The organism is Segeticoccus rhizosphaerae, from assembly GCF_009192725.1.
In the GTDB taxonomy this organism is placed as follows: Bacteria; Actinomycetota; Actinomycetes; order Actinomycetales; family Dermatophilaceae; genus Segeticoccus; species Segeticoccus rhizosphaerae.
In genome coordinates, this window is record NZ_VOHR01000001.1 from 1 (window position 1) to 56,078 (window position 56,078).

Annotated in this window: 55 protein-coding genes (1 of these 55 running past the window's edge); 19 read left to right on the top strand and 36 right to left on the bottom strand. The window is 68.0% G+C overall.

Annotation, left to right across the window (positions count from 1 at the left end; genetic code table 11):
• Window positions 1-128: 128 nt before the first annotated feature.
• A complete protein-coding gene (locus FRW57_RS00005) occupies window positions 129-842 on the top strand; it encodes a YwaF family protein (protein ID WP_137120209.1) in 714 nt (237 codons plus the stop codon).
• A gap of 1 nt (window position 843) precedes the next feature.
• Here FRW57_RS00005 and FRW57_RS00010 read toward each other — a convergent pair whose 3' ends face one another.
• The gene (locus FRW57_RS00010; RefSeq protein ID WP_137120208.1) at window positions 844-1,881 is read right to left on the bottom strand and encodes a Gfo/Idh/MocA family protein; all 1,038 of its coding nucleotides are present in this window, start codon (window positions 1,879-1,881) and stop codon (window positions 844-846) included.
• A complete protein-coding gene (locus FRW57_RS00015) occupies window positions 1,878-4,133 on the bottom strand; it encodes an MMPL family transporter (RefSeq protein ID WP_152184953.1) in 2,256 nt (751 codons plus the stop codon). Before FRW57_RS00015 ends, FRW57_RS00010 begins: the two co-directional genes overlap by 4 nt.
• Window positions 4,134-4,219: 86 nt before the next feature.
• Here FRW57_RS00015 and lipB point away from each other — a divergent pair, with 86 nt between their 5' ends.
• Complete coding sequence (gene lipB / locus FRW57_RS00020; protein ID WP_152184954.1) at window positions 4,220-4,849, top strand: lipoyl(octanoyl) transferase LipB; 630 nt, start codon at window positions 4,220-4,222, stop codon at window positions 4,847-4,849.
• Window positions 4,850-4,912: 63 nt separating this feature from the next.
• Here the strand turns inward: lipB and FRW57_RS00025 are convergent, their stop codons facing one another.
• Entirely contained in the window at window positions 4,913-6,481 is a 1,569-nt protein-coding gene (locus FRW57_RS00025; RefSeq protein WP_137120205.1) for a GMC family oxidoreductase, read from the bottom strand.
• Complete coding sequence (locus FRW57_RS00030; protein ID WP_202911381.1) at window positions 6,478-6,909, bottom strand: hypothetical protein; 432 nt, start codon at window positions 6,907-6,909, stop codon at window positions 6,478-6,480. Before FRW57_RS00030 ends, FRW57_RS00025 begins: the two co-directional genes overlap by 4 nt.
• A 170-nt stretch (window positions 6,910-7,079) precedes the next feature.
• Between FRW57_RS00030 and FRW57_RS00035 the strand changes: the two genes are divergently transcribed.
• Both FRW57_RS00035 and FRW57_RS00040 read left to right on the top strand, forming a co-directional pair.
• Complete coding sequence (locus tag FRW57_RS00035) at window positions 7,080-8,048, top strand: ATP-binding cassette domain-containing protein (protein WP_137120204.1); 969 nt, start codon at window positions 7,080-7,082, stop codon at window positions 8,046-8,048.
• The gene (locus FRW57_RS00040) at window positions 8,045-9,031 is read left to right on the top strand and encodes an ABC transporter permease subunit (protein WP_162308126.1); all 987 of its coding nucleotides are present in this window, start codon (window positions 8,045-8,047) and stop codon (window positions 9,029-9,031) included. Before FRW57_RS00035 ends, FRW57_RS00040 begins: the two co-directional genes overlap by 4 nt.
• A 59-nt stretch (window positions 9,032-9,090) precedes the next feature.
• Here FRW57_RS00040 and FRW57_RS00045 read toward each other — a convergent pair whose 3' ends face one another.
• Window positions 9,091-10,914 carry a feruloyl-CoA synthase gene (locus FRW57_RS00045; protein ID WP_162529199.1) on the bottom strand — a complete coding sequence of 608 codons (1,824 nt, stop codon included), beginning with the start codon at window positions 10,912-10,914 and terminating at the stop codon, window positions 9,091-9,093.
• Window positions 10,915-11,226: 312 nt separating this feature from the next.
• Between FRW57_RS00045 and lipA the strand changes: the two genes are divergently transcribed.
• Entirely contained in the window at window positions 11,227-12,255 is a 1,029-nt protein-coding gene (gene lipA, locus FRW57_RS00050; RefSeq protein ID WP_137120201.1) for a lipoyl synthase, read from the top strand.
• A 5-nt stretch (window positions 12,256-12,260) separates the two neighbouring features.
• Entirely contained in the window at window positions 12,261-13,049 is a 789-nt protein-coding gene (locus tag FRW57_RS00055; RefSeq protein WP_152184956.1) for a DUF4191 domain-containing protein, read from the top strand.
• A gap of 26 nt (window positions 13,050-13,075) precedes the next feature.
• On the opposite strand, the gene FRW57_RS00060 is transcribed toward FRW57_RS00055, so the two are convergent.
• Window positions 13,076-13,525: an RDD family protein gene (locus FRW57_RS00060; protein WP_238999208.1), complete on the bottom strand. Its 450-nt coding sequence runs from the start codon at window positions 13,523-13,525 to the stop codon at window positions 13,076-13,078.
• A 122-nt stretch (window positions 13,526-13,647) separates the two neighbouring features.
• On the opposite strand from FRW57_RS00060, the gene glnA reads away from it, so the two are divergent.
• A complete protein-coding gene (gene glnA, locus FRW57_RS00065) occupies window positions 13,648-15,072 on the top strand; it encodes a type I glutamate--ammonia ligase (RefSeq protein WP_152184957.1) in 1,425 nt (474 codons plus the stop codon).
• 73 nt (window positions 15,073-15,145) lie between these two features.
• On the opposite strand, the gene FRW57_RS00070 is transcribed toward glnA, so the two are convergent.
• From FRW57_RS00070 to FRW57_RS00100, 7 genes are all read right to left on the bottom strand, one after another.
• Window positions 15,146-16,144 (bottom strand): LacI family DNA-binding transcriptional regulator, encoded by a 999-nt coding sequence (locus FRW57_RS00070; RefSeq protein WP_152184958.1) that lies wholly within the window; start codon window positions 16,142-16,144, stop codon window positions 15,146-15,148.
• Window positions 16,145-16,288: 144 nt separating this feature from the next.
• Window positions 16,289-17,287, bottom strand: a complete 999-nt coding sequence (locus FRW57_RS00075; RefSeq protein WP_152184959.1) for a LacI family DNA-binding transcriptional regulator — start codon at window positions 17,285-17,287, stop codon at window positions 16,289-16,291.
• A gap of 74 nt (window positions 17,288-17,361) precedes the next feature.
• Complete coding sequence (locus FRW57_RS00080) at window positions 17,362-18,159, bottom strand: ATP-binding cassette domain-containing protein (protein ID WP_152184960.1); 798 nt, start codon at window positions 18,157-18,159, stop codon at window positions 17,362-17,364.
• Between the two features lie 19 nt (window positions 18,160-18,178).
• On the bottom strand, window positions 18,179-19,258 hold the full coding sequence (locus FRW57_RS00085; RefSeq protein WP_162529200.1) for an ABC transporter substrate-binding protein: 1,080 nt from the start codon (window positions 19,256-19,258) through the stop codon (window positions 18,179-18,181).
• Window positions 19,259-19,332: 74 nt separating this feature from the next.
• Window positions 19,333-20,385 carry an ABC transporter permease gene (locus tag FRW57_RS00090; RefSeq protein ID WP_152184961.1) on the bottom strand — a complete coding sequence of 351 codons (1,053 nt, stop codon included), beginning with the start codon at window positions 20,383-20,385 and terminating at the stop codon, window positions 19,333-19,335.
• A gap of 223 nt (window positions 20,386-20,608) precedes the next feature.
• Window positions 20,609-22,243, bottom strand: a complete 1,635-nt coding sequence (locus tag FRW57_RS00095; protein WP_137120193.1) for a fucose isomerase — start codon at window positions 22,241-22,243, stop codon at window positions 20,609-20,611.
• A gap of 161 nt (window positions 22,244-22,404) precedes the next feature.
• Window positions 22,405-23,169 (bottom strand): SDR family NAD(P)-dependent oxidoreductase, encoded by a 765-nt coding sequence (locus tag FRW57_RS00100; RefSeq protein WP_202911380.1) that lies wholly within the window; start codon window positions 23,167-23,169, stop codon window positions 22,405-22,407.
• Between the two features lie 185 nt (window positions 23,170-23,354).
• On the opposite strand from FRW57_RS00100, the gene FRW57_RS00105 reads away from it, so the two are divergent.
• The 3 genes from FRW57_RS00105 to FRW57_RS00115 are packed head-to-tail and all read left to right on the top strand — an operon-like array spanning window position 23,355 to window position 26,459.
• Window positions 23,355-24,641 (top strand): enolase C-terminal domain-like protein, encoded by a 1,287-nt coding sequence (locus tag FRW57_RS00105; protein WP_152184962.1) that lies wholly within the window; start codon window positions 23,355-23,357, stop codon window positions 24,639-24,641.
• The gene (locus FRW57_RS00110; RefSeq protein ID WP_152184963.1) at window positions 24,634-25,590 is read left to right on the top strand and encodes an aldo/keto reductase; all 957 of its coding nucleotides are present in this window, start codon (window positions 24,634-24,636) and stop codon (window positions 25,588-25,590) included. Before FRW57_RS00105 ends, FRW57_RS00110 begins: the two co-directional genes overlap by 8 nt.
• Complete coding sequence (locus tag FRW57_RS00115; protein ID WP_152184964.1) at window positions 25,587-26,459, top strand: amidohydrolase family protein; 873 nt, start codon at window positions 25,587-25,589, stop codon at window positions 26,457-26,459. The genes FRW57_RS00110 and FRW57_RS00115 overlap by 4 nt, the downstream gene beginning before the upstream one ends.
• Before the next feature lie 117 nt (window positions 26,460-26,576).
• On the opposite strand, the gene FRW57_RS00120 is transcribed toward FRW57_RS00115, so the two are convergent.
• The 6 genes from FRW57_RS00120 to FRW57_RS00145 all read right to left on the bottom strand — a co-directional run bounded on the left by FRW57_RS00120 (window position 26,577) and on the right by FRW57_RS00145 (window position 32,671).
• The gene (locus tag FRW57_RS00120) at window positions 26,577-27,596 is read right to left on the bottom strand and encodes a zinc-dependent alcohol dehydrogenase family protein (protein ID WP_152184965.1); all 1,020 of its coding nucleotides are present in this window, start codon (window positions 27,594-27,596) and stop codon (window positions 26,577-26,579) included.
• Window positions 27,596-28,465 (bottom strand): sugar phosphate isomerase/epimerase family protein, encoded by an 870-nt coding sequence (locus FRW57_RS00125; protein WP_152184966.1) that lies wholly within the window; start codon window positions 28,463-28,465, stop codon window positions 27,596-27,598. The genes FRW57_RS00120 and FRW57_RS00125 overlap by 1 nt, the downstream gene beginning before the upstream one ends.
• A gap of 19 nt (window positions 28,466-28,484) precedes the next feature.
• On the bottom strand, window positions 28,485-29,471 hold the full coding sequence (locus tag FRW57_RS00130) for an NAD(P)-dependent alcohol dehydrogenase (RefSeq protein ID WP_203230151.1): 987 nt from the start codon (window positions 29,469-29,471) through the stop codon (window positions 28,485-28,487).
• Window positions 29,472-29,525: 54 nt separating this feature from the next.
• A complete protein-coding gene (locus tag FRW57_RS00135) occupies window positions 29,526-30,785 on the bottom strand; it encodes a sugar ABC transporter permease (RefSeq protein WP_152184968.1) in 1,260 nt (419 codons plus the stop codon).
• Window positions 30,782-31,648, bottom strand: a complete 867-nt coding sequence (locus FRW57_RS00140) for an ATP-binding cassette domain-containing protein (RefSeq protein ID WP_238999209.1) — start codon at window positions 31,646-31,648, stop codon at window positions 30,782-30,784. The genes FRW57_RS00135 and FRW57_RS00140 overlap by 4 nt, the downstream gene beginning before the upstream one ends.
• Before the next feature lie 75 nt (window positions 31,649-31,723).
• Window positions 31,724-32,671, bottom strand: a complete 948-nt coding sequence (locus FRW57_RS00145) for an ABC transporter substrate-binding protein (protein ID WP_203230152.1) — start codon at window positions 32,669-32,671, stop codon at window positions 31,724-31,726.
• 408 nt (window positions 32,672-33,079) lie between these two features.
• On the opposite strand from FRW57_RS00145, the gene FRW57_RS00150 reads away from it, so the two are divergent.
• From FRW57_RS00150 to FRW57_RS24270, 3 genes are all read left to right on the top strand, one after another.
• Window positions 33,080-34,111 carry a LacI family DNA-binding transcriptional regulator gene (locus FRW57_RS00150; protein ID WP_238999211.1) on the top strand — a complete coding sequence of 344 codons (1,032 nt, stop codon included), beginning with the start codon at window positions 33,080-33,082 and terminating at the stop codon, window positions 34,109-34,111.
• A gap of 67 nt (window positions 34,112-34,178) precedes the next feature.
• Window positions 34,179-35,504, top strand: a complete 1,326-nt coding sequence (locus tag FRW57_RS00155) for an FGGY-family carbohydrate kinase (RefSeq protein ID WP_238999213.1) — start codon at window positions 34,179-34,181, stop codon at window positions 35,502-35,504.
• The gene (locus FRW57_RS24270; protein ID WP_238999214.1) at window positions 35,488-35,685 is read left to right on the top strand and encodes a hypothetical protein; all 198 of its coding nucleotides are present in this window, start codon (window positions 35,488-35,490) and stop codon (window positions 35,683-35,685) included. The genes FRW57_RS00155 and FRW57_RS24270 overlap by 17 nt, the downstream gene beginning before the upstream one ends.
• A gap of 58 nt (window positions 35,686-35,743) precedes the next feature.
• Here FRW57_RS24270 and FRW57_RS00160 read toward each other — a convergent pair whose 3' ends face one another.
• The 3 genes from FRW57_RS00160 to FRW57_RS00170 form a co-directional block, all read right to left on the bottom strand.
• Window positions 35,744-36,136 (bottom strand): cupin domain-containing protein, encoded by a 393-nt coding sequence (locus FRW57_RS00160; protein ID WP_152184971.1) that lies wholly within the window; start codon window positions 36,134-36,136, stop codon window positions 35,744-35,746.
• Between the two features lie 46 nt (window positions 36,137-36,182).
• Complete coding sequence (gene ggt, locus FRW57_RS00165; RefSeq protein WP_152184972.1) at window positions 36,183-38,054, bottom strand: gamma-glutamyltransferase; 1,872 nt, start codon at window positions 38,052-38,054, stop codon at window positions 36,183-36,185.
• Between the two features lie 298 nt (window positions 38,055-38,352).
• Window positions 38,353-38,898 carry an ester cyclase gene (locus tag FRW57_RS00170; protein WP_152184973.1) on the bottom strand — a complete coding sequence of 182 codons (546 nt, stop codon included), beginning with the start codon at window positions 38,896-38,898 and terminating at the stop codon, window positions 38,353-38,355.
• 53 nt (window positions 38,899-38,951) lie between these two features.
• Between FRW57_RS00170 and FRW57_RS00175 the strand changes: the two genes are divergently transcribed.
• Both FRW57_RS00175 and FRW57_RS00180 read left to right on the top strand, forming a co-directional pair.
• Complete coding sequence (locus tag FRW57_RS00175) at window positions 38,952-39,587, top strand: TetR/AcrR family transcriptional regulator (protein ID WP_152184974.1); 636 nt, start codon at window positions 38,952-38,954, stop codon at window positions 39,585-39,587.
• A gap of 161 nt (window positions 39,588-39,748) precedes the next feature.
• Window positions 39,749-40,144: a VOC family protein gene (locus FRW57_RS00180; RefSeq protein WP_152184975.1), complete on the top strand. Its 396-nt coding sequence runs from the start codon at window positions 39,749-39,751 to the stop codon at window positions 40,142-40,144.
• Between the two features lie 70 nt (window positions 40,145-40,214).
• On the opposite strand, the gene FRW57_RS00185 is transcribed toward FRW57_RS00180, so the two are convergent.
• Genes FRW57_RS00185 through FRW57_RS00200 form a run of 4 tightly spaced genes read right to left on the bottom strand, consistent with a single transcriptional unit; the run spans window position 40,215 to window position 43,737 of the window.
• The gene (locus FRW57_RS00185) at window positions 40,215-41,075 is read right to left on the bottom strand and encodes a 5-oxoprolinase subunit C family protein (protein ID WP_137120176.1); all 861 of its coding nucleotides are present in this window, start codon (window positions 41,073-41,075) and stop codon (window positions 40,215-40,217) included.
• Window positions 41,072-41,689 (bottom strand): 5-oxoprolinase subunit PxpB, encoded by a 618-nt coding sequence (gene pxpB / locus FRW57_RS00190; RefSeq protein ID WP_152184976.1) that lies wholly within the window; start codon window positions 41,687-41,689, stop codon window positions 41,072-41,074. The genes FRW57_RS00185 and pxpB overlap by 4 nt, the downstream gene beginning before the upstream one ends.
• A complete protein-coding gene (locus FRW57_RS00195) occupies window positions 41,689-42,450 on the bottom strand; it encodes a LamB/YcsF family protein (RefSeq protein WP_137120174.1) in 762 nt (253 codons plus the stop codon). The genes pxpB and FRW57_RS00195 overlap by 1 nt, the downstream gene beginning before the upstream one ends.
• A gap of 30 nt (window positions 42,451-42,480) precedes the next feature.
• Complete coding sequence (locus tag FRW57_RS00200) at window positions 42,481-43,737, bottom strand: NRAMP family divalent metal transporter (RefSeq protein ID WP_137120173.1); 1,257 nt, start codon at window positions 43,735-43,737, stop codon at window positions 42,481-42,483.
• A 96-nt stretch (window positions 43,738-43,833) separates the two neighbouring features.
• Here FRW57_RS00200 and FRW57_RS00205 point away from each other — a divergent pair, with 96 nt between their 5' ends.
• From FRW57_RS00205 to FRW57_RS00215, 3 genes are read left to right on the top strand one after another with little or no spacing between them, the layout of a single operon-like run.
• On the top strand, window positions 43,834-44,538 hold the full coding sequence (locus FRW57_RS00205) for a GntR family transcriptional regulator (RefSeq protein WP_137120172.1): 705 nt from the start codon (window positions 43,834-43,836) through the stop codon (window positions 44,536-44,538).
• Window positions 44,535-45,581, top strand: coding sequence for an LLM class flavin-dependent oxidoreductase (locus FRW57_RS00210; protein ID WP_152184977.1), 1,047 nt, complete (start codon window positions 44,535-44,537; stop codon window positions 45,579-45,581). The genes FRW57_RS00205 and FRW57_RS00210 overlap by 4 nt, the downstream gene beginning before the upstream one ends.
• The gene (locus tag FRW57_RS00215) at window positions 45,581-46,411 is read left to right on the top strand and encodes a putative hydro-lyase (RefSeq protein WP_137120170.1); all 831 of its coding nucleotides are present in this window, start codon (window positions 45,581-45,583) and stop codon (window positions 46,409-46,411) included. The genes FRW57_RS00210 and FRW57_RS00215 overlap by 1 nt, the downstream gene beginning before the upstream one ends.
• 39 nt (window positions 46,412-46,450) lie before the next feature.
• On the opposite strand, the gene FRW57_RS00220 is transcribed toward FRW57_RS00215, so the two are convergent.
• From FRW57_RS00220 to FRW57_RS00265, 10 genes are all read right to left on the bottom strand, one after another.
• Window positions 46,451-47,212, bottom strand: coding sequence for a CoA-transferase subunit beta (locus tag FRW57_RS00220; protein WP_202911378.1), 762 nt, complete (start codon window positions 47,210-47,212; stop codon window positions 46,451-46,453).
• The gene (locus FRW57_RS00225) at window positions 47,209-48,177 is read right to left on the bottom strand and encodes a CoA transferase subunit A (protein WP_152184978.1); all 969 of its coding nucleotides are present in this window, start codon (window positions 48,175-48,177) and stop codon (window positions 47,209-47,211) included. Before FRW57_RS00225 ends, FRW57_RS00220 begins: the two co-directional genes overlap by 4 nt.
• Entirely contained in the window at window positions 48,174-49,124 is a 951-nt protein-coding gene (locus tag FRW57_RS00230) for an LLM class flavin-dependent oxidoreductase (protein ID WP_137120168.1), read from the bottom strand. Before FRW57_RS00230 ends, FRW57_RS00225 begins: the two co-directional genes overlap by 4 nt.
• Window positions 49,125-49,126: 2 nt before the next feature.
• Window positions 49,127-49,885 carry a LamB/YcsF family protein gene (locus FRW57_RS00235; RefSeq protein WP_137120167.1) on the bottom strand — a complete coding sequence of 253 codons (759 nt, stop codon included), beginning with the start codon at window positions 49,883-49,885 and terminating at the stop codon, window positions 49,127-49,129.
• Between the two features lie 176 nt (window positions 49,886-50,061).
• Window positions 50,062-50,391, bottom strand: a complete 330-nt coding sequence (locus tag FRW57_RS00240) for a DHCW motif cupin fold protein (protein ID WP_152184979.1) — start codon at window positions 50,389-50,391, stop codon at window positions 50,062-50,064.
• A gap of 24 nt (window positions 50,392-50,415) precedes the next feature.
• Complete coding sequence (gene nhaA / locus FRW57_RS00245) at window positions 50,416-51,714, bottom strand: Na+/H+ antiporter NhaA (protein ID WP_275263072.1); 1,299 nt, start codon at window positions 51,712-51,714, stop codon at window positions 50,416-50,418.
• Between the two features lie 315 nt (window positions 51,715-52,029).
• Window positions 52,030-52,572 (bottom strand): YceI family protein, encoded by a 543-nt coding sequence (locus tag FRW57_RS00250; protein WP_203230153.1) that lies wholly within the window; start codon window positions 52,570-52,572, stop codon window positions 52,030-52,032.
• Window positions 52,573-52,714: 142 nt separating this feature from the next.
• Window positions 52,715-53,860: an RNA polymerase sigma factor gene (locus tag FRW57_RS00255; protein WP_238999217.1), complete on the bottom strand. Its 1,146-nt coding sequence runs from the start codon at window positions 53,858-53,860 to the stop codon at window positions 52,715-52,717.
• Between the two features lie 14 nt (window positions 53,861-53,874).
• The gene (locus FRW57_RS00260) at window positions 53,875-54,213 is read right to left on the bottom strand and encodes a YciI family protein (protein ID WP_152184983.1); all 339 of its coding nucleotides are present in this window, start codon (window positions 54,211-54,213) and stop codon (window positions 53,875-53,877) included.
• Between the two features lie 138 nt (window positions 54,214-54,351).
• Window positions 54,352-55,500, bottom strand: a complete 1,149-nt coding sequence (locus FRW57_RS00265) for an FAD-dependent monooxygenase (RefSeq protein WP_152184984.1) — start codon at window positions 55,498-55,500, stop codon at window positions 54,352-54,354.
• 62 nt (window positions 55,501-55,562) lie between these two features.
• On the opposite strand from FRW57_RS00265, the gene FRW57_RS00270 reads away from it, so the two are divergent.
• On the top strand, window positions 55,563-56,078 hold the 5' portion of the coding sequence (locus FRW57_RS00270; RefSeq protein ID WP_152184985.1) for a TetR/AcrR family transcriptional regulator. Its footprint extends 45 nt past the window's final position; only the first 516 of its 561 coding nucleotides appear in the window; its start codon is at window positions 55,563-55,565; its stop codon lies beyond the right edge, outside the window.

The following is a 56,078-nucleotide window of genomic DNA, read 5'->3' on the forward strand; positions in this document are numbered from 1 at the left end:
CACCAGCCGGGTGGGGGGTCGGAGAGCCGCGTCCGCCAGGTCGAGCCACCACCCGGCTGGTGGCCGAGTGCTGCCCCGCGCGGCCGCACGGAGAAGCATGACGTCCGTGCACACGGGAGACTTGGCCCATGGTGGAGCAGGCCGACGACCGGTTCGTCGCCTTCGGGCCGGAGCACTGGCTGATCCTCGGCCTCTTCGCGGCGGGCTGTGCCGCGGCCGTCCTCGTGGGCCTGCGCCTGACGGGGCCGTCGCAGGTGTGGTTCCGGCGCGTCGCCGGGCTGGCGATCCTGGTGATCTGTGGCCCGTTCCAGACGATCAACTGGGTCAACGCCGTCGGCGCCTGGCGCACCGGGCTGCCGGTGCAGATCTGCGACTTCGCCTGGATCGTCGCGGTGGTCGCCCTGCTGACCGGCAGGGCCACGTGGTCGGCGGTGCTCTACTACTGGGGCCTCACCCTCACGGTGCAGGCCGTGGTGACCCCGGACCTCGGGAGCGTCTTCCCGCAGGTCCAGTTCTTCGGCTACTGGGTGCGGCACGTGCTGGCGGTGTGGGCGGCCTGCTACCTGGTCGGTGCCGGCAAGGGACCCGACTGGCGTGGCTACCGATTCACCCTGGCCCTGACCGCGGTCTGGGCGGCCGCCGTCATGTCGCTCAACTTCGCCGTCGGCAGCAACTACGGATACCTCAACGCCAAGCCCGTGAGCGCCTCGATCCTGGACGTGCTGGGCCCGTGGCCCTGGTATGTCGTCGTCGAGGCCTTGCTGATTGCCGGCGCCTGGGCGCTGCTCACCTGGCCGTGGAACCGCAAGGCATCCGCTCCGGTCACCCACCAGGAGTCGTGACTCACTCCGGTGGGCGGATGGTCTCGACAGTGCTGCCGACGGCGCTCACCCGGGCCGCGTCGATGACGTCCATCACGTGTACGGCGTCGTGCGGGTCGACCGGCATGGCCGCCTGGACCTCGCGGAAGTCGCCGCGCCCGAGGGCCGCTGCGACCGCGCGGTAGAAGTCGGCCTGCTCGGAGGGGACGCGCAGGACCGGCACGCGCGACTCGCCGGTGTAGATCCAGCCGCAGTGTTCGCCGTCGGCGTCAGCGGTGTCGGGGAAGACGTTGATCTCGCCCTCGAAGTCGCCGAGGACGAAGGCGCCCTCACGGCCGAGCAGCCGCACCCGTGGGCCCGGCGCGCCCGCCACGGACATCGTGCCCAGGTGGGACACCGCGCCCGATGCGTGGTGGCAGGCGAGGAACGCGTCATCCTCCGCAGTGGTCAGGTGGGAGGCCAGTTCGGCGTAGACCCGCTCGACGGGGCCGAAGAGCTCCACCGCCCCGTCGACCAGGTGTGACTGCAGGTCGAGCAGCAGGCCGCCGCCCTGCTCGGGTGGCATGGTCTCGCGCCAGCGAGTCAGCGGCGTGGGGCGCCAACGCTCCCAACGCAGTTCGAGCCGGTAGGTCTCACCGAGGCGGCCGCTCCGCACGACCTCGCGGAGGGTGGCATGTTCCGGGTCGTAGCGACGGTTCTGGAAGACCGTGAGGGGCACGTGCGCCCCCGCCGCCGCGGCGACGACCTCGCGGGCCTGCGTGGCGTCGACGCCGAGAGGCTTGTCGACCACCAGCGCGATCCCAGCCTCGACCACGGCGAGCGCCTGCGCCGCGTGGTCGCCGGTCGGCGTGGCCAGCACGACCAGGTCGAGGCCATCGACCGCCAGGAGTGCGTCGAGCTCCGGCACGACCTGCGCGCCCGGGTGTTCCCGGGCCACCTGCTCCGCTCGCGAGGCGTTGCTGGTCGCGACGGCCGCGACCGTCATACCGACTGCCGCGATCGGCGCGGCGTGCAGGTGGCGCCCGGCCAGGCCGTAGCCCGCGATCCCCACTCGTGTCATCGCTCTCCTTCGGTGGCGCCGACGGTGGCGGCTGTCCGGCCCACGGCGCCCATCTCGTGCCGGCCCTTCGGGCGGTCCAACCGACTGGGCCACCAGATCACCGAACCGACCTCGTGGACGACCGCGGGGACGAGCAGCGAACGGACGACGAGAGTGTCGAGCAGGACACCGAAGGCCACCAGGAACGCGATCTGCAGCAGGAACAGGATCGGGATGACCGACAGTGCCGAGAACGTCGCGGCCAGCACCACTCCGGCGCTGGTGATGACGCCTCCGGTGACCGCCAGGCCCACCAGCACACCCGGTCTGGTGCCGCGGTGTCCCGACTCCTCACGCACCCGGGTCATCAGGAAGATCGAGTAGTCGATGCCGAGCGCGACGAGGAAGACGAAGGCATACAGAGGCAGTCCCGGATCGGCCCCCGGGTAGTCGAAGAGGTGGTTGAAGACCAGGGCGGAGACACCGATCGTGGCGGCGAACGAGACCACGTTGGCCACCACCAGCAGGATCGCTGCGAGGACCGACCTCAGCAGCAGCATGAGCACCACGAGGATGACCGCCAGGATGGCGGGGATGATGACCCGCAGGTCACGCTTGCTGGCGTCGCGCACGTCGAGGTTGGCGGCGGTGTCGCCGCCCACGAGCACGTCCGTGCCCACGGCGTCGAGCTGGGTGCGCATCTGCTTGACCGCGTCGATCGAGGCCTGGCTGTCCGAGCCGGACTGCAGCGTCGCGTCGACCAGGACGCGTCCGTCCACGACCTTCGGCGAACCGCCGTCGTTGCCACCGGACACCGACACGTCCTCGACTCCGTCGACCTGCTTCGCGATCGAGGCGACCTGGTCGGCCTGGTCGGCGGGCGCGATGATCTCGACCGGTGTCCCGGAGCCTCCCGGGAAGTGGTGCTCGGCCATGACGTGTTCGCCGGTCACCGACTCGACCGGGTTGCGGAACAGCTCGGCCTGGGTCGTCCCGCTCGCCCGGAAGGTCGGCACGAAGGCCCCGCAGATGAGCAGCACGACCAAGGTGGTGACCCAGGTGCGGCGGGGGTGGCGACCCACCATGCCGGCGACCCGCCCCCAGATGCCACGCCGTCCGACGGAGTCCTCCGAGTGGACGTGGTCGACGTGCGGGATCAGCGGCCAGAAGATGCGCCGGCCGAACAGCATCAGCACCGCCGGCAGGAAGAGCAGCGCTGACAGCAGCGCACCGGCGATCCCGAGGGCGCCCACCGGTCCCAGCCCGCGGGTGCTGCCGAGGTCGGACAGCAGCAGGCAGAGCAGGCCCAGGATCACCGTCGAGCCGCTGGCGACGATCGGCTCGACGGCGGCACGCCATGCCGCCCGCATCGCAGTCCACTTGCTTTGGTGGTCGTGCAGCTCCTCGCGGTAGCGGGCGACGAGCAGGAGCGCGTAGTCCGTTGTCGCCCCGACGACGAGGATGAACAAGATCCCCTGGGTCTGCCCGTTCACGTCCAGGGCACCGTGCTTCGCGAGCGGGAAGACCACGAGGGCCGCGAGCGACAGCCCGAGCATCGCGCTGAGCAGCACCGTGACCGGCAGGATCGGGCTGCGGTAGACGATGAGCAGGATCACGAAGACCACGATGAGCGCGACGAGCAGCAGGATGCCGTCGATGCCCGAGAAGGCGTCCACGAAGTCCGCGAGGATGCCGGCCGGTCCGGTCACGTAGACCTTGAGCCCGTCCGCTTCGAGGGTCTTCTGCGCTGCGGTGCGCATGGCCTGTGCGCCCTCGTACAAGGGAGTGGTCCCGGCGACGGCCTTGCTCGCCTTGTCGGCGTCGAGCAGGACCGGCACCATCAGCGCTTCCCCGTCGGCACTCGGTATGGCTTGGCCCGGTGGCGCCACGAAATACTGGCCCAGCCTGTGGTCGTCCACCGCGAAGGGCAGCGTCGGTATGCGTTGGACGAAGTCCTGCACGGCCTGCCGGTCGGCCGGGGTCAGGCCCGAAGGACGCTCGACCACGAGGAAGTAGGGCAACGCCTCGACCGGGGCGAAGGAGCGCGCCAGCTGGCTCACCTCGGTCGACTCGGCCGACGCCGGCAGGAACGAGGCGTTGTCGTTCTTCTGCACCTCCGACAGCCGGCCCACGAGCGGACCGCCGACTCCGGCCACCGCCAGGAAGCCGACGAGCACCAGCGCCACGACGACCGACCGGAGGATCCGCTGGCGGCGTGACAGCCCGGCGCGCTCGGCGGATCCCTGCTCGGGCCTGAGGTCGGTTCGGGCCATGGCGGGACCCTCCTCGGGTCGACGGTCTGTCCGGGCGACAGCCTAGGGGCAGCGAAGCGGTCGATGCGGGCGCGTAGTCTCGTGTCATGCGATTCGTCCACCTCGGCTTCGACCCGGATTTCGTCGACTACGAGCAGGCTTGGGCCCGTCAGCGTGAGGTGCACGCAGCCGTCGTGGCGGACGAGGAGCCGGACACCGTCCTGCTCCTCGAGCACCAGCGGGTCTACACCGCGGGCAAACGCACCGAGCAGCATGAGCGCCCACTCGACGGCACCCCGGTGATCGACGTGGACCGCGGCGGCAAGATCACCTGGCACGGTCCCGGGCAGCTGGTGGGCTACCCGATCGTCCACCTCCCCCAACCTGTCGACGTGGTCGGCCACGTGCGACGTCTCGAGGCGATGATGATCGCCGTGGCGGCGGACCTCGGGGTCGAGGCGGTGCGCGTCGAGGGCCGCAGCGGGGTGTGGGTGACGGCCGACGGCCGTGGCCCCGACCGCAAGCTTGGCGCCATCGGGATCCGCGTCAGCCACGACGTGACGATGCACGGCTTCGCCCTGAACTGCGACTGCGACCTGGCCTGGTCACAGGTCATCGTGCCGTGCGGCATCGCCGACGCCGGGGTCACCTCCCTGTCCGCGGAGCTCGACCGCGACGTCACCGTCGCCGAGGTGCTCCCGTATGCCGAGAAGCACCTGGCCGACGTCCTCGGCTGAGCTGACCAGGCTGACCAGGCTCCCCTCGGGCACCCGGTCAGCCACCCGGACGAGGTATGGCGGTCACGCGCCCTGGCGGCGATACTCCCCTGCGATGTACTCCGCTTGCCGGATCGCGAGCGCGACGATGGTCAAGGTGGGGTTGGCAGCGGCTCCCGAGGTGAACTGGCTGCCGTCGGAGACGAACAGGTTGGGCACGTCGTGGGCCCGACCATGCCGGTCGACCACACCGTCCACCGGCCGCTCGCTCATGCGGCAGGTACCGAGGTTGTGCGTCGAGGGGTACGGCGGGGTGACGATGGTGCGCTTCGCTCCCACCGCCTCGTACACCGCCTGACCCTGCCGCTGCGCGTGCTCGCGCATCGCGACGTCGTTGGGGTGGTCGTCGAAGTGGACGTTGGCCACCGGCAGCCCGTGCTGGTCGAGGACACCGTCGTTGAGGGTGACCCGGTTGTCGGCCTGCGGCATGTCCTCTCCGACGATCCACATGCCGGCCGTATCCCGGTAGGCGTCCATGTGGCTGGTGAAATCGGGGCCCCAGGTGCCCGGCGCCACGAAGGAGGCGAAGAAGGCAGGGCCGAGTGCGATGGTCTGCATGTAGTAGCCACCCGCGAACCCGCGGCTGGTGTCCAGCCTGGACTCGTCCTGGATGCAACCGGCCATGGTCTCGCCTCGGTACATCCGCACCGGCTGGTCGTATTGACCCCACACCGTCGCGGTGGTGTGCCGCATGTAGTTCCGCCCGACCTGACCGGAGGAGTTACCGAGTCCGGCGGGGAACAGCGCGGATGCGGACAGCAGGAGCAACCGCGGGGTCTCGATCGAGTTCCCCGCCACGCAGACGACCCGGGCGCGCTGCCGGCGCAGGGTGCCCTCGCTGTCGGTGTAGAGCACTGCCGTGGCACGACCCCTGGTGTCGTGCAGGATCTGCACTGCGTGGCTGTCCGGCCGGAGGTCGAGCTTGCCGGTCTTCTCCGCCTTGGGCAGCTCGGCCACCAGCGTCGACCACTTGGAGCCTCCCTTGTCCCCCTGGAAGTTGAAGCCGTCCTGGACGGTGGCCGGCCGATCGTCATACGGCTCCGCGTTGGTGGCATAGGGGCCGGTCGCGTAGCGGCGGTAGCCGACCCGCTCCGCGCCGTTGGCGAAGACCTTGTAGTTGTTGTTGGCCGGGAGCGGCGGACGGCCGTGCAGGTGGGAAGATCCCATCTTGACCTCGGCCTGGTCGTAATAGGGCTCCAGCTCCGTCAACGTGATGGGCCAGTCCAGCAGGCTCGCCCCGTCGATGTCGCTGTAGGTGCTGCGGATGCGGAACTCATGCTCCTTGAAGCGTGGGGTGGCGCCGGCCCAGTGGGTGGTGGTGCCGCCGACGGCCTTGACGATCCACGCGGGGAGGGTGGGGAAGTCGGTGGCCAACCGCCAGCTCCCGGAAGTGGTGCGGGGATCGGTCCAGGCCATCTGGCTGAAGGCCTGCCACTCGTCGTTGTGGTAGTCCTTGCCGGTGAGGTGCGGCCCCGCCTCCAGGACCACCGTCCTGATGCCCCGCTGGCACAGCTCGTTGGCGAGCGTCCCTCCACCCGCTCCGGAACCGACGACCACCACCACGTCGTCGTCGTCGGCGTCGAAGCGGCTCACGCGCTCGCCTCCTCGATCGAGATCTTGGGCTCGGGCAACCAGTCGAGATCGTTGAATCCCCGGTCCACATAGCCTCCCTTGTCGAAGGAGGGCCCCTCGTAACCGAGCAGATCCCACACCTCGTGGTCGTCGTAGAGCGCGACCACCGCGACGCCACGGACGTTCTTGAAGAAGGCGGCCTCGTGGATCCCGCGCAGCACCGTCAACGCGGTGTCGTCGTCGAGCTCGGCGAACGGCACCTCGCGCAGCTCGTCGAGGTCGTGCAGCCCCTGGATCAGCTGCGCCAGCTGTCGGGGAGCGCCGGCGACGGCGGCGAGGACGGCCTGGGCAGTGCGTTCATACGGTCCGTCCGGAAACGCCTCGTGCGGATACGCCATCTTGAGCAGCCGCACAAGGGTCACCGTGTCGTGGTCGGTCAACAGCGTCATGCCAGAACCTGCCTCTCCTCGCCGCGAGAACGCTGGGCGAGCCGATGACGACCAGTACAGCACCAATCGACTATCGCGTGTTGCGCCCACGCGAACCTCTCGGCAACGGTAGGTTTCCGGTCAAGCGGCTGACGGGCCGCGGTCGGAGCACAACTTTGGGGACCACCGCGATGCCTTCCACCGCCACTGAACTGGCCGTCTCCACCCGAGGACTGCGCAAGACCTATCGCACACGGCGCGGCCGGCAGGTTGCCGTCGCCGGCCTGGACCTCGACGTTCCGGTCGGGGGCGTCCACGGTTTCCTCGGGCCGAACGGGTCCGGCAAGACCACGTCGATCCGCATGCTGCTCGGCCTGATTCGCGCTGATGCAGGCACCATGCGGTTGTTCGACCGCGAAGTCCCCGAGCACCTGCCAGAGGTCGTGGGCCGCGTCGGCGCGATCGTCGAGTCCCCGAAGTTCTTCCCCGCCTTCACCGGTCGCAAGAACCTCAGCCTGCTCGCCGAGGCCATCGGCGCGCCCAGCACGAAGGTCGACGAGGTCCTGGACGAGTCGGGCCTCGGTCACCGCGGCAAGGACCGCTACAAGGGCTACTCCCTCGGCATGAAGCAACGGCTCGCCATCGCCGCGACGCTGCTGAAGTCCCCCGACCTGCTGATCTTCGACGAACCCACCAACGGGCTCGACCCGGCGGGGATCCGCGAGATCCGCAACACCATGCGGTCTCTCGGGTCGCAGGGCCGGACGGTCCTGGTCAGCAGCCACATCCTCGGTGAGGTCGAGCAGGTGGCCGACACGGTGTCGATCATCGGCCACGGCAGGCTCCTGGCCTCGGGTCGGGTGTCGGACGTCATCGGCGCCGGATCGGCGGGCGGCGTGCGGGTCGGGGTGTCCGACCCCCGGGCCGCGATCCAGGTGCTCACCGCGGCGGGCCTCTCGGCTCGGCCGGACGGCCGGCTCATCGCTGTCGACGGCGTCACCGACGGCGCGGAGGTCACCAGGCGACTGGCCCACCACGACCTCTGGGTCAACGAGCTGGTGCCGGTGCGTGCCGACCTCGAGTCGGTCTTCCTGCAGCTGACCGCGGACGACACGCTCGAGGCGGATGCCCGCGCGCAGGTCGAGGAGGTGGCCCGGTGATCCGCCTGGTGCGCGTCGAGCTGCAGCGGCTCTTTTCGCGTCGGCTGACGCTGTTCACGAGCCTCGGCCTCCTCGTCATCACCGCAGTGGTGATCTTCGGGACCGCGCACGACGCGAAGCCGCTGTCCGGCCAGGAGCTGACCATGGCGCAGCAGAGCTTCGAGCAGGCCCAGAAGGACTGGAAGCTGCACGGCGCCGAGATGGTCAAGGAGTGCCGCAAGGCCGAGGCCACGGAGCGCGAGACCGACCCCACCGTCAACTTCGGGTGTGACATGCAAGCGCCCACCTGGGCCAACTGGGGAAAACCCGCCGTCGAGCTGCAACGAGCCCTGCCGGACACCCTCCAGATCGGCTCCTACGCGCTGGCCTTCGTCGCCTTCCTCCTCGGCGCGGGATTCCTGGCCGCCGAGTTCAGCACCGGGTCGATGGGCAACTGGCTGACCTTCGAGCCCCGCCGCCTGCGGGTCTACGGGAGCAAGCTGCTGGCTGCTGGACTCGGGGTCCTGGCGCCCGCGGTCGTGGTGCTGGCCCTGCTCGTCGGGAGCGTCTGGATCATCTGCGACGCCTGGGGCTCCACGGCCATGCCGAAGGGTTGGGGGCCACCGCTCCTGATGGCGTTGCGCGTGCTCGCGCTGACCGCCGTGGCTGCCGTGGCGGGTGCGGCCCTGGGTTCCCTGGTCCGTCACACCGCCGCCGCGATCGGCCTCGCGATGGCCTACCTCGTCCTCGTCGAGGGGATGTTCGTCAACTCCTTCCTGCAGCCTCAACAGCCGTGGCTGCTGCTGAAGAACGTGGAGGCCTGGGTGGCCAAGGGCACGACGTTCTTCCTGGACGAGTGCCGCGTCGACCAGGCCGGCAACTACATGTGCGCCGGGGTGGAGCGGAACGTCTCGTTCGGGCACGGCACGGCATACCTCGCCGTCGCGTGCGGGCTCATCGTGCTGCTGGGGGCAATCCTGTTCCGTCGACGCGACGTGGCCTGAGGCGCGGCCGAGCGGCCGCCCCGGTGACGGGGCTCAGTCGGTGACTTCGTCCGGCGCCTTCAGCGCGACTCCGAGGCCTCGGACGACGCCACATGGACGACGCTCGGGTGAGCCGGCTCGTCATACAGTCGGTCGACGAGATCACTGCGCAGCTCTATCACCTTGCGCTGGTTGACGTATCCCTTGTCGGTGATCTCGCCGGCATCCAGGTCAGGCGGTGCGGTCATGAGCAGGATCCGCTCGATCCGCCCGGCGCGGCCCGCTCCCCTGCTGTGGACCTCGAGTCCGCGAGCGAGGTGGCCCGCGAGCGCCGGATCGACGTAGGCGTCACCGGCCGCAACAGGGTCACGGCCGAGCAGTTTGCGGGTCTCCGCGAGGTTGAGCCAGGCGAGCGCGCACGCCTCGTCCCTGTCCTGGCCCGCGATGACCGCGTCGGACAGCTGCGGCAGCGCCGACAGCAGGGAGGTCCGCAGGGCGCCGACCCGGACGAAGGTGCCGGTGGTGAGCTTGAAGTCCTCGGCGACCCTGCCGCTGAAGAGCAGCCCGGCGTCGGGATCCGCGTCGTCGGCCAGCCGGACGGCGTCTCCCGTGCGATAGAAACCCTCCGTGTCGAAGGCCGACGCGGTGAGGTCCGGTCGCCGGAAGAAGCCCGGTGTCACCATCGGTCCGCGCGCGAGGATCTCGTAGGCCTCCCCCTCGGGGCGAAGGAGCACCTCGGCGCCAGGCAGCGGCACGCCGATGCACCGCGCGTCATCGAAGTCGAAGTGCGCATTCGTCACGGCCGGCGCGGTCTCGGTCAGGCCCCATGAACCGCTGACCGGGATCCGCCTGCCGGTGGTCTTCTCCGCGACGGCTCCGAGCCGTTGGCGCAGGGCACTGGGCAGTGCCGCCGCCGCGTTGAAAAGCAGCCGCAGCCGGGAGAAGAACGCCTCGGCGAACTCCGGGTCGTCCTCGAGCACCGGCACGAGCTGGGCGTATCCGGCTGGCACGTTGAAGTAGATCGTGGGTGGCACGTCGGCCAGGTTGGCCAGGCTGCGGGACAGCGCCGGAGGCCCGCCGTCATCCACGTAGAGGGTGCCGCCGTTGGTGACGACCATGTTCAGGTTGTGGCTGCCACCAAAGGTGTGGCTCCACGGCAGCCAGTCGACGATGACCGGGCGCTCCTCCTCGAGGAAGGGCCACACCTGCCGCATCATCTGTTGGTTGGAGGCGAGCATCCGGTGTGTCGTGAGCACACCCTTGGGTGCGCCGGTGGACCCCGAGGTGAGCAGGATCTTGGCAACCGTCTCGGGCCCGATGCCCTCGAACGCCTGACGCACCTGCGACCCGGCCCCGACCGCACGCAACTCCTCGACGGTCGCGCCCACCGCGCGGTTGCCGCGGCTGGTGATCGCGGGCGTCTGCTGCAGCGTGTCGAGCACGGCGCCGAAGCGGTCGGCATCGTCGGCGAACACCGCACCAGGGGTGACGAGCTCGGCGACCTGCCGGATTCGCGCGTGGTCCTTGGACTGCAGCGAGTATGCCGTGCTGGTCGGCACCACGGGCACGCCGGCATTGAGCGCCCCCAGCATCATCAACAGGTGGTCCACGGAGTTCCCGGAGAGCACGAGCAGCGGCCGACTCGCGCCCAGGCCGAGGTCGAGCAGGCCCTGGCCGATCGACTCCGCGCCGGCCACCGCCTCGCCATACGTCACGGTCCGCCAGCCCTCGCTCCCGTCCCGGTCGGCCACCAGCAGTGAGTGGGCGTCCCGGGACGCCCACTCACGGAGCGAGTGGAGGATCGAGGCGGGATAGGGCCGCAGCTGGTCGGCCGAGCGGAGCAGGATGCTGCCGTCGGGTCGGTCCTCCCGCACGATCCGCGGGGTCGCGTACAAGGTGGTCATCGAGCCTCCTTCGGGGGACTGCCATCTGCTCAGTGACCTGATCGCGCAGATCACGACCCCACGCATGGTCTGCCCCCATCGTGCCGCTGAGAGCTCTGATATTCGACGCATAGATGCAGTGACGTCAAGGCCTTGTAGCCCTTTTTCCTCGGCCCACTCGGAAATCGACCGGGGCGGCCACCTCGAGGGCAGCTCAGGGTTCGGCGCGGCGCTCAACGCGTGGGGTCGTAGGCTGGGGTGGGAGGCACGCCACGACTCGGAGCCTCTCGCACGAGTGACACGCTGCAACCTCGACTGGCAAGGGAGCCGTCCGTGACCGTCGCACCCGAGGGCCGCCGCATGCTGCGCGTGGAGGCGCGCAACGCCGAGACCCCGATCGAGCGCAAGCCGTCCTGGATCCGGACCACCGCCAAGATGGGCCCGGCCTACACCCAGCTGCACTCCCTGGTGAAGAGCGAGGGACTGCACACCGTCTGCCAGGAGGCGGGCTGCCCCAACATCTTCGAGTGCTGGGAGGACCGGGAGGCGACCTTCCTCATCGGCGGCGAACAGTGCACCAGGCGCTGCGACTTCTGCCAGATCGACACGGGGCGCCCTGCCGAGCTCGACCGGGACGAACCACGGCGCGTCGCCGAGTCGGTCCAGCAGATGGGCCTGCGCTACGCCACCATCACCGGGGTCGCCCGCGACGACCTGCCGGATGGCGGTGCCTGGCTGTATGCCGAGACCGTGCGCAAGGTGCACGAGCTCAACCCCGGCACGGGGGTCGAGATCCTCATCCCCGACTTCAACGGGGTCCCCGACCAGGTCGACCAGGTGATCGACGCCGGTCCCGAGGTGTTCGCCCACAACGTGGAGACGGTGCCGCGCATCTTCAAGCGGATCCGCCCGGCCTTCCGCTACGACCGGTCGCTCGCGGTGATCACCCGCGGCAAGGACGCCGGTCTCGTGACCAAGTCCAACCTGATCCTCGGCATGGGCGAGGAGGAGCACGAGATCGAGCAGGCCATCCGCGACCTGCACGAGGCGGGCACCGACCTGCTCACCATCACCCAGTACCTCCGGCCCTCCCCTCGCCACCACCCGGTGGACCGGTGGGCCAAGCCGGAGGAGTTCGTGCACTGGTCGGACCTGGCCGAGCAGATCGGCTTCAAGGGCGTCATGAGCGGGCCCCTGGTCCGCTCGTCCTACCGGGCCGGGCGCCTCTGGGCCCAGGCGATGCGCCGCAGCGGCAAGCCAGTGCCGCCTGAGCTGGCGCACCTGGCCGAGGCCGCGGCGGCCTCCCCGGCGCGTCAGGAGGCGGCCTCACTCGTGGGGCGCGCCCTCTCCGACGTATCCTGACCCCCATGGCCCGCAGCAAGAACTCCGAGCAGTCGACCGCGCCCTCGTCCGGGCTCTCGTCCAGGTTCCGGCGCAAGCCGAAGGACCCGAACAAGAAGCCGGGACGGGTCGCGCAGATCCGTCAGATCTACACGGTCTCCCGCCAGACCGACCCCAACATCGGGTGGTGGATGCTGCTCTCGGCCCTCGTGGTCTTTGCGGTCCTGCTCGTGGTCGGGCTGTTCACCGGGCACCCCTACCTGTTCGGGTTCTTCGGCATCATGTTCGGCCTGATGGTGGCCATGCTGGTGATGAGCCGGCGAGCCGAGCGAGCGGCATACAAGAGCATCGAGGGCAAGGCGGGAGCGACCGGTGCTGCGCTGGGCGCCCTGCGGCGCGGTTGGTACTACGACAAGGAGCCGGTGGCGGCCGAGGCGCCGCGTGGCCGGAACCCGCGTGACCTCGCGAACGCTGCCATGGTCTTCCGCGCCATCGGGCGGCCGGGCGTCGTGCTCGTGGCCGAGGGACCGAAGGGGCCCGCGATCCGCCTGGCCGAGTCCGAGCGCAAGAAGGTCACCCGGGTCACCGGGGGCAACGTGCCCATCACGGTGCTGCGCATCGGCCAGGGCGACGACGCCGTCCCGGTCAACAAGCTGACCAAGCGGATCACCAAGCTCAAGCCCACGCTGACCAAGGCCGAGGTGTCCGCGGTCAACAAGCGGCTCAAGGCGCTGGGCGGCCTCAAGCCTCCCGTGCCCGCCGGCGTCGACCCGACCAAGGTCCGGATGGACCGCAAGGGACTCAAGGGTCGCTGACCCGGCACGGCCCCTGCTCGGCAACCTCAGAGGCGGACGATCAGCGTCCCGGCTGCCTTGTCGTGCCAGCCCCGCCCGTCGCGCCCCAGGATCAGCGCAGGAATGACGAGGCACACCAGGACGGTGCGGACCAGCGCCCGCCACAGCCCGGCGGGACGGCCGTCGAGACGGATCACCCGCAGCCCGAGGACGCGGTGCCCGATGGTGGAGCCCAGCGTGCTGACCAGGAGCAGGTTCTCCACGGCGAAGACCGCCAGCGGCCAGAGGCTGCCCTCTCCGCCGCCGAGCCGGTAACCGAGGAAGCCGGCCGCGATGATGCTGCACAGGACCCAGTCGATGAAGATCGCGATGAGTCGGCGGCCGAAGGTGCCCATCGCGCCTCGCCCCTCCTCGGGGAGCCCCAGGAGCTCGCCGGGATAGGTCGGGGACGGCCGAGCGGAGTCGGGGCGAGGCCCGGCGGCGTGAGGATCTGGCACACACCAAGGTTAGACGGGACGAAACACGGGTGAAACGTTCGGGTCACGACCGAGAAACACCGGCCCGATAGTCTCGTTCCGAGGGTCGGCAGCAGGCGTCGGCGCCATCCACAGGAGGATTGATGTTCAGCAGCCCCGAAGAGTGCCTCGAGTTCATCAAGAACGAGGAGGTGCAGTTCGTCGACGTACGGTTCTGTGACCTGCCCGGGGTGATGCAGCACTTCAACGTGCCCGCCAGGTCCTTCACCCTGGACGCGTTCACCCAGGGCCAGATGTTCGACGGGTCGTCCATCCGCGGCTTCCAGGCGATCCACGAGTCCGACATGAAGCTCATCCCGGACCCGACCACGGCCTACCTCGACCCGTTCCGCAAGGAGAAGACGCTCATCCTCAACTTCTCCATCGTCGACCCGTACACCGCTGAGCCCTACAGCCGCGACCCACGCAACATCGCGGCGAAGGCGGAGGCCTACCTGGCCTCGACCGGGATCGCCGACTCCTGCTTCTTCGGGGCCGAGGCGGAGTTCTACGTCTTCGACGACATCCGGTTCGAGACCAATGCCCACGCCGGCTACTACTTCATCGACTCGGTCGCCGCGGCCTGGAACACCGGCCGCGAGGAGGAGGGCGGCAACCGCGGCTACAAGCCCCGCTACAAGGGTGGCTACTTCCCGGTGCCCCCGACCGACCACTTCGCCGACCTGCGAGACACGATGACGCTCAACCTCGAGGGGGTCGGGTTGCAGGTCGAGCGGGCGCACCACGAGGTGGGCACAGCCGGGCAGCAGGAGATCAACTACCGGTTCGACACCCTGCTCGGCGCGGCGGACGACGTGATGAAGTTCAAGTACGTCGTCAAGCACACTGCCTGGGACGCCGGCAAGACGGCGACGTTCATGCCCAAGCCGATCTTCGGTGACAACGGATCCGGCATGCACTGCCACCAGTCGCTCTGGAAGGACGGTGAACCGCTCTTCTACGACGAGCAGGGGTATGGCGGGTTGTCCGACATAGCGCGCTGGTACATCGGTGGTCTGCTCCGGCACGCGCCCTCGGTGATCGCCTTCACCAACCCGACGATCAACTCCTACCACCGGTTGGTCCCGGGCTACGAGGCTCCGGTCAACCTCGTCTACTCGGCGCGCAACCGCTCCGCATGCGTCCGCATCCCGTTGACCGGCGACTCCCCCAAGGCCAAGCGGATCGAGTTCCGCGTGCCGGACCCGTCGGCCAACCCCTACCTCGCCTTCGCCGCCCAGCTGATGGCGGGAATCGACGGGATCCGCAACCGGATCGAGCCCCCGGAGCCCATCGACAAGGACCTCTACGAGCTGCCCCCGGAGGAGCACCAGGAGATCCAGCAGGTCCCCGGTTCGCTGCCCGAGGTGCTGCAGTCCCTGGAGGCCGACCACGAATACCTACTCGAGGGAGACGTTTTCACCGAAGACCTCATCTCCACGTGGTGCGAGTGGAAGCGCAAGAACGAGATCGACCCGATCCGGTTCCGGCCGCACCCGCACGAGTTCGAGATGTACTACGACCTGTAGACGTGTCTCCGTGCTCCTGCTCGTCTCCTCGCGTGAGGTGGACCGATGTGGCGCGTGGTGGTTGCTCGTCCATTCAGCGGAGGTGGCGAGAGCTCGCGCGGACGATCAGCTCGGTCGAGAGCCTGACGTGGCGAGCGCGCTTCGGGGCGGTGCCCGCGATCCGCTCGGTCAGCAGCCGGGCTGCGGTCGCCCCGATGTCGTAAGCCGGCTGGGCGACCACGGTCAGAGGCGGGTCGATGAAGCGGGCCCACGGGGTGTCGTCGAAGGCGACCAGGCCAAGGTCGCGCCCCGGCTTGATACCTCGCCGGTTGAGTTCCCCGAGGGCGCCGAGCGCCATCGTCGCGTTGGCGATCAACACGGAGTCCGGCGGCCTGCGCTCGTCCAGCAGCGATCCCATCGCCTCGCGTGCACTCTCCTCATGGAAGTCCGCGTGCCGCACCAGTGACATCGCTGGGCGCCGGCGCGCGTCCTTCACGGCGTCCAGGTATCCCTGCAGGCGCTCTTGGGCAGTGTCGGTCCGCTCCGGCCCGGTGAGGCAGGCAGGGCGCGACCAACCAGTGGCGAACAGGTGGTTGGTCGCATCGCGGGCACCAGCGCGGGAGTGCACCATCACCGAGTCGGCGGCCTTGTGACTCGACCGGTCGACCGTCACCAGAGGGATCGCCGCGTTCACCAAGCGGGACACGTCGCTGCCCCGCGTGTTCGGCGACATGATGACGCCGGCGACCTGCTCCTGCTCAGCGACCCTGAGGTAACGCTGTTCCTTGTCCTGGTCTTCATCTGAGTTGCACAGAAGCACGGAGAAACCCTGACCCTGGGCTACGTCCTCAACACCGCGGGCGACCGCCGTGAAGAACGGGTTCGCGATGTCCGAGATGATCAGCGCCCACACGTCAGTCCGCTGCCGACGCAGGTTTCGCGCCACACCGTTGGGTCGGTAGCCCAGCTCGTCTGCCGCCGCACGGACCCGTTCAGCGAGCGCCGGGTCCACCGTCGTGACGTTGTTGAGGGCGCGGGACACCGTCGCTGGAGAGACACCAGCCCGACGCGCCACGTCGATGAGCTTCGCCAACCCGACCTCCACTTAGTTCAGCCAACTCGCGGCGAGTGAACACCGCTCGGAGACCCTGCCTCCGGCGATTCTTACGTGGCAGCCTACGGCGCGCTGGTGGCCTGACCCGACATACCTGGCCTGCTTCGCTTCGCCGCTGCGGGGTCAGCGGTGCCGCAGGGAACTCTCACGAACGATGAGCTCCGTGGAGAGCACGATGTGACGGGCTCGTTTCCGCGCCGAGCCCGTAATGCGTTCGGTCAGCAGGTGGCCCGCGGTCGCCCCGATCTCGTGGGTCGGTTGCGCGACGACCGTCAGGGCCGGATCGGTCAACCGCGCCCACGGGGCATCGTCGAAGGCCACCAGTCCGACGTCGCGGCCGGGCTTCAGCCCACGCTCGGCCAACTCCTGCAGGACGCCGAGGGTCATGGTTGCGTTGGCGACGAAGAACGCGTCCGGCGGGTCCGGCACGTCGAGCAAGCTCGCCGCCGCTGCCACGGCGCCCGCTTCCTGAAAGTCCGTGTGCCGCACCAAGCCTTGGGTCATCCGTCGTGGAGCACGCGCGATGGCATCAAGATATCCCTGGAGTCGGTCCTCGGCAGTCTGTGCGTAGTCCGGCCCGGTGATACAGGCCGGGCGGCGCCAGCCGCTGTCAAGCAAGTGTTGCGTGGCGCCACGCGCTCCTCGCCTCGATTGCACCGTCACCGAGTCAACCGGCTTACGCACGGTCCGGTCGATGGTCACCACTGGGATCGATGCGTCCACCAAGCGAGCGACGTCGCTGCCGCGCATGTTCGGGGAGATGATGACCCCCGCCACCTGTTCCTGCTCGGCCACCTGCAGGTAACGGTCCTCCTTGCCCCTGTTCTCGTCGGAGTTGCACAAGAGGACCGAGAACCCGTGCTCTCGGCCGACGTCCTCCACGCCGCGCGCCACCGCGGTGAAGAACGGGTTCTCGATGTCGGAGATGATCAGCGCCCACACGTCGGTCCGTTGCCGGCGTAGGTTGCGCGCGACACCGTTGGGGCGGTAGGCGAGCTCATCGGCCGCCGAGCGCACTCGCTCAGCCAGGGACTGATCGACGGTGGGGACGTTGTTGAGAACACGCGACACCGTTGCCGACGAAACGCCGGCGAGCCGCGCCACATCGACGATCTTGACCACCCACCCTCACGCCCCCGTCAATCGCTCCCGCTCGAGCCTGGCACGGCCTGCATGCGCCTGGGCGGTTGGGTGGTTCACGCAAACTCCAGTCCAGAGGCGTCGTCGGCTCCGGTGATCATCGAGACGATCTCCTGGGGGCGCACCTCGGCGGCCTTCCGCGCGCCGACCATTCTTCCGTGTCGAAGCACCCAGATGGTGTCCACGAGGTCGAAGACCTGGCGCAGGTTGTGGCTCACCATGAGCACGGTGACACCCTGGTCCTTGAGAGTGTGGATGATCTCCTCAACCTTTGCGGTCTCCTGGACGCCGAGCGCTGCCGTCGGCTCGTCCAGGACGATCATCTTCGAACCCCACCCCGCAGCGCGGGCGATCGCCACCCCTTGGCGTTGGCCGCCGGACATCCCCATGATCATGGCCCCCAGGTCGGGGATCTGCACGCCGGTTCGCTCCAGCAGGGCGCGTGCTTCGGTCTTCATGGCCGCACGGTTCAGCACACTGAACGGCCCGAGGCGGAGCAGGTAACGCTCTCTGCCAAGGAAGAGATTGGCAACGACATCAAGGTGATCGGCGAGGGCGAGCGTCTGGTACACGGTTTCGATGCCATGCCTGCGCGCCTCCAGAGGGGAGCGAAAATGCCTTTCCTCCCCCGCGAACCAAAAGCTGCCGTCGTCAGCATGCTCTGCGCCCGTGAGGATCTTGACCAAGGTCGACTTCCCGGCACCGTTGTCACCCACGAGCGCGACGTGCTCACCGGTGTCGACTTGCAGGTCGACATCCTGAAGGGCTTGAACACCACCGAACCGCTTCGAAATGCCCTCTACCTTCAGCATCGGCTCGGTCACGCTGGCATCCTGCGAATTCATCTGTTCCATACGCTCTCGATTCGGTGCCTCACTTCATGTGCACGTACTTCAACCACGGGTCGGACGACTTCAGCGGCGGGTTGGTGCAGCTGGGCGCCAGAATTGCCTTCATCTGCTGCTGGTTCATATTCTTCGTGGTCACGACGTAGACGCCGGTGTCCTCCTTGGTGACGGCGACGCCCTTGCGGATGTGTTCGACCGCTGCGACGACCGAGTCGAAGCCCATGCGGAAGGGGTTCTGCACGATCAGTGCAGTGATTTCGCCCGAACTCAGCGCCTTCACCTCGTCGGGTGCTGCGTCCCACCCGACCATGACGACCTTGCCCTTGAGGTTCCGCTGGGAGACCGCATGCGAGGCGCCGATGACTCCCGGTTCGTTGGACGCGAACAATCCGTTGAGGTCCGGATTCGCGGTCAGGATGTTGTTCGTGACGTTGAGCGCCTGGTTGGCGTCGCTCTGGTCGGCCTGGTCCGAGACCAGCTTCAGACCGGGGTACTTCTTCAAGCCCTCGATGAAGCCTTGCTTGCGCTGGTCGTTGGTCATCGACCCCGGTTGAAACTCCAGCAGAGCCACCTTGCCGTGGCCGTGCAGTGCGGTGTTCATCAACTTGGCCACCTCCTTGGCACCCTGGACGTTGTCGGTCGCGAACAGCGGGACCGTTTGGGGCGTTGTGCCGGAGTCAATGTTGTAGACCGGGATTTTTGCCTGTTGCGCCTTCTGGGTCACCGGCACCAGAGCCTTGGCATCGGTCGCCGCATAGATCAGCGCGTCCACGTGGCGGGAAAGGTAGCCGTTGAGCATGTTGATCTGGCCGGTGACGTCAGTCTCCGCGGAGACCCCGTTCCACTCGATGTTCACGTTGCCCAGCTTCTGGGCAGCGCACTGGGCTCCAGCCTTGACGTGGGTCCAGTAGTCGAACCCCACCGCCTTGGGGATCACCGCCACGTTGAGCTTCTTGCCAGCTGATGCCGCGCCGGCGGCGCCGCCCGCGCCGCTGGTCGAGCTCGACGATGTGGATGACCCAGGCGCACTGGACGTGGAGGAACTCGCCGAGCTCGGGCCATTGCTGCAGCCGGCCATGGCTACCACCGGGATGGTGAGTGCCACCAACCACCAACGGCTCTTCTGTGTGTTCATGGAGACCTCCTCGATTGTCGGGCTGTTAGGTCAGGCACCTGTCATCACGTGACGTGGGCGCGTTCGGTGATCCGCTGTCGACGGAACTGGTCCCAGCTGACGGCTATCCACACGACGAGGCCGATGATGACGTCTTGCCAGTAGATATTGACGTTCAACAAGACGGACCCGTTGCGGATGAACTGGATGAGAAAGGCACCGATGATCGCACCGGAGACGGTCCCCTGCCCGCCAAAGAGGCTGGCGCCCCCGATCACGGCAGCCGCGATCGCGTCGAGCTCCAGACCGACTCCGAAGTTCGGCTGCCCGGACGAGACGCGGGAGGCTGCGATCATCCCACCGAAGCCTGCGAGGAGTCCCTGCAGGACGTACACAAGGACCAGGTACCTGCTGGCCGGGATCCCCATGAGGCGCGCTGCCTCGTGGTTCGAGCCGATGGCGTAGGAGTACCGCCCCAGCTTGGTGCGAGTGAAGATGAAGCCGAAGATGACGATGACACCGATGAGACAGATAGCCGGAATCGGGATCGGACCGGCATAGCCCTGACCCAGGACATTGAAGCCGACGGGCAGTCCGTAGACCGCAACCGCGCCGGTAGATACGAATGTCAGGCCCCGAGCGACCCCCATCATCCCCAGGGTGGCAATGAACGGTGCCAGCTTGACCCATCCGACCAGTCCGCCGTTGACGAGTCCGGCCGCTCCACCGATGAGTACCCCTACGACCGTCGCCAAGGGCCATGACAGGTGCGCATCGACCATCAGCATGGCGCCCAGAACTCCGGCGAGTGCGGCGATCCCCCCCACGGACAGATCGATGCCCGCGGTGACGATCACCAGTGTCATGCCAATCGCGATGATCGCGGTGACGGCCGCCTCGACCACGACCTCGCTCAGGTTGTTGTAGGTAAGGAAGTTGGGCGAGAGCAGCGACAGCAGGACGAAGATCACCAGGAGTGCGCCCAGCGCGGCCACTTGGGAGATCACATCGGCGAGGCGGCGGCGTACTAACCCCCACGGCCCACCGACTGCGGCGGCACCCGGTTGCTTCCCGAAGTCACCGGTACGGCCATCTGGGCGGCCCGCGGATGAACTCATCCGACGTCAATCCTCGTCATTTGGCACATGGCCGAAGCCGCCCGTCGCGTAACTCGCTGCGCACATTCCGCTCCATCAACAGGAACTTCACCGCTTGGCTGGCCGGCTCGCACAAGCCCGTGTCAATCGCTCCAGAAATCGTTATCTGCAACGGTAAATCGGGATCCGCACCACTGTCAACGCAAACATGGGTTCGATTGAGGATTCAATCGCGCGGGCTGGGTCAGAGGGTCACCTCTCCGCACAGGTGCACCGGCACGCCGAGTGCGTCGAACATGGCGGCCTTCGCGAGCAGACCCTTGTCGGCGGTGTCGGCGTCGGGAGCGTAGACGACCGTGATGTGGTTGGCCCTGTGCCGCGCCATCATCTGGTTGCGGGTGACCCCGTGCAGCACCGCGTGCATGACTGGCCACTGTGGGTTGGTGGCCTCTAGCCGCCGCTGGGTCTCCTCCCAGGGGAGTTCGACAACGGTTGCGCGTCCGAGGTCGGTGTGCAGGCGGCCGCCAGCGAGGAACACTCGCGACCAGACGATCTCCCCCGGTTTGGACACGCCGCTGAGTGTGCCTCCGCCGAGTGGGAAGAACATCGGTGGCTGTCGCATGCTCCAAGACTTGTCGTAGCCGCCGTTGTGCGAGGCTGGAACCGATCCGGAGATCTCGAAGACCCAGACGTAGTCGTCACCGTATTGCTCGCCCCAGCGGATGTCGTGCAGGGTGGTCGCGGGGTTCAGACCCATGGCGGTCCAGATCCGGTTGGTCACCAGGGAATCCACGGCGACCCCCTCGTCGACCTCATTGAAGTGTGGCAAGGGACGGCCGGCATACAGCTCCCGTGAGCCGTCCCGGGATCGTACGGGTGGGCGGTATGGGTCGTTGAGCAGCCCCTCGGCCAGGTCGCTGGCGGGCACGACGTCCTTCAGGCCCTGCTGGTACTGGATGCCTACCGCGTCCAGGCCGAAGTCGTCGGCGATCCGCATCGCGGCGACGTACATCGCGCATTGGCTGTGCAGCTGGGCATCGGTCAGCTCGGTGGCCTCGTCGGTGCCGGTGCGGAAGTCCAGCCCGGCCCCCTCGAGCCAAGCCCGGACGGCCCGCGCCTCGTCGTCGGCGACCTTGCCCATCTCGACCACGAGGGCGCTCTGGGAGAGCCGCTCCTTGTAGATGCCCAGGGGGTTGAGCAGCTCGTCGTCGAAGATGGCGTTGTACATCCCCATGCAACCCTCGTCGAAGATGCCCATGATCGCCTTGTCGGCGCGCAGCTGCTCAGCCAGCGCCCGACCCAGCTGCACCTCGGGACCATCCGACAGGGCGGGAAGGTCACGCACATGGCTCTGGTCATGGACCAGCTCCCCCGTCTCCAACCAGGTGCGCAATCCATCCAGCGCCCACTCGTCGGTGAAGTCCTGGCTCCACAAGGCGGAGTAACCCACCCCAGCCTTGGTCAGGCTCGCGGTGAGGTTCAGCAGACCCACCAGGCCGGGGAACTCTCCCATCCAGTTGGCCACCACGAGGAGGGGACCTCGGTGCGTGCGCAGTCCGGCCAGGACGTGATGGCTGTACTGCCACACCGCCTCCACGACGATGAGCGGTGCATCCGGGGGCAATTCCCGAAACACACGTATGCCGGCTGCCTGGCTGTCTATAAAGCCGTGCCCCTTGGCCTCGTCGACCGCGTGGCCGCGCCGCACGGACCACCCGAGCGACTCCACCGCCCGAGCCAGGTCGGCCTCTAGCTTGCGCTGGGCGGGCCAGCAGGTCTGGTTCGCCGCCGGCCGCAGGTCGCCGCTGGCGACCGTGTAGACGGTGTGCGGCTCCGCGACGGTTCGTGACGTCGGGGCGGGCATGGTGTAGGTGGACATGTGAGGCTCCTTGTCCTCTGGGCGGCGCGCAGGCGGTGACCGGCCCGATCGACGAGCACGCCCTCGGTGCTCGAGCCGCCGGTGTTCACGCGGAGGGCGGCCGACGCTCCCACAACGGCACACTGCCAGAAATCGTTTTCATACGTCAAGGTTGGCGTCGCTCAGCGTTCTGGCCGGAGCCGCAAGCCCTGCATGCCACCGTCGACGGCCAGATCGATCCCCGTGGTCGAGCCCGCGGCCGGGCTGGCAAGGTAGACGACTGCCTCGGCGACCTCGTCGGCCGAGACCAAACGGCCATGGGGCTGCCGCGCGTTCAGCGCGGCACGCTCGGCCGCGGGGTCGGACGCGTGCTCGAGCAACCGGCCGATCCAAGGGGTGTCGGCGGTGCCGGGGTTAACGCAGTTGACCCGGATCCCGTCGCGCAGGTGGTCGGCGGCCATCGCGCGAGTGAGCGCCAGGACTGCCCCCTTGCTCGCGCTGTAGAGCGCTCGCTGCGGCAGCCCGGCAGTCGCCGCGATCGAGCAGGTGTTGACGATCGCGGCCGCCCTGGAGTTGCGCAGGAAGGGCAGGCAGGCACGGCTCACGCGCACCATGCCGACAACGTTGACATCGAGCACGCGAGACCATTCCTCATCTGAGTTGTCCTCGACCGTGCCTTGTGCACCGATGCCCGCGTTGTTGACGACGATGTCGATGCCACCAAGCGCCTCGGCCGCCTGCCCGACGGCTCGACGCACCGATGCGTCCCTGCTGACATCGGCGATGAGCGAAACGACCCCGTCGCCGCTGCTCCCTTCGGGGAGAGGGTGTAGGTCGAGAACCGCGACAGCGGCGCCCTGCTCGCGCAGCAGCCGGGCCACCGCGGCACCGATGCCGGACGCACCGCCGGTGACCACTGCCGACATACCGCCGAACGGGGTGGGCATGCCTACTCCTTACCCGCTGGCTCGTGAATGAATCGATCGGTGGCATCAGCCACCGGCCGGCGGCCAGGGCGGGGCGGGGTTGCTGGCCGACGCACGCGAGGGGATAGGTCCCGCCTCCGTTGACGGGTGATACATCCGCTCTCTACGCTCAGGGACAACACGGCCCGTCATTCGTGAGGAGCCCCGTGAGCGCCATTACCGCACTGCAGACCCATGACGTGCGGTTCCCCACATCCCTTTCGCTGGCCGGTTCGGATGCGATGAACCCGGACCCTGACTACTCGGCCAGCTACGTCCAGGTCTGCACCGACTCCGAGGACGGTCTGCAGGGGCACGGCTTCGTCTTCACCATCGGGCGCGGCAACCACGTCGAGGTAGGGGCCATCCAGGCGCTCGAGGATCACGTGCTCGGGCGCAACGTGGAGCAGACGCTCGCGAACATGGGCGGCTTCTGGCGCGACCTGGTGCACGACTCCCAGCTGCGATGGCTGGGACCCGAGAAGGGCGTTATGCACATGGCAATCGGCGCCGTGGTCAACGCCCTGTGGGACCTGAAGGCAAAACGCGCCGGGATGCCCCTGTGGCAGCTGCTGTCCTCGATGACCCCCGAGCAGCTGGTGGACCTCGTCGACTTCCGCTACCTCACCAACGTGCTCACCCCGCGCGAGGCACTCCGGCTCCTGCGACGCACCGAGCCCGGGCGCGCCGAGCGGGTCCGCACGCTGCTTGAGGTGGGCTACCCGGCATACACGACGACGCCGGGATGGCTGGGCTACGACGACAACAAGCTCGTCCGCCTCTGTCGCGAAGCGGTCGACCAGGGCTTCACCCTGATCAAGCTGAAGGTCGGCGCAGACCGCACAGACGACGTCCGGCGCCTTGGCCTGGCGCGGCGGACGCTCGGGCCGGGGGTGCGCATCGCCGTCGACGCCAATCAACGCTGGGAGGTTGCTGAGGCCATCAGCTGGCTCAGCGAACTCAAACCGTTCGACCTCGCGTGGGTAGAGGAGCCCACCAGCCCCGACGATCTACTGGCTCACGCTGCGATCGCCCGGGGCATCACCCCGCTACCCGTCGCCACCGGTGAGCACATGGCCAACCGGGTGATGTTCAAGCAGTTCCTGCAAGCAGATGCGTTGCAGGTCCTGCAGATCGACGCAACCCGGGTCGCCGGGGTGAACGAGAACGTCGCGGTCTTGCTGCTCGCTGCAAAGTTCGGTGTGCCGGTGTGCCCCCATGCTGGCGGGGTAGGGCTCTGCGAGGCCGTGCAGCATCTGTCGATGTTCGACTTCGTCGCCGTCTCCGGCACGATGGAAGGCCGCGTCATCGAGTATGTCGACCATCTGCACGAACACTTCGTCTCACCGGCCCGGGTCGAGAACGGACGCTACGTTGCCCCGACGACCCCCGGCGCCGGAACCGAGATGCTCGCCGCCTCTCTAGCCGAATTCCGCCATCCCCGCCATGCCTGAGTTCCAACTACCGCGGCTGTCGTACGGTGCCGCCAACATCGGCAACCTGCACCGCGCTCTCACTGACGACGCCGCGTGGGAGTTGCTGGAGACCGCGTGGGAGTGCGGCGTCCGCTATTTCGACACGGCTCCGCACTACGGCCTCGGGTTGTCCGAACGACGGCTCGGCGCCTTTCTCACCACCAAGCCCCGCGATCAATTCGTGCTCTCCACCAAGGTCGGCCGCCTCCTCGTTCCCAACGACCGGGGCAGCGACGCGCTCGACCTCGCCCACGACTTCATCGTGAGCACGCACCTACGCCGGGAGTGGGACTTCTCCACCGACGGCATTCGGCGCAGCCTCGAGGAATCGCTGCAGCGCTTGGCCCTGGACCGGGTCGATATCGCCTACCTGCACGACCCTGAACGCTTCGGGCTGGCAGCCGCCCTCGACACCGGCGTGCCTGCTGTCACCCAACTCCGCGAGGAGGGCTTGGTCACGGCGGTCGGGATCGGTTCCATGTCGAACGAGGCCCTACTCGCCGGTGCGCGCACCGGCTGCCTGGACCTGCTGATGGTCGCGAGCCGCTATACCCTCACCGACCAGAGCGCCGCCGAGCAAGTCCTGCCCGAGGCCGTCTCACACGGACTGCCCGTGGTCGCCGCCGCCGTATTCATGTCAGGGCTGCTGGCGACCGATCCGCCCAAGGCTGACGGCCTCTACGAGTACGGCGCGCTGCCAGCCGACGTGCTCGAACGCACCCGTGCCATCGCGCAGGTCTGCGCGCAGTTCGGCACCGACTTGCCCACCGCGGCGCTGCAGTTCCCCCTGCGCCATCCGCTGGTGCGAACCGTCGTGGCCGGCGGCGCCACTCCAGAGCAAGTGCGCCAGAACTGGCAGCGCACCGTCACCCCCTTGCCGCAAGACCTGTGGGAGACTCTCGCGACCGCCGGTTTGGTGACGGCATGACGGGCACTCACCGAATCCTCGACGCCCACCTGCACGTGTGGGACCTGTCCGTCAGCGAGTACGCCTGGCTGCCGCCCGCCCACGGCCGCCTCCGAGCCAGCTTCACCCCCCAGAAGGCCCGCCGCGAGCTGACAGCGGCCGGCGTCGATGCCGCCATCCTGGTCCAGGCCGAGGATTCCGAGGGCGACACGACGTACCTCCTCGACGTGGCCAGTCACCAACCTTGGGTCGCCGGCGTCGTCGGATGGATCCAACTCGACGACCCCGAGCGAGCCGAGCAGCAGCTCGCCCGTTGGACCGCTCACCCAGCCTTCTGCGGCATTCGGCACCTGGTTCACAACGACCCCCGCAACGACTTCCTCGCTCTGCCGAACGTGCGCCGGTCCCTGGCAATGGTCGCCGAGCTTGGTCTGCCCTTTGATGTCCCCGACGCCTGGCCCCGCCACCTTGAGGGGACCGTCTCCCTCGCGCGCGCCGTGCCCGGACTGTCGATCGTCCTGGACCACCTCGGCAAACCTCCCCGTGACGCAGTAGGGCAAGACCGGTGGCGCCTTTGCCTGCGCGAACTGGCTGCGTGCCCCAACACCACGGCCAAGGTCTCCGGCCTGCAGACGCCCGGGCAACCGTTCACTCCCGAGGCCATCCGCCCGGCCTGGGACACCGCAGTCGAGTTGTTCGGCCCCTCCCGATTGATGTACGGCGGGGACTGGCCCATGACGACGGACTTCGGCGGATATCCCGCGGCGTTGTCCCTCGCCACAACCTTGGCAGAACAGCTTTCCCCCAGAGAGCGCGGGCAGCTCTTCGCCGGCACCGCAGAGCGGGTGTACCACCGAACTGTCCAGGAAGGGGGCGACCAGCGGGCATGAGCGGCGGTCCGGCCGCCCCCTGACCCACCACTCACGCGATAACGAGGCCTCGATCCCTCTCCCGAGGTCGTCATGGTAAGTGCGCCCTACCGCTCGGTCATCGACGAGCTGCTCCGGTCAGTCGGCTGGCGTGACCACAGCCTTGAGACATGTCGGGTCCGAGATGGCGGTGAGCGCGTCGGCATACTCCCCCAGCGCGAAGCGATGGGTGATCAGCCCGGCGGTGCGGACGCGTCCTGAGCGCAGCAAGGCCAACGAACGGTCCATGCAGTTCACCTGCGCGAAGGATCCCCTGACGGTCAACTGTCGCCGGAAGATGTCGTAGGGGCTCCAGGCCACGCGGTCGTCGGCGTCACACATTCCGTAGACGAAGACGGTCCCATCAATCGCCACCAGCTCCGGCAGCATGTCCACCACGGAGACGGCGCCGGTCGCGTCGACGGCCACATCGAAGCCGTCGGGTGCCAACTCGTGCAGAGTCTGCCTTGTGCTCTCGGCGTCGCGAGTGATCTGCACGACGCGGTCGACGCCGAATGACTCTGCGAGTTCGAGTTTGAAGGCGGTCGGCGCTGCCACCGTGACCCGGCCGGCACCGCCATGCACCAGGAGTTGGGCCAGCAGTTGGCCGGTGGTACCGGAGCCCACCAGGAGCACGTCAGCGCCAGGTCGCAGCTGAAGGATGTCCATCCCGTGCACGGCGCAGGCAAGCGGCTCCGCGAAAACGGCAACGTCATCGGCCAGGTCGCCGGCTGCGTAGACCTTGTGTGCCGGGCTGACCAGCGACTCCGCGAAGCCGCCCGGAGCGTTGACGCCGAGCGACAGGAACGCTTTGCAGAAGAGCGGTCGTCCACGAGTACATTCGCGGCAGCGACCGCAGGCCGAGGCGTTGTCCACCACGACCCGTTGTCCAGGCTCGAAACCGTCCACGCCCGCCCCGACCTCCCGAACGACTCCAACGCTCTCGTGCCCGGGTGTCAACGGGAACGTGGCGAAGAAGCCGCCCTCGTGCAGGTGCAGGTCGGTACCGCACAGTCCGGCGAGGTGCACGTCGACGACGACCTGACCAGGGTCAGCGACCGGACGCGGCACGTCCGTCACCGCGAAGCTACGAGGAGCGTCGTAGACGACGGCACGCATCAGTGCATGGCAATCGACTCGACGCTGCGCAACTGGTTCCGGATGAAGCTGTTGGCGTGCTGTCCGAGGTCCTCGCCGTCCTGCCAGAGGTTGCGCCAGACGCCGAGCATCGAGCTGAGTTCGGGGTGCACAACCGTGGACGAGAATGACTCGAACACCACCGGACCGTCGTAGTCCACCGTGGCCAGGGCACGGAAGAAGGAATCGAAGTCCACCGTGCCCGAGCCGAGGTAGCCACGGTGGCTCTCCCCGATGTGCACGTATCCGAGCCTGTCGGCCGCGGCGAGTACCGGCGAGAACATGTCCGGCTCCTCGATGTTCATGTGATACGTGTCCAGGTGCACCACCAAGTTGTCCGACTTCGCCTCCTCTACGTAGGCCAGCGCTTGGTGACCCGTGTTGAGCAGGTTGGACTCGTAACGGTTCACCACCTCCACACCGACCCGGATCCCGAGCTCAGCACCTCGCTCCGCGATGCGCCCGATGGCGTCGATACTGTGCTGGCGGTTCGTCGGCGTCGCAGGGGCCATGTACTTGCGCATGGCGCAGTAGATGACTCCGACGAGGTGCGTGCCGCCGGCATCACTGAGGAACTCCAGGCACCGCCCCAGCAAAGCCTCCCCGGCCGAGACGACTTGGTCGTCCTCGCTGGAGACGTCGGTCTGCTCCGAGAGTCCCAACGAGGCTGTGACTGCGAGGCCCGCTTGCTCGGCCATGCGGCGTACGGCAGACCCGTCTGCTTTGTCGGGGTCCATGAGCGGGATCTCGACCAGGTCGAATCCCGCGGCGGCCGTGCGCGCGATGGCCCGCTGCAGGCCTGCATCGTCGAACTCGCCGGTCCACACCGAGCCGTGGCAACCGATCAACATGTGTACTCCCGTGGTGGGTTCATTTCTGGGGATGGACCACGGCCTTGACCGAGTCGCCGACCCGGCCGCTCAAGGTCAACGCATCCGCAGCCTCCTCCAGAGGGAAGTGGTGAGTGACCAGGGGCTTGACGTCAACGCGGCCCGAGGAGACCAGCTCGATCGCGATCGGCCAGGTATGGTTGTAGCGGTTGACGAGGCTCAGCGACAGCTCGTTGACGTTGAGTTGCGACAGCGGCAGCCCAATAGACCCCTCCTTGCTCATCCCGATCATGGCCGCGCGCCCTCCTGGCCGCAGCCGCCGCATACCGGTGGCGAGCACGCCGGGAGCTCCCGAACACTCGAGCAGCACGTCGAAGCGTCGTTCGCTGGGCACCTCGCTGCGTTCGATCTCGAAGCCCATCTCCTTCGCCAGCCCGAGCCGAAAGTCGGAGATGTCGGTGATGGTCACCGTGCCCCCGCCGAAGGCGCGGGCGACGGCAGCTGACAGCAGCCCGACAGGTCCGGCGCCCGTGACCAGCACGTCGTCACCCGGCTCGAGGTTCGCCCGCCGGCAACCCCAGATGCCCACCGAGAGCGGTTCCAGCAGGGCCCCCTCCTCATAGGTCATGTCGTCGGGGATCGGGTAGAGGTTGCGCGCGTCGATGGCCATCCGCTCGACAAGTGCTCCGTCGTACGGCGGTGTGGCGAGGAACACCAGGTCGGGGCACAGGTGATAGCGGCCGGCCAAGCACTCTCGGCAGTCGCGGCACGGCGTGCCCGGCTCAATCGCCACTCGGTCACCGACAGCGACATTCGTGACCTCGCTGCCGACCTCTACCACCTGGCCGGAGACTTCGTGACCAAGGATGATCGGCCCGTCGACCACATAGTCACCGATCCGACCCACCTTGTAGTACGCGGTATCAGAGCCGCACACTCCGACGGCCTCGATGCGCACGACCGCCTCCCGCGACCCGGGAGCAGGATCGGGGACCTCCCGCACCTCGATGTGCTCGAGTTCGGTCATGACGGCAGCACGGTTCGACATGGGAATCTTCCTCTTGTTGGCTCGTATGCCGGGTCATGCCCGACCGTGCGAGGCGCGTGACTTGCGGGCCAGCGAGTCGATCGCCACGGCGACCGCGAGCACCAGCCCGGTGATGACGAAGCGGTACGACGAGTCCAGGTTGAGCAAGGTCAGGCCGCTCGCGATGGACGCGATGACGAGGGTGCCAAGGAGCGCGGAAAAGGCGCTGCCGCGACCTCCGAAGAGGCTGGTTCCACCGATGACCGCGGCGGCGATGGCATTGAGGTTGACGTCGCCGGTGCCGCTGCTCAAGTTCGCCGAAGCGAGCCGGCCAGCAGCGAGGATGCCGCCGACGCAAGCCAGCAGTGAGCACAGCATGAACGCGCTGAGGTAGATGTTGCGCACGTTGATCCCCGACCGGCGCGCCGCCTCGACGTTGCCGCCCACGGCCAGCAGCGAGCGACCCCACTTGGTTCGGGTGATCCCGTAGTTCAGGAGCAGCACGAGCGCGACGAAGAAGACCACCATCCAGCCCACGCCGCGGGACCGGTTGAGGTACCAGAAGAACGCCTCGAGCCCGACGAGCAGCGCCAGCGAGCGAACGATCAACGCGTTGATCGAGCGCGCAGACAAGTTGGCCTTTCGGCGCCGAAGCCGGGTTTCGTAGCCGGCAAGGAACACTGCCAGGGCCGCGAGCCCAGCCAACAGGTAGGACAACCACGCCGGCACGAAGTCCAGTTGGGCGAAGCCGACGAGCGTGGAGTCGAATGGCAGGTTGACCGAGCCCTGGTCACCGAGGATGGCGAGCTGCAGGCCAAGGAAGGCGAGCAGCCCCGCGAGCGAGGAGACGAAGCTCGGCATGCCGAAGCGGGTCAGGAGCACTCCGAACAGCAGGCCGATCGCAACGGCGATCGCACATGCCACCACGCAGGCGAGGATCCAGTTCCAGCCGTGCCGCACGAAGAGCACGGCAACCACGGCAGCCGAGAAGCCGCTGACCGAGCCGACGGAAAGGTCGATCTCTCCAACGAGCAGCACACAGACGATGCCGAGCGAGATGATCCCGACCGCACACGAGTCCAGGGTGAGGTTGACCAAGTTGCCGCTGGACAGGAAGACCGAGTTGAGCGACTGGAAGATCGCACAGATCACGACCAAGCCGATGATGACGGGAAGCGCCCCTACATCCCCAGCACGCATGCTGCGTACGAAGGAGGCGAGGGCACCCGCGACACCTTCGCTCTGCCGCAGCCGTTCGTCGGTCTGATCGAGTGCGCGCCGCGGAGGGGCTGCGTTGGAGGTTGGCCTGGTCATCGGACCTCTCCCTTGTCAGTGCTCTCCTCGGTCGGCACCACATGGCCGGCCGGCGCGTCTTCGCGTGACCCGGCGACTCGGTCGCGTCGACGGGTCACGACGTTGTCGGTCGCGCCCGTGATGGCGGCAACGACATCCTCGGAGGTGACTGACACCGCATCGAATTCGCCGTTGTTGCGCCCCAGGCGCAGGACGATGATCCGATCGGCGACCGCCCGGACGTCCTCCATGTTGTGACTGACCATGACCACGCCGAGCCCGCGCTCGCGCAGTCGCTCGATGAGGTCCAGAACCTCGGCGGTCTGGGCCACACCCAGCGCCGCGGTCGGCTCGTCGAGGACGATGATCTTCGGGTCACCGAGGAGCGATCTCGCGATGGCGACGGTTTGTCGTTGACCACCCGACAGCGAAGCGATCGCTATGCGCACCGTGGGGATGCGCGCCGAGAGTTGTTGCAGCAGCTCCCACGCCTTGACCTCCATGCCGGTCTCATCGAGCCGCATCGGGCTGATCTCCCGACCCAGGAACAGATTGTCGACGACACTGAGGTTCTCGCACAGCGCAAGGTCCTGGAAGACCGTGGCGACGCCCAGGTGAATCGCCGCGCTCGGGTCAGGGATCTGGACGGGCGAGCCGTCGAAGGTGATCGTGCCGGCATCAGGTTGGTGCACTCCGGCGAGGACCTTGACCAACGTCGACTTGCCGGCTCCGTTGTCGCCCACGATCGCGACCACCTCGCCGGCCTCCACATCAAGGTCGATGTCGGTGAGCGCATTGACCGCTCCGAAGGTCTTGGTCACCCCGCGCATACTGAGCAACGCGGTCTTCCGGTTGGTCGGGCTGACCTGGGGCATGGTGTCCATCTGCTCACTCCCACGAAGGTCTTGCACTTCTCGAGGGCCCTCCCGCCGGTCACCCGGACCGGCGGGAGGGGCGGCTCACTGGATTCCGAGCTTCTTGCAGCCCTTGACGTATGCGCCGGTGCACAGATCCTTGGCGGGAGTGATGCCCTTGTCCACGACCTCGGACTTCAGATTCTTCGCGGTGATCAGCATCGGCTGGTAGAGCTTCGTCGGCGACCCGAAGAGGGTGTCGCTCGCCTCCGGCTTCTCACCGTTGATCAGCTTGACCGCCACCTCGGCAGCCGCGCCACCGACGATCTCACTCGGCTTGCTGATGGTGTTGTACTGATCGCCCGAGATGATCAGCTGAAGTCCCGCCACGGTGGCGTCATTGCCACTGACTGGTGGGTTCGGGTTGACTCCAGCGGCCTTGAAGGCGGCGATGGTTCCACCTCCGGTGCCATCGTTTGCGGCCACGACGCCCACGATCTTCTTGCCGAACCTCGAGATCTGACCCGAGACCCACTTCTGTGCGTTCTCCGGCTTCCAGTCGATGGTGTCGTACTCGGCCAGCACCGGAACGCCACTGTTGTCGACACCCTCGTGGATGCCCTTCTTGATCAAGCCGGCGGCCGCGTCGGTCGGGGAGCCGTTGACGATCAGGATCCCAGATCCTGCGGGCACCTTGTTGCTCTTGACCTTCTCGATGAGCGAGGTGGCGATCTTCTTCCCGATCTCCTCGTTGTCGAACGAGACGTAGAAGTCGACCTTGGCCTTGGGGATGGGACGGTCGTAGGCGATCACCTTGACGTCCTGAGCATGCGCCGCATTGACGAGCGAGACGGCGGCCGCGGAGTCGACTGGGTCAAGCACGATCACCTTGGCGCCCTGGGTGATCGCGGAGTTGAACTGCTGTTGCTGCTTGTCCGCGCTGCCATCGGCATTGTTGTACAGAGGGGTGCAGTCGCTGCACAGCTCCTTGAGCCTCTTCTCGAAGCCTGGTCGGTCGTGCAGCTCGTAACGTGTAGATCCCGTGTCAGGCATCAAGAAGGCGACCTTTGCTGCCTTGCTGCCGCCGGAACCAGCGGAACCACCGGCGCCGGAACCCCCATCTCCACCGGAGCCTCCGTTGTCGCTACTACCGCAGGCGGCCGTGGTGGCAGCCAGCAGGAGCGCTCCCGTCACGGCCAGGGTCCGCCGAGACCCCGCCCACTTCCTCGTTGTCATCCGATCCGGCATCCTCTGCGACCTCATGTCGGTCCCTTCTTGGACGTTGTTGCCCGCGGTGCTCGACTCGATTTTTGAATCGTGTCAAAGTTGGATATTCACGGAGATTAGTGACAGGTTTGGAACGTGTCAAGAGTCACATCGGAATCGGCCGAAGACGGTCGCCGACGCCCTGACGGCCAGCCCAACCCTCCCATCGCCATGGGTTCTGGACGTCGTCCACGGGTGGGCATCAAGGATGTGGCCAGGCTCGCTGGCGTCTCCCAAGGGACCGTCTCGCACGTCCTGAATCACCCCGACCGGGTGAGCCCGGGGAAGACGGCTGCCGTCGAGGCGGCGATCGCGCAACTCGGTTTTGTCCGGAACGAGCCGGCCAGGCAACTGCGAGCCGGCTACTCCAACACCGTGGGACTGCTTCTGCTCGATGCCTGGAACCCCGGCTTCATGGATCTTGCCCGAGGCGTGGAAGACGCCACGGCCGAACGGGGCTGGACGGTGCTGATCTCCAACAGCGGCCGTGACATAAACAGGGAGCAGACGTACCTCCGGCTGTTTGCGGAGGGGCGTGTTGCTGGCCTGATCGTCATCCCCCACGACGAGTCCGCCGATGGTCTCCATCGGATCCGGACGGGCGGCATTCCTGTCGTTGTCGTGGACCGTGCCGAAAGCGGTGAGCACAAGCTGTCGGTGGCAGTCGACGATGTGACCGGTGGCCGCGACGCTGCACGGCATCTCATCGAGCTCGGGCACCGTCACCTGGCGTTCGTTGGGGACGAACTGACGGCTGCGCCAGTGCACGACCGGCTCGCCGGTGTCCGAAGGGCGGTGGACGAGGCGGTCGGTGAGGGGCTCGACGTACGACTCGAGGTGATCCCCGCCGAGCTGACCGTCGAGGCGGGTCGCGAAGTGGGCGAACGTCTCGCGAAGCTTCCCGCCAAGCGCAGGCCAACCGCCGTGACCGCCGCCATTGACCTGCTGGCGTTCGGGGTCCTGCAATCACTGCTGTCGCATGGCCTTCGTGTGCCTGATGACGTGTCGTTGATGGGGTACGACGACATCCCCTTCGCCAGGCAGCTCTCGGTCTCCCTGACCAGTGTTCGTCGACCTCACTACGAGATGGGCACGACGGCGGCTCATCTGCTGACCGATGTCCTGACCGGCGCTACGCCGCAGGACCGACATGTTGTCTTCGAGCCGGAGCTCGTCGTACGGGCATCCACCGCCGCCGGACCAGCCAACTACAAGGAGGGCACATGAAGAACCACCGGGATCCCACTCCTTACCGACTCCCCTGTGACATCCCCTTGTGCCATCGGCGTCACGCATGAGTGGCCAGTACCTGCTGGGCATCGACCTCGGCACGGCCAGCAGCAAGGGGGTGCTGGCGACGCCTGACGGCGACATCGTGGCAACCATGACTCTTCCCCGCCCGCACAGCATGTCGCTTCCCGCGCCAGGGTGGGCGGAGATGGACTCGGGGACCTGGTGGGAGGACGTCGTCGAGATCTCCCGGGAACTCACGGAGCGAGTTGGATCCGACGCAGTCGCAGCGATCACCGTCAGCGGTGTAGGTCCCTGCCTACTGCTGACCGATGCAGCCGGCGCCCCGGTACGCCCCGCGATCCTCTACGGGATCGACATGCGGGCCACCGCGGAGATCGATGAACTGACTCGGAGACTCGGCGCAGCCGCTGTGCTCGAGCGATGTGCGACGCCCTTGACCACGCAGGCAGTCGGGCCGAAAGCCCTCTGGGTGCAGCGTCACGAGCCGGAGACCTGGGACCGCGCGGCGCGATGGTTCAACTCCAGCTCGTATGTCGCCTTCCGGCTCACTGGCGAGTACATCCTCGACCATCACACCGCCAGCCAGAGCGTGCCGCTCTACGACATTCATTCCGAGTCCTGGCACCAGCCCTGGTATGACCAGGTGATGGGTTCGATGCCTCAACCCCGACTCGCATGGCCGGCCGAGGTGGTCGGCTCGGTGACTGCGCGCGCAGCGGAGCAGACGGGGCTCCGACCCGGCACTCCAGTGTGCGCTGGCACCGTGGACGCGTGGGCCGAAGCGCTCAGTGGCGGCGCACGAAAGCCCGGTGACCTGATGCTGATGTATGGCTCGACGATGTTCTTCGTCCAACAACTGCGCGCCGTCGCGCCCCACCCGCAACTGTGGAACACGGTGGGTGTCGAACCGGGGAGCCGCTGCCTGGCTGCGGGGATGTCGACGTCAGGAAGTTTGACCGACTGGCTACGCCAACTGGTCGGCGGCGTTCCATTCGAGACGCTCGTCGAGGAGGCAGCGGCGGCCCCGGCTGGCGCTGACGGGTTGCTCCTCCTCCCGTACTTCGCCGGCGAGCGCACCCCGATCTTCGATCGCCACGCCCGTGGCGTGATCGCGGGTCTCACGTTGCGACATCGACGCGGCCACTTGTTCCGAGCCGTCTACGAGGGCATCGCCTTCGGCATCCGCCAGATCCTCGAACTTCTTGACACACCGGCCAATCCGGTCCAGCGACTCGTTGCAGTTGGTGGCGGCACGCAGGGTCGGCTTTGGACCCAGATCGTCAGCGATGTCACCGGTCGGGAGCAGGACGTCCCCGAGCAAACCATCGGTGCCAGCTACGGACGCCCTGATGTCGGCAATCGGTAGCGGGCTGGCGTCCGCGGACACCGATTGGTCCCGCGTCGACCACGTCATCAGTCCGGACGCAACGGTTCGGCCACTGTATGACGAGCTCTTCGACCACTACGCGTCCCTGTACCCAGCCACCCGAGAACAGGCGCATGCGTTGGCCCGCCTGCAAGGCACTGCTTGGGACGCCGACGCCTGACACCGAAGCTGGTGAACCCGGGCTCGTCCAGATTGTGTGGCGGATGGCGTCGATCCGCTCAGGCGCTTCCACTCCAGGGGGCCGGCACGAGGATCCAGAGCAGCTCTGCCTTCCTGGTGTCACTGACGTTGGTCCAGGTGTGTGGCTCGCCACCGGGGAAGGTCAAGGCGTCCCCTGCGGTGAGCCGTTGGGTGTGGTCGTTGAAGATGAGGTCTACGGCTCCCTTGAGGACATGGACGACTTCGACTTGGCAGTTGATGGTGTAGAGGTCCCTGCCGCCGGTGCCCCCCGGCTCCGCTGTGGTGTGCATCAGCTGCAGGTTGGACTGCGACCGCGGCGTCATCAGTCGCTCGTCAACGCCCGTGCCGGCGAGGTTGATGGCAGGCGCCGATCTGTACCGCACCAGGGCGACGTCCGGGGAGCTGAAGAGCGTCCCGACATCCAGACTCATGACCTGGCAGACGGTGCTGGGCTTCGACGCCGACCTCGGGCGCGCGTCAGCGCTGGTGCACCACCATGGCGGATCCGCCGCCTCGACGGATCGGCTCGGCGTCGGCGCGGAATCGATGGCCGGGTAGCAGCTCGACCGCCGTCGCGGCACCGATCTCCTTGTCGAGCTGGGTGGGGCCGGTCACCACACTGAACTTCTGCCCGTGCTCCTTCTCGAGACGGGTTGCGGCTCGCGAGTCGAGGAAGGCCTGTTCGGCGAAACTGGTCGGCGTGTTGAAATTGCCCACCCGGGGCGCCTCGATCGCCTTCTCCATCGACATGCCGAAGTCGATCCGGTTGATCAGGATCTGCAGCACCGTCGTGATGATGGTGGCGCCGCCGGGGCTCCCTACCGCGAACACCGGCTTGCCGTCGCGCAGCACCACCGTCGGGTTCATGCTCGAGCGGGGGATCTTGCCGCCAGCGGGCAGGTTGACGTCGGGGACGTCCGGGCTGGCCGGCGCGAAGTCGAAGTCGGTCATCTCGTTGTTGAGCAGGAAGCCGTATCCGGGCACGGTCATCCCGGTGCCGGCGAAGTGCTCGATGGTGTTGGTGTAGGCCACCACATTGCCCCACTTGTCGGCCGTCACGATGTTGTTCGTCGACTGCTCGTGGTCGGCGGATGCCGATGCCGCGGCCGTACGATCCGAACACCCGGCGTAGGGCCGGTAGGGGTCGCCCGGGGCGACGGGGCTGGTCGCTGCCAGGTCGGTGATCAGGCAGCGCCGCGTGGCCGCGAAGTCGGGGTCGAGCAGCCCGCGCAGTGGCACATTCACGTAGTCCGGGTCGCCGACGTAGCGGTTGCGATCGGCGAAGGAATAGCGCAGCGACTCCAGGTAGTGGTGCAGGGCCAGCACGCGCGACTCACCGGACATGTCGTAGCCGGACAGGATGTTCAGCGCCTCACCGGTGGTGGAGCCTCCCGATGAGGGCGGGGCCATCCCGTAGATGTCGAACCCGCGATAGTTCACGTGCGTCGGGGCCGGCTCCTCGGCACGGTAGCGCGCCAGGTCCTTCACGGTCATCATGCCGGGCCGCACCTGGAGCGGCGTGCCCTTCCACACCGGCGGGTGTTGCACGGTGTGGGCGATCGCCTTGGCGAGCGGACCGTCATACAAGAAGCTCGGGCCGTTGCGCGCCAGCTGCCGGTAGGTGCGGGCCAGGTCGGGATTGCGCAGTCTGGTGCCGACGGGAAGCGGCTGCCCATGCTTGAGGAACAGCTTCCGGCTGGAGGTGAAGGCCTGCAGGTCGGCCAGCGACTCCTTGGTCTCCTGCACAAAGGTGTCGTCAACGATGAAGCCCCGCTGCGCCCGGTGGATCGCCGGACGCAGGTCCTGAGCGAACCGCTTGGTGCCGTAGCGGCGCACCGCCTGCGCCCAGGTGGCCACCATGCCCGGGACACCGACAGCCAGCCCGGAGTGCCGAGCCTCCTCGAACTCCAGCGGTGTGCCGTTCTCGACGAACAGGTTCTTGGTGCAGGCGGCGGGGCAGGTCTCGCGACCGTCGATCGTGACGACCCGATGTTGCTTGGCCAGGTAGATCACCATGAAGCCCCCGCCACCCGGCCCGGCCACGAACGGCTCGGTCACTCCGAGCGTCGCCGCGGTGGCGATGGCCGCGTCGACGGCGTTGCCGCCCCGTCTCAGCACCGCGATGCCCGCCCGGGAGGCATCCGGGTCGACCGACGAGACCGCTCCACCCGTGCCGGTCGCGACCGGCTGCTTCGACTGTTCCACCTGTAGGCCCACGGGATGGGCGAGTTCTGGCTGGCCTGCCGCGACGGCGGTCTGACCTGCTGCGGCCACGGTCGCCACGGCGACTGCCGCCGCGCAGGTGCCGACGATGACGCGGTGACGACGGAGACGGTGCGCAAGCGACATGGGTGCCTCTCCTTCACAGGGCGTAAAAGATCCACCCATCACCATGGCCCCGCTCCTCGACCGGCGCAACAGTTGTGCACCGGAACCTGCCGCACGCAGTCCTCGTCAACCGAAGGACCAGGCACTGCCGTCGCAAGCATCGCGATCTCGGCCACCGCTCGTTGACGAACTCGCCAAGGGCAAGGCGATGGGCAAGATCCTGAGGCGCTCAGCGAGGTAACCCTTGCAGCGACAAACTCCAGCGCACTCGGGGGGCCACGCACGGCACGGCAGGCCGAAGGGCTCGCGCAGGGACCAGTTACCCGGCGGGATGCCGTTCGCTGCGGTGAGCGTGCCGCTTGGCTGCGCCCATGCGCAGGAGAAAGATCGGGGTGGGCGGGATCCAACCGAGCTGCTGGGCCATGCCGAGGTCGTCGCGGTTGGCCCAGTGCTCGCGAATGAGGTCATCCTCGACCCGGAACCAGTGGGTCTGCGTGGCCCGGAACGGCTTGCCGGTGGGAGGGAATACGGAGTCGATGTCGCCGTCGTCGGTGTAGACCGCCCACGGAGCGGTGTGCGTGCCGCACATCGTGGAATCCACGGCGACCAGATCGCCGTCGGCCAGGGCGTGGTGGATCTCGTAGTGAAGACCGGCGAAGGCGGCACGCAGCCACCGCGCGGTGGACCAGAAGCAGTCGGGACCGGGGACGCGCGAGGCCGGCGGCTGGATCCGGTTCTCCCGGTCGCGAGCGTCCGGGTGGTAGAGCGCGTCGAACTCCTCCCGATCACCGGAGGCCATCGCGTGGATGCTGCGGACGGCCAGCGCGACCGGATCGGCGGACACGCCGAGCGTGAGGTCAGGCATGGGAACCACTCCATTCGTTACAGTCCTACTGTACTCAAAGTTTGGGAGGACGCATGCCAGCTGTCAAGAGGCCGTATGACGCGACTGGCCGCCGCGAGCAGGCCCGGGCGCGCCGGCATAGCGTGGTGCTGACCGCGCGGGACCTGTTCGAGCGCGACGGCTACCGCGCGACCACCGTGACCGCCATCGCGGACGCGGCTGGTGTGTCGCCGGAGATGGTCTACAAGACGTTCGGCACCAAAGCCGCCCTGGCCAAGGCCGTCTTCGACGTCACCCTCGCAGGGGACGACGAGCCGGTGCCGATCCGCGAGCGACCAGCCATGGTCGCGCTGCGTGAGGAGCCGGACGTGCGACGCAAGATCGCGCTGTTCGTCGACGGGCTGACGCAGCGACTCGAACGTTCCGCAAGGATCCAGATCATGGTCCGCGACGGCCGGCACGTCGACGAGTCCCTCCAACCTGTCTGGGACCAGCTGTTGCAGGAGGGGCTAACCGGGATGCGGCTGCTGGGGCAGCAGCTCCTCGAGACCGGCCAGCTGCGGCCGGGCATCCAGCTCGACGAAGTTACCGATCTGCTCTGGAACTATCTCGCCATCGACCACTACGAGCGCCTCGTCATGCTCAGAGGATGGACCATCAACCAGTATGGCGAGTGGCTCACTCGCGCCATCGACGCTGCACTGTCATAGGAATGAGTGACCACATACTCCGCGACCTGAGCGGACGTCAACGGGGCCTGCGGGCGGAGGCGGGCCTGTACCCGTAGGCAGTGCGAACCCAATTTTGTGGTTCGGCTGCGGCGTCGCCCGGAGGGGGTGTATAGCGGGAGGCAGCTCATCAGGAGGACCCCATGCTGACCAGTGCATCCGTCACCGCCAACATCCCCGCCGCGGATCTCGCGCGTGCTCGATCGTTCTACGCCGACACCCTCGGCCTGACGCCGGCCACCGAGCTGGGCGACGCCGGAATGCTGATCTACCACACCGACGGCGGGACCACCTTCAGCGTCTACCAGACCGACTACGCCGGTCAGGCCGGCCACACCATCGCCCAGTTCCACGTCGACGACGTCGTGGCCGAGGCGCGCGCCCTGCAAGCCAAGGGCGTCGCACTCGAGACCTATGACATGCCCGGCGTGGAGTGGGATGACGGCATCGCCGACATGGCCGGGATGGGCCACGCGGCCTGGTTCAAGGACAGCGAGGGCAACATCCTCTGCCTCGACTCCGGCTACCCGGAGGGGTGAGCCGTCAAGCCGCGAGTCGTCGCGAACGGGGCCCGGCGCCGACACCAGGGGCGACCGCGCTGAAGGACGTCTATCGAGACGGGCGTGTGGTGAAGCGGAGCCCCTGACCGACCTGCAGCTGCCCACAGCGGTCCACGTCGTGGTCGGCGACATAGCCGATCACCGGATACCCCCCCGTGACCGGGTGGTCGGCCAGGAACAGCACCGGCGTGCCGGAGGGCGGGATCTGCAGCGCTCCGCGCATCATTCCCTCGCTGATGAGTTCACCGTTGTTGGTGCGTTCGAGCGGGATCCCGTCCAGGCGCAGACCGACTCGGTTGCTGTCCGGGGTCACCGTGTATCGCTGGTCGAGCAGGGAGAGCCATGCGTCGTCGCTGAACCAGTCGCGTCGAGGCCCGGGTAGGACCTGCACCCGAAGCTCATCGCCCGTCGGAGCTGGAACGGCCGCGACGTCCACCCCGGGCATGGCATCCGTTGATGTCCCGATGGGGAGCCGGTCTCCGACGCTCAGGGGGTCCGGCCCCAGGCGAGCCAGCACGTCGGTGGACCGCGAGCCCAGCACGGGGTGCACGTCGATGCCGCCGCGGACCGCGAGGTAGCTGCGCGCGCCCACAGACGGCACCCCGAACCGCCACTGCTCGCCCCGGCGAAGAAGCACGGGCGAGTTCAGGGGCACGCCCGGGCACGGCGCCCCGGTGACTGCGACCCAGAGGTCGCCCTCAGCGCGGACGACCAGGCCGCCGAGAGTGACCTCGAGGGCCGCGGCGCCGTTGGGGTTGCCGACCAGGCGGTTGGCCAACTGGTAGGAGGCTCGGTCACAGGCGCCGGAGCGGCCGATGCCCAGCGAGCCCTGCCCGGGTCGTCCTGAGTCCTGCACGGTGGTGAACGGGCCGGGCTCCACCACGGTCAGGGTTGCGAGGGTGTCGGTCATGACCGCCCTACGTCGACGAAGCGGACCGGCGTGCCAGGACTGAGCAGTGCCGGGGGCTCTCGATCGATGTCGAAGACGGCGACCTCGGTGTGCCCGATCAACTGCCACCCACCGGGAGAAGCCTGCGGGTAGATCCCGCTGAACTCCCCTGCCAGTCCGACTGATCCAGCGGGGACGGAGGTGCGGGGGCTCTCTCGGCGTGGGATCTGCCAGGCGCCGCTGGCGGAGGTGATGTAGGCGAATCCGGGGGCGAATCCGCAGAAGGCGACAGTCCACTCGTCGGCAGTGTGTCGGCGGATGACTTCTGCCGCGTCACATCCGAGGATCTTTGCCACGCCGTCGAGGTCCTGCCCGTCGTAGACCACCGGGATCTCCACCAGCTCTCCCGATTTCCGTGCCGCATGGCGTGGCTCGACGGCACGCACTTCCCGCTCCACCGTGGACAGTTCAGTCACGTCCGGGTCGATGGACAGCAGGATGGTGCGCCCGGCAGGGACGACGTCGATCACGCCCTCGAGTTGGAGGTCGATCAGCGCGGTGTAGAGCGCGAGCACCTCGTCCAGGTGCTCCAGCTCGACCAGCAGTGCTGTACTCCCGCTCGGCAGGACACGCATCAGGGGGCGAAAGCGGAGAGCGACACGCCCGCCTCGCTCAAAGCATCCCGGACTTGCTGCGCAATGGTCACGGCGCCCGGGGTGTCGCCGTGGACACAGATCGAGCCGGGAGTGATGGTGAGGTCGCCGCCCTCCACATCCTTGATCGTGCCGCCGGTGGCCATCGCCACGCACCGCTGGGCGATGGCTGCGCCGTCATGCAGCACAGCTCCCTCCAGACGGCGCGACACCAAGGTGGCCTCCGGGGTGTAGGCACGGTCGGCGAAGGCCTCCTCGACCACCGTCAGGCCGGCCTCGCGGGCCTGACGCACCCACGCGGAGCCGGGCAGCCCCAGCACTGGAAGTGTGCGGTCGTAGTCGAGCATGGCCTGCACCACTGCGGCGGCCTGCTCCTCATGGTGGACGATCGCGTTGTAGAGCGCGCCGTGCGGCTTGACGTAGCGCACCCGCGAGCCGGCCACCCGGGCAAATGCCTCGAGCGCGCCGATTTGATAGATCACGTCCTGGGTCAGCGCCTCCGGCTCGATGTCGATGAACCGGCGGCCGAAGCCGGGCAGGTCGCGGTAACCCACCTGGGCACCGATCGCGACGTCCTCCATGACCGCGCGCTCGCAGACCCGCCGCATGATGGAGGCGTCGCTCGCGTGGAAGCCACACGCGACGTTGGCGCTGGTGATGACCTTCAGCAGCGCGTCATCGTCACCGAGCGTCCAGTGGCCGAATCCCTCACCCAGATCCGAGTTCAGGTCGACGCTGGTCATAGTGTGCCTCCGCTTCCGTTGGGTGCCTGATCAGTGGAACAGGTCGATCACGGGACCGATCGACTTGATCGCGAGGTAGATGGTCAGCAGCCAGGCGAGCACCCCTATGACCACCAGCCAGCGAGGGTAGTCATAGCCGCCCAGCAGGTCGGTGCGTCGCCAGGCGACCCACATCACGATGCCGATGCCAACCGGCAGCAACAACCCGTTGAAGGCGCCGGCGAAGATGAGCAGCGTCACGGGGGCTGCCCCGATGGCCAGGAATATCCCCGTGGTGATGACGATGAAGCCCACCACCAGCAGGGAGCGGGTGCGCTCGGAGGTGCGGGTGCTGGAGGTGATGAAGGAGATGCTCGTGTAGGAAGCGCCGATCACGCTGGTGATGGAGGCAGCCCACAGCACCACACCGAAGATGTGCAGACCGACCGTCCCGGCCGCGTGCTGGAACGCGGAGGCGGCCTGGCTTGCCGGGTCGAGCTTCGCACCCGACGCAACGACACCCAGGATCGCCAGGAAGAGGATGATCCGCATGACCCCGGTCACCAGCACCCCGATGATGGAGGTGCGGGTGATGTCTGCGACGTTCTGCGGCCCCGTGATCTTGGAGTCCAGCAACCGGTGGGCGCCGGCGTACACGATGTAGCCACCGATGGTGCCGCCGATCAGCGTCGTCGTCGCCAGGAAGTCGACCTTCTCGGGCAGCACGACATTGCGCAGCGCTTGCCCCACCGGAGGGCCCGAGGTCACGGCGACGTAAGCGGTCAGACCGATCATCAACCCACCGAGCAGGATCACCAACCGGTCCATCGCCAGTCCGGCCCGCTTGTACACGAAGATCCCGATCGCGAACAGCGCGGAGAGCGCGCCACCCCACTTGGGGGTCAGGCCGAACATCGCGTCGGTGCCCAGGCCGGCACCACTCACGTTGCCGACGTTGAAGACGAATCCACCGATGAGCACGAGCGCGGCCATCACCCAGCCGAGTCCCGGGAGCACCAGGTTGCCCAGCTCCTGGGCCCGCTTTCCCGCGACCCCGATCACCCGCCATACGTTCAGCTGTAGGGCGATGTCGACCAGGATCGAAATGATGATGGCGAAGGCGAACGCGGCGCCCAGTTGGACCGTGAACGACGTGGTCTGCGTGATGAACCCGGGTCCGATGGCCGAGGTCGCCATCAGGAAGACCGCGCCGATCAGCGTCGTACGCGAGCCTGTCTTGCGGACGGCCCCAGCTGTGGCGGAGCTGTCTCCGGAAGGGGTTTGATCGGACTTCTCGACCGATGGCATGGACACACCATAGGGAGTGTTGAACAATGCGACAAGGGTGTGTTTCTATCCGTGGACACCCGCCTTGCCCCACGAGCCCGAAGACGAAGGTGGAGGATGACCGCACGACGAGGCACGGTCGCCGAACGCGCCGCCGAGATCTTGCGCCGACGTATCGTCGAGGGCAGCCTGCTGCCCGGCGAGCAACTCCGCGAGGAGCACCTGGTCGGGCCGCTCGGCATCTCGCGGAACACCTTGCGTGAGGCGTTTCGGCTGCTCGCGCACGACGGTCTGCTGGTGCATCGGCTCAACTACGGCGTCTTCGTGCGTGAGCTCGGTGAGGCCGACCTCGTCGACGTCTACCACATGCGTCGACTCGTGGAGTGCGGCACGCTGCGATTACTGCCAGCCCTCGATCCCGACGAGCTCGCATCGGTCCGGGAGTCGGTGTATGACGGTGACGTGGCACAGCGGCGTGAGGACTGGCGGGCGCTCGGCACCGCCAACATGCGGTTTCACCAGGAGTTGGTCGGGCTCGGAGGCAGTCCGCACGCCGACGAGGTCGTCCGGCGACTGCTCGCCGAGCTACGGTTGGCGTTTCACGTCGTGGGTGACGCCCGCAAGTGGCACGAGCCCTACTTGGCCCGTAACCACGAGCTGCTGAGCCTGCTGGAGGCCGGGCAAGTCGAGCAGGCGGCCGATGAGCTTCAGCGCTACCTGCGCGACTCGGAGGACCAGCTGCTGTCCGCCTACCGCGCCGACAGCGCTCACGAACGCGGTCACGCGATCGTGGCTGCTCCTCAGGGAATCCCCTCCCGATGAAGCCGATCGAGGTGAGCATCCGGGTGCCACTCGGGCGTCCGTTGCCCGAGCTCGCCGCGTTCGCGGCGCGTTGTGAGCGGGCCGGACTCGACGGCGTGGGTGTGCCCGACCACCACCACACCGGGCGGGACGCCTACCTGGCCCTCAGTGCAATGGCGTACGCCACTGACCGGATCGCCTTGTTCCCCGCCACGTCCAACGTCGTCACCCGGCACCCACTCGTGCTCGCGTCGCTGGTCAACTCGCTCGACGAGCTGGCCCCGGGACGTGCCTTCGTCACTGTGGCACCCGGCTTCCTGTCCGTAGAGAAGGCGGGGCAGCCGCGCGCCGCGCGCGCGCGGCTCGGCCAGGTCGTGACGACGCTGCGCGGACTGCTCGGCCCCGGACGGGCCGACTGGGACGGTCACCCGCTCGAGCTGTCCAACCGACCGGCTGCCGGCTCCAGGGTCATCGTGCTGGCCTCCGGTCCCAAACTGCTGGAGCTGGCCGGCGAGGTGGCCGACGGCGTGATGATGCTCGTGGGCCTCGACCCGGGCAGCGTCGAGGCCGCCCGACAGTGTGTCCGACGCGGCGCGGAGCGGGCCGGCCGCGACCCTGCCTCGCTGGAGGAGATCCTCATCGTGCCCATCGGGCTCGGCGATGAGGACGAGGTGCGCCGCTGGCCACGGGCATGGTTCCGCAAGGACAAGCCTTGGCTGACCTATCCGAGCGCGTCGAATCTGCGCTGGCTGCGTGAGGCCGGGATCGACTTGGCCGAGGACTTCGACCCCGGTTCCCTGGACGACGAGCTGGTCGACCGGATCCTCGACGCCTTTGGTCTCTTCGGGTCCCCGGAACACTGCGCCGAGCGGCTGCTGCGGGCCCGGGACGAGGTCGGCCTGCAGCGGGTCTTCCTGTTTCCCACGCATACCTGGGAAGACCACTATCACCTGCCCGAGGACGAGGTCGAAGCGTTCGGCCGGGTCATCGGGCCGATGCTCGCTGCGGGCGGCACGGCGCCCGCCGACCGCGGTGCGAGCACGACATCTAAGGAGACTGCGTGATGACCACGACCGAACAAGCGAACATCCCCGCGACCCGGGTCGAGCGGGACGAGGCGAGACGCTCCTCGCCGCGCGAGGCCCGCCGGCGTTTCCGCGACGGCTTGGTCACGCCGACCAGCGGCTGGGCAACTGGCTTCACCCAGGCGAATCTCGTGATCCTGCCGAAGGACTGGGCGTTCGACATGCTGCTCTTCGGGCAACGCAACCCCAAGCCAGTGCCGCTGCTCGACGTCACCGAGCCGGGCGTGACCAGCACGGTGCTGGCGCCCGACGCGGACCTGCGCACCGACCTGCCCCGTTACCGCGTCTGGCGCGACGGCGAGTTGGCCGACGAGCCGTCGGACGTCGCAGACCTCTGGCGGGACGACCTCGTCAGCTTCCTCATCGGTTGCAGCTTCAGTTTCGAGAACGCGCTGATCGGGGCAGGGGTGCCGGTGCGCAACATCGACCAGGGCACCAACGTGTCCATGTATCGCACCAGTACGCAGTGCCGGTCAGCGGGACGCCTGTCCGGGCCACTGGTGGTCTCGATGCGTCCCATCCCCGCTGGCCTGGTGACCAAGGCCGTCCAGGTGACCGGCCGCATGCCCGAGGTGCACGGTGCGCCCGTGCACGTGGGCGCGCCCGAGGCGTTGGGCATCACGGATCTCGCGCAACCGGACTTCGGTCAGCCCGTCCGGTTCGAGGAGGGGGACGTACCGGTTTTCTGGGCGTGCGGTGTGACGCCTCAGGCGGCGTTGATGGCTTCCAAGCCGCCGTTCGCCATCACGCACGCCCCGGGCCACATGTTCGTCACCGATGTCCCCGACTCGGTGTATCAGCAGAACTGATGCCTGACCTGGGGCGGCCCAGCGGGGCTGCCCCGGGTCTCAGACGCGCCCGGTGAGTTGGCGCAGGATGGCCAGCTCCTCGGCGTTGACCGGGTCGAGGGCGTCGAGCTCCTCAGCGACGAGCAACTGGAACCCGGTGGCGTTCTGGACGTCTTCGACCGACACCCCGGGTTGCAGCCCGCGCAGGCGCATCCGGCGACTCTCCGGCTCGAAGTCCATCAGCGCGAGGTCGGTGACGACGAAGGACGGGCCGCCGTGGAGGAGCCCCGCCTCCGCTCGTGAGTTGCCACCCTCGAGGTAGCCGGGGCTTGTGATGTAGTCGACCCGCTCGACGAACCGCCGCGGCTCGTGGCTGGTCACGATCAACGTCTGGTTGCACATCGATGCGATGTCGTTGGCCCCGCCCGGCCCGGGCAGCCGGACCGATGGCTGGTCGTGTGCCCCGATCAGGCTGGTGTTGACGTTGCCGTATCGGTCGATCTGGCCGACGCCGATGAAGCCGTAGTCGAAGAAGCCCCGCTGGGCCATCAGGAAGATGTCCGTTGCGCTCGTCAGCATCTCAGCTCCCACCGCGGCCCGCATCTCGTTGGTGGACGCCGGGAACTCGCCGGGTAGCAGCTGCACGCCGATCATGCCCCCCTCGAGGATCACCGTCAGACCCGGCGCTTGGCGGCGACGGGCCAGGCCCGCAGCAAGCAGCGGCTGCCCGATGCCGGCGAACATCACCTTGTCGTCCTCGAGCAGTCGACTCGCGCTGATCGTCATGACCTCGTCGGGTCGGGCGCCCGTCGTGGTAATCACTGCGGCATCAGTCCTTCCACACGGCTCAGCGTCGCGAGACGATCCGCACCGACCGCCTCGAGGTAGGAGTCGAAGTCGCCGTGGGCGAGCACCTCGCGCACGTAGGCTCGGGCTCCTTCGGCACCCTCCTGCTTCACGCGCTCCATGTAGGACGAGAACGCGTCCTTGTCGGTGTCGTAGCGCCCGTAGCACTCGTGTGGGTAGGCGCCGAAGCGCTGCTCGACCACGGCGTCCACGGCGAACCCGGGGATCACCGTGCGGGCAGGATCACGACGCAGCTCGTCGGTGGACACGATCTCCTCGGCCGAGACGATCACACGCCGTGCGGCAGGCGCCACGTCCGCGTCCATCAGCTGGTAGCCGTCGATCACCGAGTTGCCGAACGGGTCAGCCTGCTGGACGTGGATCAGCGCCACGTCAGGGTTGAGGCTGGGCACGGCGTGCACCACCTGCCCGGTATACGGGCAGGTGGTCGTCTTGAGCTCGAGCCGGTCGGCCAGGTCGGAGCCGAGCATGCTCAGGGTTGGCAGGAAGGGCATCCCCATGGCCCCAGCCTTGTAGCGCAGCCCGAGCCCGAGATGGCTCCACTCCTCATACGTGGCGCGGCCCTGCTCGACGAATTCCCGCAGCACACGGGCGAGTCCCCACCCGTGGCCGATCCCCACCCAGCTGGTGATCACGCGGTCGGCCGCGCCCGAGGCGAGGAACAGTTCGCACTCGAAGCACGTCAACGGGCGGGAAAGCGCGAGGCCGGTGCGGCCCTGGCGCAGCACCTCCCACAGCAGAGCCATCGGGGTGCGAGCGTGGTTGGTCCCGCCGACTGCCACCACGTCGCCGTCATGCACGAGCGCGGCGACGGCTTCCCTTGCGGTTGTCAACTTCTCACGAACGCGGCTTGGGCCCGACTCCAGCTCGCGGCGGGCGCGCAGGGTGTCGGCCGGGGCGGTGATCCCGGAGGTTGTCATGACCGCGGCCTCCTTTCCAGCAGCGGACTCACCTCGGCGGCGAACCGCTCGACCTGCTCGCTCTCGTAGCCGTAGGGCACCAGGCAGATCTCCTGGACGCCGGCGTCCAGGTGGGCGGCCAACTGCTCGGCGCACTGCTCGGGCGTGCCGCGGATGGCGCTGTCCGGTGTCGCGTTGCTCCACTCCGGGGTGTCGAAGTAGGACGCCAGCCAGGGTCCGATCTGCCTCGTTGCCGCCTCGTGGGAATCGCCGATGCACAACGGAAGTTGCGACACGTTGCGCAACTCCCCCGGGTCCCGCCCGGCCTCCTCGGCGAAGCGGCACACCTTGGCCCATGACTCCGCGAACGCGTCGGCCGTGTAGAAGTAGGTCAGCCATCCATCGCCCAGCGTCGCGGCACGGCGCAGCACCCGGTCGACGTAGCCGCCGATGAGGATGCCCGGACGCTCCGTCTTGGGAAGCATGCGCACTCGCCGGAACGACAGGTCATCCCAGACCCCGCTCACCTCGTCCTGGGTCCACAGTTGCTTGCAGATCTCCAGGTTGCGCTCGAACCGGGAACCCCTGCCTCTGTATGGCGTGCCGGTCGCCTCGAACTCTCGCTCGTACCAGCCGGCCGCCACTCCGAGGCAGAGCCGGCCGCCGGACACCTGCTGGATCGTGGCGGCGGTCTTGGCGAGCAGGGCCGGGTCACGGATCGGCAGGACCAGGACACCGGTGCCGAGGGTGACGCGCTCGGTGTGGGCCGCGAGGACCGCGAGCGTGGTCAATGCCTCGAGCTGCGGGAAGGGCTGCCGGCTGCCCAGGAACAGGTGGTCCCAAGCCCACAGCGAGCGGAAGCCCAGCTCCTCCGCCCGCGTGGCATAGCGCACCAGGTCACCGACGCGGGGGCTCGTGTGGCTCGAGGTGAAGTTCTCGATGGCCAGCCCGAAGGGGATGTCGGCCATGATCAGCTGAGGGGGACGAGATCGATTCCCGCGGCTTCCAATGCCGCCCGGGTGGCGCGTGCGATCTCGACCGCCCCCTCGGTGTCGCAGTGCACGAGCAGTGCCTCCGCGTCGACGTGGATCGAGGTGCCGTCGACCGCAGTGATGTTGCCGTTCGTGGCCAGCTCGACGGCCCGCTCGGCCGCCTCCCTCGGATCGCGCAGCATGGCGTTGCTCTCGGTGCGCGGGACCAGGAGCCCTTCGGGCGTGTAGGCCCGGTCGACGAACGCCTCGGCGACGGTGCGCAGTCCGGCCTCCTCGCCCAACCGCCAGGTCTCGGTACCGACCTGGCAGAGCAGCGGGAGGTTGCGGTCGAATGCCACGGTGGCGTCGACGATGGCCTGTGCGTGCTCGGTGTTGGTGGCGGCCACGTTGTAGAGCGCGCCATGCGCTCGGACGTAGTCGACCTGCCCGCCGGCCAGCTTGGCGAAGGCTTGGAGGGCACCGAGCTGGTAGAGCAGGTCGTCGGTCAGCTCGCGTTGCGGCACGGCGATGTAACGGCGGCCAAAACCGTGGATGTCGCGGTAGCTGACCTGCGCGCCGATCGAGACGCCGTTCTTGACCGACGTCTCGCAGGTGCGGCGCATGATGCTCGGGTCGCCCCCGTGGAACCCGCACGCGATGTTGGCGCTGGTGACGATCCCGAGCAGCGCCTCGTCGTCCCCCAGCTCCCAGCGTCCCAGGCCCTCACCGATGTCTGTCGTCAGCGCGATCCTTGACATGACCCACCTCTCGTCGTCGTAGCGAGGGCGCGGATGACCGCGACGGCGTGTGGACAACCAGAACGCACGCTGCCTCGGTGAGGCGCACCTCCAACACACCGCCAGCCTAGAGCGTCAACCGGTGGTCGTTGCTCGAAGCCCAGGCAGGTGAAGTCGCCCCCCACACCGCGGGCCCGTCAGTCCACCACGAACAACCTGGCTCCGCGGGGGGCGGTCGAGCGGTGGGCGGATAGGTCGTCCCCGACCTGGTAACTGCTTCCAGCCGGGATGGTGTAGACCTTCCCGTCACTCAGCTCTGTGACGAGCTCACCCTCCAGGACCAGCAGTATGTGGCCTCTGGTGCACCAGTGGTCGGCGCGGTAGCCGGGTGAGTACTCCACCATCCGGACGCGAAGGTGGCCGAACTGGCAGGAGCGCCAGCGTGCCACGCCGTTCGCACCGGGATGCTCCACCACCGGAACAGCCGCCCAGGTCGTGACGTCGAACGGAGTGTCTTCCAAGCGCATCGTTGGACCCTACCCGGGCAAGGCTCAACGATCGAGCGAGGTGGCAGCCGCCGGCTCTCGGCCGCACAGATAGCGGAGCACCAAGTAGCCGAGGACGCCAGCCACGAGACTGCCAGACATGATCCCAAGCCGGGCATCGTTACCCAGTTGCGCCTCGGCGAAGGCGAGGCTTGCAACGAACAACGCCACCGTGAATCCCACACCCGCGCAGATCGATACCCCGAGCAGGTGCCGATTGGTCATACTGCTGGGCATACGCACCCAGCCCAGCTTGACCAAGACCCACGACGTGCCGAAGACCCCGATGGTCTTGCCCAGCACGAGACCAACTCCGACACCGAGCACCACCGGGTTGGTCAGCCAGCGGCCGGGAGATGTGTGTGGAACCTGCACGCCGGCATTGGCCAGAGCGAAGACCGGGACCACCACGAAGGCCGACCAACTGCCCAGACGCCAGGCGACGCGGTCCAACGGCGCTTGAGTCTCACGCGAGAGGCGCACCATCTCGCGAAGGCTGTTGGCGTTCTCGTCAACGTCGGCCTCTGTGAGGTCGTCCTTGGTGCGGTCGCCGACTCGAGCGGCCAGACCGCGAGCGACGTCACCGAATTGGTCACTCGGTAGGAAGGAGCCAGCTGGTGTGAGGAAACCGAAGGCCACTCCCGCCATGGTCGCGTTGACGCCCGACTGGCGGAGCATGTACCAGCAGACGACACCCAACGCGACAAACACCGACATGGATCTGACGTTCACGCGCTGGAGAAGCCAGGCCGCGATGCCCATGGCGATGGCGCCCAACAGCCAGTAGGCGGAAAGGCCGCCGGAGTAGAACAGAGCGATCACCAGGATGGCGCCGAGATCGTCGGCGATCGCGAGGGTGAGCAGGAACAGTCGGGCGCTGGCCGGCACTCTCGCGCCGACCAGGGCGACCACCGCCACCGCAAAGGCGATGTCAGTGGCCATGGGGATGCCCCAGCCATGTGACGCTGGGCCCTCCGCGTTCCAGGCGGCATAGATCAAGGCCGGCACGACCATCCCCCCGGCTGCGGCCACGATCGGCAGCGCCGCAGTCTTCCGGTCACGCAGTTCGCCGCTTACCCACTCCCGCTTGATCTCGAGGGCAACAACCAGAAAGAAGATCGTCATCAAGCCATCGGTCACTCCCCCACGCAGGTCCATGCGCAGGACGCTGACGTCGGCGACGGACACGTCGATCCGGGTGTTCCAGAACCGCAGGTACGAATCGCCCCAGGGGGAATTGGCCCAGGCCAGCGCCACGACTGCAGCCACGAACATGAGGGCGGCTGCGCTCACCTCGAGGTCCATCAGCCGCTGCGCTGGGCGAACCACTCTGCGGGGAATGAATCGGTCACTCTCCCGCCAGCTACGGAGCACCGGTTCACGCAGCTCCAGCTCATCGTCCGTGTCGTGTTCGTCCACAGCCGCATCCTCCCGCCGGGTCCTCGCCGGACGAGCAGCGGGGCGAAGAACGCGTCGAGAGGTGGCCGCGTCAGACCTACCGGCACCGGAGAACCAGTCCACGGAGGGCAACCCTGAGCTCGGTTCCAGCGCGCGACGTGGTCATGCCGTCGGGGCGGCCGAGCTCAGCGCGGTCCCTCGAACGAGCCTTGCACCTCGGGTTCACTGCTGCAGGACGGCTTCGATCTCCAGACTGATCGCCACCGTGTCTCCGACCGCGACGCCACCGCCGTCCAGCGGGAGGGCCGCGCCGATGCCGAACTCTCGCCGGCTGATCTTCGCTGTGGCCGAGAATCCGGCCCGCTGACCCCCGAAGGGGTCTGCGGCGAACCCGTTCACCTGACTGGTCAACGACACCGGCCGGGTGATGCCGTGCAACGTCAACTCGCCGTCGACGAGCCATCCGTCCCCGTCGCGACGGATACCGGTGGAGCGGTAGCTCATCACCGAGTGGTGCTGGACGTCGAGGTAGTCGGCGGATCGAAGATGCTCGTCGCGCGGCTGGTTGCCGGTGTCAATCGACGCGAGCTCGATGGTCGTGGTGATCGACGACTCCGACAGATCTTCGCCGGTGTTGATCGTGACGTCGTATCGGGTGAACCGGCCGCGCACATTGCTCAGCATCAGATGGCGCACGGAGAAGGCGATCTCGGAGTGCACCGGGTCCGCTTTCCACGTGCCGACTCGATAGTCGGGGTGCGTCACGGTCGAGATGGTGGATCCCATTGTGTCCTCCAATGGTGTGGTGGTGCCGCGTACTCTGCGGCCGCGGGCGGTATGCCGGTGTCGTCGTGGACGACGCCGTCATACTGACGACGAAGGGACACCACCTGGTGGGACAGCCTGGTCAGGTCTGGTTGAGCCGCCTGGTCAGGAACCTGCGCTCGGGGATGCTGCTCGCAAGGTCGAGGGCCCGTCGATAGGCCTCGCGGGCCTCGTCGTCGCGGCCGACCCTGCGCAACAGCTCGCCGCGCGTCGAGTGGTAGTAGAGATAGTCGTCGAGGTCGAGCGCATCCACCTCGCGCAGCGCCACCTCGGGGTAGCCGTCCTGGGCCAGGGCCACGGCTCCGTTGAGCCGCACCACCGGTGAGTCAGTCAGGTCGGCCAGCCGGCGGTACAGCTGGACCACCTGCGGCCAGTCGACCCGTTCGACCGCGAGCAGCGAGGCGATGGCGGCCTGGACGACATACGGACCCCGCCCGCCGAGCGCGAGCGCACGGTCGAGCGCTGCTCGTCCTGCGGCGATCTGGTCCCGGTCCCACAGGGAGCGGTCCTGGTCTTCCAACAGCACCAGGTCCTGACCGGCGAACCGGGCCCGCCGTCGTGCATGGTGGATCATCATCAGCGCCATCAGCCCGTGGGTCTCCGGCTGGTCCGGCATCAACGCGGCAAGGACGCCCCCGAGGTGTATTGCCTCCGCAGCGAGGTCCACCCGGCCCGCGTAGCCCTCGTTGTAGATCAGGTAGACGACTGCCAGGACGGCGTCGAGGCGATCCGGCAGCAGGTGCGCGTCCGGGACCGCGAACGGGATGCCGGTGGCCTTGATCTTGGCCTTGGCGCGCGACAGGCGACGCTTCATGGCTTCCTCGGACACCAGGAAAGCCCGTGCGATCTCGGCCGTCTTCAATCCACCCAGTGCCCGCAGCGTGAGCGCCACCTGCCCTTCCAAGGGCAAAGCAGGGTGACAGCAGGTGAAGACCAGCTCGAGCCGTTCGTCCTTGATCGGGGTGTCGTCGAACTCGTCCATGGTCGCCTCCGCCGCCTGAAGCAAGGGGAACTTCTGCGCCAACGTGCGCTCGCGACGGATCCGGTCGATCGCCCGGTTGCGGGCCGTCGTCGTCAGCCACGCCCCGGGGTTGGTCGGCGCGCCGGAGACCGGCCAGCGTTGCGCCGCGATGGCGAACGCCTCCTGGGTTGCCTCCTCCGCCCGGTCGAAGTCGGCGAGATACCCCACCAGCGAGGCCAGTACGCGGCCCCACTCGTCGCGGAACACCTGCTCCAGAGTGGTCAGCGCGCCACCACCGGGCGGACCTCGACCACCCCGCCGAAACGGACGATGGGGACGGCGGCTGCCAGCTCGAGGGCCTCGTCCAGGTCGGCCGCCTCGACCAGTACCAGGCCGCCCAGCACCTCTTTGGTGTTCGCGAACGGGCCATCGGTGACCAGGGTGCGGCCTGCATGCGCGCGCACACTCGTGGCCGATTCCACCGGAGCAAGCTGGGCGCCGACCACGAGCCGGGGGTCGTGGAGCAGCTCCGAGAAGTCAGCCCGGGCCACATCGCGGTCCGCCGCCGACAACGCCTCTCCCGCGCCAGGCTCGGAGTAGAACATCAAGGCGTACTGCATGGGAACCTCCTGAGGGAGTGGACTCTCACCAGGACGACGAACAAGCCGTCGCGCGCGGGACACCAACCCGGGAACGCAGTTTCTGAACGTCCCGAAGCTACTCCGCTCCGTCCACGGTGCCGAGCCCCATTCCGCGGCTCACACGCCGCCGTTCCGCCACCGTCCGGTGCCGGACGGTGGTTGCCAGGACAACACCGGCTTCAGAGAACGGAACACGGCGCGATCCGGCGTGCACCGCATGACGGCATCGCGCACGGCGACGACGGGGGCCGACTGGAGCTGGGCGATGACACCGATGAGTCGGGAGCGCCGGGCGACCGACTGGGTTCTGGTCCGGCGCTGCCGGTCGTAGGCGGCCAGCGCGGCCGGGATGCTGGGTGCCGCATTGAGCACGGCCGCCAAGGTGACCGCATCCTCGATCCCTTGCCCCGCTCCCTGCCCCAGGTTCGGTGCCATGCCGTGTGCGGCATCGCCGATGAGCCCGACGCGGCCTGACACGTATGTCGACAGCGGGGGCAGTTCGTACAGATCGTGGTGGAGCACGACCTCGGGCGGCACGGCCCGGAGCAGCTGTGGGACGGGTGCGTGCCAACCGCTGAAGCGCTCAGCCACCTGCGACAGGGCCTGCGGAACCTGTCCGGCAGGCGTGTTGACGACGGCGAAGCAGTAGACGCGACCGTCCGGCAGCGGTGCCCACCCGAACCGCAGGCCACGCCCCCACATCTCTCCGTCCTCGTCGATGTCGGTCGGGTCGGTGAGCATCCGGTAGGTGCTGTAGCCGAGGTAGCGTGGGCGTCGCGCCTGCCGCCACAACCCCGTCCGCACCGTGCTGTTGATGCCGTCCGCGCCGACCACCAGGTCGGCCCCGGTCGTGCCCGCCGAGTGCGCGACGGACCCGTCCGACTGCACTGCCTTCACGACAACGCCGCGTCGCAGCGTGACCGGCGCCGGCAGCGCGCCCACCAGGACATCGAGCAGCTCGGCGCGGTGAATTATCAGCAGCGGTCCGAAGAGTCGCTCTGTCTCGGCAAGGTCGGTCGTCGACAACGCCCGCCCGCTGACGTCCCGGATGACCGGCCTCCGCGCCACCCGTGCACGGGCCCGCACCTGTTCGCCGACTCCGAGCTCATCGAGAGCGCGCAACGCGTTCGGCCACACCGACAGGCCCGCTCCGACCTCGCCGAACTGCCCGGCCTGCTCCATCACCGTCACCTGCGCCCCCACGCGTGCGAGCCCGATGGCCGCCGCAAGCCCGGCGATGCCGCCGCCCACGATCAGGACCCTCATGTACCCTCCTCTACATTCGTAGAGCATGACATTACATCCGTAGAGGGAAGGCGGCAACGCTGATGTCTCGCCGGACCACGATCACGGACGCGGCGATCGCGACCTTGGCCAGCGACGGTATGCGCGGTCTGACCCATCGCGCCGTCGACCACGCGGCGGGACTGCCCGAGGGCTCCACGTCCTACTACTTCCGCAGCCGGCTCGCCCTGCTCGAAGCCACCGTCCAACGACTGGTGGAGCTGGACGAGACCGAGGTACCGATCCTGCCCACCCCCGACCTCGACAGCTTCGCGGCGGCGATCGCGCAGTTGCTGCACACGTGGGTGACCCGCGACCGGCAACGCCAGCTCGCCCGCTACGAACTCACCCTGGAGGCGACGCGTCGACCGGAGCTTCGGCAGGTCCTCGTGCGTAGCGGCGAGATGGTCCGCGCCGCCCTTGCCTCATTGCTCGCCGCGGTCGGGGTCCCTTCTCCCGACGCCAAGGCGCACCACCTGGCTGCGCTCCTGGACGGCCTCGTCTTCGACCAGGTGGCCGGCGCCGGCGACAGGACGCTCTCACTCCCCCAGCTCACGATG

Bases quoted from the DNA above. Each gene is read 5' to 3' on its own strand.
- FRW57_RS00230 (WP_137120168.1), bottom strand. From the start codon at position 49,124: ATGGCCGACATCCCCTTCGGGCTGGCCATCGAGAACTTCACCTCGAGC.
- FRW57_RS00200 (WP_137120173.1), bottom strand. From the start codon at position 43,737: ATGCCATCGGTCGAGAAGTCCGATCAAACCCCTTCCGGAGACAGCTCC.
- FRW57_RS00125 (WP_152184966.1), bottom strand. From the start codon at position 28,465: ATGTTGATCGGTTGCCACGGCTCGGTGTGGACCGGCGAGTTCGACGAT.
- FRW57_RS00035 (WP_137120204.1), top strand. From the start codon at position 7,080: ATGCCTTCCACCGCCACTGAACTGGCCGTCTCCACCCGAGGACTGCGC.
- FRW57_RS00180 (WP_152184975.1), top strand. From the start codon at position 39,749: ATGCTGACCAGTGCATCCGTCACCGCCAACATCCCCGCCGCGGATCTC.
- FRW57_RS00210 (WP_152184977.1), top strand. From the start codon at position 44,535: ATGAAGCCGATCGAGGTGAGCATCCGGGTGCCACTCGGGCGTCCGTTG.
- FRW57_RS00140 (WP_238999209.1), bottom strand. From the start codon at position 31,648: ATGGACACCATGCCCCAGGTCAGCCCGACCAACCGGAAGACCGCGTTG.
- glnA (WP_152184957.1), top strand. From the start codon at position 13,648: ATGTTCAGCAGCCCCGAAGAGTGCCTCGAGTTCATCAAGAACGAGGAG.
- nhaA (WP_275263072.1), bottom strand. From the start codon at position 51,714: ATGGACCTCGAGGTGAGCGCAGCCGCCCTCATGTTCGTGGCTGCAGTC.
- FRW57_RS00225 (WP_152184978.1), bottom strand. From the start codon at position 48,177: ATGACAACCTCCGGGATCACCGCCCCGGCCGACACCCTGCGCGCCCGC.
- FRW57_RS00205 (WP_137120172.1), top strand. From the start codon at position 43,834: ATGACCGCACGACGAGGCACGGTCGCCGAACGCGCCGCCGAGATCTTG.
- FRW57_RS00130 (WP_203230151.1), bottom strand. From the start codon at position 29,471: ATGACCGAACTCGAGCACATCGAGGTGCGGGAGGTCCCCGATCCTGCT.
- FRW57_RS00155 (WP_238999213.1), top strand. From the start codon at position 34,179: ATGAGTGGCCAGTACCTGCTGGGCATCGACCTCGGCACGGCCAGCAGC.
- FRW57_RS00005 (WP_137120209.1), top strand. From the start codon at position 129: ATGGTGGAGCAGGCCGACGACCGGTTCGTCGCCTTCGGGCCGGAGCAC.
- lipB (WP_152184954.1), top strand. From the start codon at position 4,220: ATGCGATTCGTCCACCTCGGCTTCGACCCGGATTTCGTCGACTACGAG.
- FRW57_RS00015 (WP_152184953.1), bottom strand. From the start codon at position 4,133: ATGGCCCGAACCGACCTCAGGCCCGAGCAGGGATCCGCCGAGCGCGCC.
- FRW57_RS00170 (WP_152184973.1), bottom strand. From the start codon at position 38,898: ATGCCTGACCTCACGCTCGGCGTGTCCGCCGATCCGGTCGCGCTGGCC.
- FRW57_RS00080 (WP_152184960.1), bottom strand. From the start codon at position 18,159: ATGGAACAGATGAATTCGCAGGATGCCAGCGTGACCGAGCCGATGCTG.
- FRW57_RS00260 (WP_152184983.1), bottom strand. From the start codon at position 54,213: ATGCAGTACGCCTTGATGTTCTACTCCGAGCCTGGCGCGGGAGAGGCG.
- FRW57_RS00195 (WP_137120174.1), bottom strand. From the start codon at position 42,450: ATGACCAGCGTCGACCTGAACTCGGATCTGGGTGAGGGATTCGGCCAC.
- FRW57_RS00030 (WP_202911381.1), bottom strand. From the start codon at position 6,909: ATGACGCTGTTGACCGACCACGACACGGTGACCCTTGTGCGGCTGCTC.
- ggt (WP_152184972.1), bottom strand. From the start codon at position 38,054: ATGTCGCTTGCGCACCGTCTCCGTCGTCACCGCGTCATCGTCGGCACC.
- FRW57_RS00095 (WP_137120193.1), bottom strand. From the start codon at position 22,243: ATGTCCACCTACACCATGCCCGCCCCGACGTCACGAACCGTCGCGGAG.
- FRW57_RS00055 (WP_152184956.1), top strand. From the start codon at position 12,261: ATGGCCCGCAGCAAGAACTCCGAGCAGTCGACCGCGCCCTCGTCCGGG.
- FRW57_RS00110 (WP_152184963.1), top strand. From the start codon at position 24,634: ATGCCTGAGTTCCAACTACCGCGGCTGTCGTACGGTGCCGCCAACATC.
- FRW57_RS00115 (WP_152184964.1), top strand. From the start codon at position 25,587: ATGACGGGCACTCACCGAATCCTCGACGCCCACCTGCACGTGTGGGAC.
- FRW57_RS00090 (WP_152184961.1), bottom strand. From the start codon at position 20,385: ATGAGTTCATCCGCGGGCCGCCCAGATGGCCGTACCGGTGACTTCGGG.
- FRW57_RS00240 (WP_152184979.1), bottom strand. From the start codon at position 50,391: ATGCGCTTGGAAGACACTCCGTTCGACGTCACGACCTGGGCGGCTGTT.
- FRW57_RS00145 (WP_203230152.1), bottom strand. From the start codon at position 32,671: ATGCCTGACACGGGATCTACACGTTACGAGCTGCACGACCGACCAGGC.
- FRW57_RS00175 (WP_152184974.1), top strand. From the start codon at position 38,952: ATGCCAGCTGTCAAGAGGCCGTATGACGCGACTGGCCGCCGCGAGCAG.
- FRW57_RS00135 (WP_152184968.1), bottom strand. From the start codon at position 30,785: ATGACCAGGCCAACCTCCAACGCAGCCCCTCCGCGGCGCGCACTCGAT.
- FRW57_RS00045 (WP_162529199.1), bottom strand. From the start codon at position 10,914: ATGACCACCTTGTACGCGACCCCGCGGATCGTGCGGGAGGACCGACCC.
- FRW57_RS00185 (WP_137120176.1), bottom strand. From the start codon at position 41,075: ATGACCGACACCCTCGCAACCCTGACCGTGGTGGAGCCCGGCCCGTTC.
- FRW57_RS00235 (WP_137120167.1), bottom strand. From the start codon at position 49,885: ATGTCAAGGATCGCGCTGACGACAGACATCGGTGAGGGCCTGGGACGC.
- pxpB (WP_152184976.1), bottom strand. From the start codon at position 41,689: ATGCGTGTCCTGCCGAGCGGGAGTACAGCACTGCTGGTCGAGCTGGAG.
- FRW57_RS24270 (WP_238999214.1), top strand. From the start codon at position 35,488: ATGTCGGCAATCGGTAGCGGGCTGGCGTCCGCGGACACCGATTGGTCC.
- FRW57_RS00160 (WP_152184971.1), bottom strand. From the start codon at position 36,136: ATGAGTCTGGATGTCGGGACGCTCTTCAGCTCCCCGGACGTCGCCCTG.
- FRW57_RS00120 (WP_152184965.1), bottom strand. From the start codon at position 27,596: ATGCGTGCCGTCGTCTACGACGCTCCTCGTAGCTTCGCGGTGACGGAC.
- FRW57_RS00100 (WP_202911380.1), bottom strand. From the start codon at position 23,169: ATGCCCACCCCGTTCGGCGGTATGTCGGCAGTGGTCACCGGCGGTGCG.
- FRW57_RS00265 (WP_152184984.1), bottom strand. From the start codon at position 55,500: ATGAGGGTCCTGATCGTGGGCGGCGGCATCGCCGGGCTTGCGGCGGCC.
- FRW57_RS00215 (WP_137120170.1), top strand. From the start codon at position 45,581: ATGACCACGACCGAACAAGCGAACATCCCCGCGACCCGGGTCGAGCGG.
- FRW57_RS00010 (WP_137120208.1), bottom strand. From the start codon at position 1,881: ATGACACGAGTGGGGATCGCGGGCTACGGCCTGGCCGGGCGCCACCTG.